We start from the raw sequence: 57,671 nt of genomic DNA on the forward strand, positions 1-57,671 counted from the left end.
GGTATTTGGAAACAAGTTTTGGGTGAAGATACCGTTATTGAATCCGATTCCCACTTTTTTCAATTGGGTGGTAATTCACTGTTAATATTGAAAATTCAACTGTTAATATTTGAACGATTTCACATTGATTTACCGCTTAGCTTGATATTTAAACGACCGTTCCTTAGGGACTTAGCCAAAGCTGTTGAAAATGGTAGTGAAAGTGACAATAGCGTCCCCCTGAGTGTTCCACTTTCAAATAGTACTAGCTTCCCTCTAACTAATGAACAAACTCGAATATACCTGACTCAAATGTTTGAACAATCAAACTGTTACAATGTACCGTTATTCTTTACTTTACCGCCAGACGTATTATTTGAACAACTCACAGAAGCAGTTCGTAACGTTATTCAAGCTCATCCTGCACTAAGAATGAGACTTATCGAAGAGCAAGGTGAGATAAAACAGCAGTTACTTGACTCAGATGAGATTGATATTGGTCAGATTTCAGTTCATCCATTGGAATGGAGCTGTTTGCAGCAGCGATTGAGTATTGAAACCGTTGATCTGGAAAAAGGGGTCTGCAACATATATTTCGTAAAAATTGAAGGCGAAGAATCTGTTTTAGTACTTAATGTCCATCATATTGCTATTGATGGACAATCCATTGATACGCTAACGAAAGCGTTAAATAAAGCTTTAGCAAGTGAACAACTTTCCACAGATGACGGTTTTATTCGCCATGCTTTATGGCAACAAACTCAAGAATATGATTTGGAAATTAGTAAGCAGATTGTATATTGGAAAAATCGATTTAATTTGGTAGATGGTACAACGGTCGTTCCATATCTAACGACCCCCAGTGACTCTAAAGCGAGCGCGTACTCTACTTTTTCTCTTTCTACTGAGTTAGTTCTTCGGTGTCGAGAAATGGCCAGAACACTAGGAGTCAGTGAGTTTACTTATTGGTCGGGTATTGTTTCTCTGGTGATAGGCCGTTTAAGCCAAAGTAATTTTGTGACTCTATTAACACCCGTTGCTAAGAGAGTTAATCACACCGAAATCGACAGTATTGGTTTTTTTGCTAATACGATCCCTTTGTTTTCTCAATGGGTGGAAACTCATAGTTTCGAAGCGTTTATAAAAAAAAGACAGCTGGAATTAACTGAGGACTTTTGTCATCAATTGCTCTCTTACGATAAAATTAAACAGGTATTGAATTGTAAAGAGAGGCTTTCTGAAGTGCTATTTAGTCTTTCTCAAAACGTTCCCTACTCAAATCTAGCCGTAGGCAGAAATGAAGGGGTGAAGTTTGATTTTGCTATAACGATGAATTTGGAAACCCGTTCCCCAATAATAGAGTTTGAATATCGAGCGTGTGCTTACAGTGCAAATGCCGTTGAGAGTTTTTTCGCGACATTGGTTTATGTGGCAGAGCAAGTATCTGAATGTCCGAGACTTCTTTTAAATCAAGTTCAACTGGTTAAAGGTAAGCCTATCATTGAGGCTCAGGTGGCACTGACCTTAGAAGATAAGTGGATTAGCGTGCCTCATCAAATTATTCAAATGGCTGAGCATTACCCCGATATTTTAGCGCTGACGGTAGGAGCTGAAAAATTTAGCTACGAGGAAGTGAAAGTGAAGGCGACTCGAGTTGCTGGGTATATTCAGTCTATTGGTATTGGAAAGGGACATAGGGTTGCAATTATGATGTCGCGTACAGCAGAGTTACCGATATCTCTGCTTGGGATCTTGCTATCTGGTGCTGCATATGTTCCTCTTGACCCTGATTATCCGTTGGAAAGGAATAGGTATATTTTAGAGGATGCAGATGTCCACTTGGGGATTCATAACGGAGAGATAGTATCTGATTTAGAGCAGATTAATTGGCTAAATATAGCTGAAATTGAAACGACAAATAGCGAATTCAGTTTTGAACCCATTGCGATCTTCGGCGATGACACTTCACATATTATTTATACTTCAGGTTCAACAGGTAGGCCAAAAGGTGTTGTAATTTCTCATCAAGGTGTTACCGCATTGCAAAATTGGGCTCGACAAACATACTCAGGTAGTGATTTACAATGTGTATATGCAAGCACTTCAATATGCTTTGATTTATCCATATTTGAAATTTTAGTCACTTGGAGCCTCGGTGGAAGATTCCACTTTGCGTGTAATATATTGCAGTTGATAGATGACGTCGAAACTTTGCCAATTACATTGATTAACACTGTACCTTCTTTGTTGAATGAGGTTCTTAGGTTCATTGACCTTCCGGACAAGCTAAAAGTGGTCAATTTGGCTGGAGAGCCATTATCTAAATCTCTTGCTCAGAATATTATGGAAAATTCAGAAGCAACACGCTTATATAACCTATATGGCCCAAGTGAAGATACCACTTATTCAACGGCTTTTTTGGTTAAAGATTGTATTAATAATAAAATTTTTATCGGTTCTCCTATCAATGGTACTGGAGCGAAAGTATGTGATAGTGATGGTAGAGAAGTCCCCAATTATTTCACTGGTGAATTGTATTTATCTGGGCATGGTTTAGCGAAAGGGTATTGGAATAACCAAAAACTTACCCAAGAAAAGTTTGTACAAGATAGTCGGGGCGTTATTTATTATAAAACAGGTGATTTGGTTCGGTATGAAAATGAGGGGAACTTGTTCTATATAGGCAGAAAAGACGACCAGATTAAACTTAGAGGTTTTCGCATTGAGTTGGGAGAAATAGACAGTGTATTACAAACTTATAGAGGGGTTGTTGAATCCTGCACTATGGAAGTTAATATCGCTGATTCCAAGAAGCTTATCGCATTCATAACCGTTCAAGGTGAGGGGATAAACGGTAATGTGTTATCAAATTATTTAAGAGAAAGGTTACCTAACTTTATGATCCCTGAGCAGTTTAAGATGATACGGCGTTTTCCATTAACGCCTTCAGGGAAAAAAGATAGGCAAGCTTTAAGGAGAGACTATTTAAACTGGTTGAATAATTAATCAAGGTAGTGTTGAGTTAATCACATCTCGATAGGAGGGAGCCTTAGGCTCCCTTTTTTATGTTTATCTTTTAATTTATTGATTTCATTAATGGTAAGAGGCTTTATCTTGCAAGTAACTTTGTGTTACTTTTGTTTTTAATTTGTTATTTGTTGTGTTTTTCTATCCCTCTTGCTCGTCTTTTACCTGAATTTTATGTGTGCATTAACGTGTTCATCATAGGGATATGCGTAATTGGCCAGTTTGATAAATAAGTTTGATAAATAAGGTTGATAACATGGTTTGTAGAACAAAATTGACTATGACGTCGTTGGCGCTTGCCGCGATGCTGCCAAGTATGGCACAAGCAGACATAAGTAAGGCATCCCTTGCCAGCCAAGGGGTGACTAATGCTGTTGCAATCGAAGCAATTGATTGCACTGAGTCTGTTATCACATCCATCGATGATATTCAGGGAACAGAGGCTGTGAGTCCTTTAGCCACTATAGAAGGGGACGAGTCAGGGGTGCTTTATTCAGAGAATGAACTTTATGTAAAAGGGGTGGTAACGGCCCGAGGTGAGGGATTGTTAAAAGGCTTTTACCTACAACAAATAAATGGCGTTAATTCACCATTTAGCTCAAATGGCATTTTTGTGGCCTTAAGTGGTGTCGCACCAGACAGTATTCAACCTGGTATTCAAGTGTGTGTTCAGGGGAAAGTAAAAGAGGATAACGGCTTAACTCAAATTGATTTAACTATTGAGCCTAAAATGCAAATAGGTGAGAGCACTTCCTTGCCTGAACCAAGGCTATTGTCAGTCAGTGATGGAGAGAGTTTGGCAACGGCCCTTGAGCGTGTTGAGGGAATGAAGATTACGCTTGATGAGCAGAGTGATTTACGCGTGTCACGTAACTTTGGTTATGATGGCAGTGTGGGGCGCAATAATTTAATGTTATCCCATAAAGGGACATTAGTGAAAGCGACACAAGTGTACTCTGCGTTATCCAATTCGGCGATAGCCCTTGAAGTTAAGAATAAAGCGAATCGATTAATTGTTGAATCAGACTTGTCAGCCCCAGATGGTATAATTCCTTATTTTACCGATTTTGACCCCGAATTGAGCTATATTCGCACTAACGATCGTATCACTGGCCTTGAAGGCATGGTGACTTTTAGTGACGGCGAATATCGCTTGGTGGTGACCAATTCAATTGCGATGAGTGACTTAACCCACTTGAGTGACAGAGCCGCGGCGCCCGAACTTGCTGAGAATGCCGATATCCGTGTGGCGAGTTTTAATGTGCTGAATTTTTTTAATTCTGCTTTTGGTGGAGATGAAAATGCCACTCAAGGGAGTGACATTCGAGGGGCTAAAACAGAGCATGACTTTAAATTACAGCGCAGTAAAATCGTTAATGCCATAGTGGAGATGAATGCCGATATTATTGGTTTAATGGAAATTGAAAATAATGGATTTGGTGATAAAAGTGCGCTACAAAATTTATTGAATGCCCTTAATAAAGAATTTCCAAAAGAATTAGCCTATCAGTTTATTGAAATCAGTGATAATGATAAATATCAAGGGCGTTATTTAGGTACTGACTCCATCATGGTTGGGCTTTTATATCGACCCGAGAAAATGTCACCCCTTGATGATGCGTTTGTGATTGAAATGCCAGAGCAACATGTGATTGAGGGAATAGCTGATCGCGGCATTCAAGCTGATCCTGAAAATGGGATTGAAGCGGAACCTGATTTAAACCCGGCTTTTGATAAGTCTCAGCGTTATAGCTTAGGGCAATCGTTTAGTATTAATGAAGAGTCATTAACGATTGTGGTGAATCACTTTAAATCAAAAGGATCGGCTTGTTTTGAAGACTGGATTGATAACAGTGAATATACAGAGCCCAGTGATCTACAAGGGCATTGTAATGAATTTAGAGTATCCGCGGCTAAGGTATTAGCTGAGTCAGTACAAAATATTGAGAATGATTTACTGATAATCGGTGATTTTAACAGTTATGGTATGGAAGATCCTCTTAGAGTATTAACTGATTATGATGCATCAGAATTAGATTTTGGTAGTGCTGAAAATGCACAGACTTGCCCTCTCACTTCAACCACTTCTAGTTCTGTGACAGCGCAGCCTATTTGCACGGCATCATGGACAACCTTGGAAGGGAATGTATATGAACAGCATGGTCGTGAAATTGAAAAAGGTTACGGATTGGTTAACCTTAATACGCTGAAAAATGGTTTATCGACTTATTCATATAATTACAATGGTGAAGTGGGGAGTTTAGATCATGCCATAGGTAATGAGAGTCTAACGACACGAGTAGTCAATGTCATTAACTGGCATATTAATGCGCCTGAGTCGAGTTTATTTGAATATTCGAGCCAATATACCGGAGAGCTTGAAAAATCATCGAATGTGTATTCTTCATCAGACCATGATCCTCTTTTGATTGACCTTTATTATCCAGATGTGACCAGTATTGAAATACCAGAAAAAACCCCTGAAGCAGAAGAAGATGATGGCGGTAGTTTACAGTTTATCGGTATTGCTTTTTTAGCGTTATTAGGGGGCGTCAGACGCCGATTGTCAGTGTAATGAGTAATAAAGTTGAGAAGGCTTAATGCCTTCTCTTTTTATTCCGATAAGCACTAGATGCCATAGCGTTTTGAAAATTGAATGAGTCCTTGTGGCGTGAACTCAATGGCTCTTGAGTCTAAGTCTCTGACAGCCCACTTTTTATTGAGTAAATCGGTTAATATCCACTTCCCTAGTTGGCCTGCCATATGGCTTCTTCTTTCGCTCCAATCTAAGCAGGTTTTACATTGAGGTCGCTGATTGGTGTTGGAGGTAAAAATGTCGTTATCCATAGCTTCGAAAAAATGACGCCCACTTTTTGTTAATTGCGTACTGTTATCCTGTTCAATGATATATTGGTTGAGTATTAAGCTGTCGTATAAGGTGACGCCTAATGTCCCCGCCAGATGATCGTAGCACACTCTTGCCTGTTTTAATCGAGGATCCTTGGGACCTGTCGCTACTTTATTGAGTGACAAAGCTGAACTGATATTAAGGAGTTGTTTGAGTAACGCGGCAATATTGTGATCAAACAATTGAAAATATCGATGTCGGCCCTGTTTTCTGACTCGAATCAATTTTCCTTCAATTAGTTGATTTAAATGGTGACTTGCTGTCGAGGTACTGATTTCACCTTCTATAGCTAATTCAGTGGCTGTGAGGGCTTTACCCGATAGTAATGCCGTTAGCATATTAGCGCGTGTTGGATCGCCTATGAGTGCGGCGATATAAGCGATATTAGGCGTCATTCTCCTTTCTTCTCCTTTCTATTATTCGTTTTGACATAAAATCGTGATGCTTCGATGGTTATCGAAGCATCACGATTTTATGAGTTTTATACTTCTTTTCATACAAATAACAAGTCAAAACGCAAATAAGAAGGAAAGGCTGATGATGACCATCACTTGTTTTATTGAGTATAAGATTGATCCTACTAAAATAAAATTATTTCAACAGTATGCAAAAAATTGGGGAAGTATTATTCCAAATTGTGGCGGTGAATTAGTCGGGTATTTTTTACCCCATGAAGGCACAAATAATGTGGCGTTTGGTTTGATTAGTTTTAGTAGTTTGGCTGATTATGAACAATATCGAGAGCGTCTCAAAAAAGATGAATTAGGTGGTAAGAATTTTTTGTTTGTTCAGCAAGAACAATTTATTTTGGAAGAAAAGCGTACATTCCTGATGACTACTCCTGAAACATACTTAAAAAGTGCAGGAGAAAAGAGATGATTGCGGTGATCTTTGAAGTTCAGTCTAATGAGGCAGGTAAAGATGAATATTTTAGTATTGCGGCAGAATTGAAAAGTCATTTACTTAACATACAAGGGTTTATTTCTATAGAGCGCTTTCAAAGCATCAATGATCCAAATAAGTTTTTATCTTTATCATTCTGGGAAAATGAAGCTGCTGTTAAACAATGGCGGAGCCACGTTTTACATCGTAAAGCACAGGATAAAGGTAAAAATGATCTTTTTTTCTCATATCGAATAAGAGTGGCGCAAGTTAGCCGAGATTATGGGGATATGTAATTATTCTAGTAATACTTCAAGATGCCTGTTCTAAAAGGCTTTTTATTCCAGATGAATTCTGTGTCTTGAAGTATTTTAAATGGCATATAAATCAGTTAAACAGATAATGAATTGAAAGGAATTTGTCTATGTCTTATTGTAGGTTTTATGATTCTTAATCGTTTTTTTTATGTGTTAGTCTTGTTTTTTTTAATAGCTTAAGTCGATTAGTTTGATTGTATTTAATCGTTATAAAAATTAATTTAATTCGACTAGTATTAGTTTATCGGTAAATCACGTATACCTAAGCGCTAAATAAAAGTGGATTGTGCTGTAAAAGTGCTTTCATTCACAGCTTTTTCACTATTGTAGTCGATTAATTAATGAGGATTAAGATAATGAAGATCAACGATCAAGAGGGTTATTTAACAGCACAAAATGGTGCACCAATTGCAGATGATCAAAACTCATTATCTGCAGGAGAGCGTGGTCCACTACTACTGCAAGATTGGCACTTAATTGAAAAATTGGCGCACTTTAATCGAGAGCGGATCCCTGAAAGGGTTGTACATGCCAAGGGGACTGGGGTATACGGAGTGTTTACATTAACTAAGGATTTGAGCCAATATACCCTTGCTGAGCATTTTAATGGCATTGGTAAAAAAACCGCTACATTTCTTCGTTTTTCTACTGTCGGTGGAGAGATGGGGTCGGCGGATGCTGAACGTGATCCTCGAGGATTTGCGTTACGTTTTTATACTCAAATGGGAAACCATGATATTGTCGGGAATAATACTCCCACTTTCTTTTTAAGAGATGGGATAAAATTCCCAGACTTTATTCATACGCAAAAACGCAACCCGGAAACTAATTTAAAAGATCCACAAGCCATGTGGGATTTTTGGTCGCTTAACCCTGAAGCGCTACATCAAGTGACTATTTTGATGTCAGATCGGGGGATTCCTGCCAATTACCGACAAATGCATGGTTATGGTTCACATACTTTCTCATTCTGGAATGCATCCGGTGAACGCTTTTGGGTGAAATTTCATTTTAAAAGTTTACAAGGAGTGGTGAATTTAACCGGAGAGCAAGCTGATATTTTAAAGGGGATCGATCCTGATTCTTCTCAGCGAGATATGGTTGCTGCTATTCGTGATGGTAATTTTCCTAAATGGGCTGTTAAAGTACAAATCATGCCTGAAGCCGATGCAAATACCTATCATATTAACCCATTTGATTTAACAAAAATTTGGCCTCATAAAGATTACCCATTGATTGAAATTGGTGAATTAGAGCTGAATAAAATGCCTGAGAATTATTTTGCAGAGGTTGAACAAGCTGCATTTGCTCCGAGTAATTTGGTACCGGGTGTTGGCGCTTCACCTGATAAAATGTTGCAAGCTCGCCTATTTGCATACGCTGATGCGCAGCGCTATCGCATTGGGGCTAACTACAATCAATTGCCCGTTAATTGTCCTCATGCGGCAAAAGCAGATCATCATCAACGTGGCGGCGCGATGGCGGGGACCCAGTGTCCTTATAATGGCAATCAAACAGGTGGTGATAATAGTCCTAATTATGGACCCAATTCATTAGCAGGCTTAAAAGATGCGACACAGTTTGCTGAGCCACCTTTAAGGTTAGCAGGTGAGGCCGATCGTTATAGTCGTTACGATCAAGATGATTTTACACAAGCGGGTAACTTGTATCGTATTTTTTCAGAAGAAGAAAAGTCGCGTTTAGTGGCAACGATTACCGATACGCTGTCACAAGTCACACTTGAAACGCAGCAGAAGATGTTGGCCCATTTTGAAAAAGCAGACAGTGATTATGGCGCTCGTATTAAAAGTGCATTGGGTTTGTAACTGGCAATAATATGTCTCATATAAGGGAAGTGAATACTTCCCTTATATCGTTTAGACGAGCTAAGGCCATAATAGGGTAGCAATACCTTGTAGTACAAATAACATGGCGCACAATCGATGGATCAATAGCATCGGGAGTTTCTCGCTACTGAATCGTGCCAAAAAGACCATAGGAACATTAGCTATCATCATGCCTAATGTGCTCCCTACCACCACTAAGGTTAAATTTTGATATTTAGCGGCGAGTATCATAGTTGCCACTTGTGTTTTATCTCCCATCTCGGCAAGAAAAAATAAGCAAAATGTTGCTAAAAATGGCCCAAATTTATATAAATTACTGTCTTTTGTATCGACTTTATCAGGAATTAATATCCATAAGGCTAATGAGAACAAGGCGCCCGCAACTAAATATTTGACAGTGGTTGGGCTAATATAACTCATTAACCATTCACCTAACCACGCGGCTAAAACGTGATTTAACAGTGTGGCAATTAACATGCCTAAAATAATGGCTGTTTTATTGTGGAATCGAGCGGCAAGTATAAGAGCTAATAATTGGGTTTTATCGCCAATTTCTGCAATGGCAATACTGAAGGTCGATGTGATTAACGCTTCCAAGATAGTGATCCTTTAGGGGCGGCAAAAACGGCTGAATACAATAAACCGCCACCCCGAAGTGTGGTTATTGTACTCAGGTCTTGCTGGAAAGCCTCAAACAGAAATGTCCTGATATAAGACTTGCTGTCAGCACCATGGCATGTGGCCAAGTATGTTGATGCGGACCCAATTTTTATGAAATTAATACATAAAAATTGTTAGCTACTCCCCTGAAGTAGGCTGTGCATTATAAAGTGATATGCGTAAAGTGCAATGAGTATCAATGGATGCAATGGGGGGGCGAAATGATTTAGGTATTTAGGTTACTGCAATGGTACTTTAATGTTTTTTTTTGTTTTTGCTTTGTGTTTTAGTTAAACCTTATTTGTTTTGCGGCTGGGCAAGGTGGTAGTTTATGTTGACGTCAATGACTTGCTGGAGTGGTGAATAGATTTATTTTGCTTTTGCTTTTTTGATTAGGTTATCTTGATGCCATAACGATAAAATATAATAAACAGGATGAACTTGTGAATTTAAAAATATTAGGTTCAATTGCGATAGTGGCAGGTACGGCTATTGGGGCTGGAATGTTAGCCTTGCCATTAGCCACTGCGGCGTTAGGAATGTTTCCCGCAGTAGTATTACTTGTTGCTATTTGGGGAATATCGATTTATACCTCCCTATTAATGTTAGAAGTTAATTTACGCTCAGGTGTGGGGGATAATGTTCATGCAATAACGGGGAAGTTACTTGGAAAAAAAGGGCAATTTATTCAAGGTTTATCTTTTTTAAGTTTACTTTTTGCGTTAACAGCGGCCTATTTAACTGGAGGCTCATCTTTATTGGTGTTAAAAGCGCGTACGATGTTTGATGTCGTGCTTGATAATCAGTTAGCGGTCATTCTTTTTACTGTGTGCCTAGGTTTGTTCGCAGCACTTGGTGTTGCTTGGGTTGATAAAGTCTCTCGATTTTTGTTTTCACTAATGGTGATACTACTGGTTGTAATGGTGGGCGTGTTATTACCTGAGGTGAGTCCATCTAAAATGGCCATGGAAGTGTTGACCGAAGACGCTCATATTTCTATTTGGATGGCCGCAATCCCGGTGGTATTTACTTCTTTTGGTTTCCATGTGTGTATTGCCACTTTGGTGAGGTATCTAGAAGGGGATGCCATTGCGTTACGCAAAGTATTAGTTATTGGTTCCAGTTTGCCTTTAGTGTGTTATATCCTTTGGCTTGCTGTGAGTTTAGGTACGGTTGGTGGCGAGGCAATTTACGGCTTTGCTGGCTCTTTACCTGCTTTGGTGAGCGCGCTTCAAGAAATGGCAAATCAAGAATGGATCAGTAAATTTATCGCTTTATTTGCCGATCTTGCATTAGTCACTTCGTTTTTAGGTGTTACACTCAGTTTATATGATTTTATTGCTGAACTCACTCGAGCAAATGATACATTACTTGATCGCGTTCGAACTTGGCTGATTACTTTTATTCCTCCATTATTGTGTGCTTTATATATTCCTGATGGCTTTGTGGCAGTATTAGGCTTTGCCGCTATTCCACTTGTTTTTATGATTATCTTTTTACCGATATTGATGGCATTGAAGCAGAGAAAGGAGGTTGTTAGTGGTTATCAGGTATCTGGTGGAAATATAGGCTTATTTTTGATTGGTGTTGCGGGGATGATTATTATTGCGGCTCAATTATGGGGGGCGTTGTAATACTGATAAGAAGCGGCTTAATCGTCGCTTCTTATTCTATCTATTTAATAAAGAGAGTTGTTAGCGTATTCCCATTCCGTAGTTAATCAAAGGTTGAGCCCAAATACCAAGCGCAATGACAATGATGGTTGTGAGAATAATGAAAATATGATTACTCCAATACAGCAAGTGATAGTGTTTTAAAATCGGGCGCTCTAGCTTTAATTCAGCGTTGTTTTGAATAGGTTGATAGATAACAAGGATCAATTTTAAATAATAATATAATGCAGCAGCGCTACTAAGAATAATGATAATGGCAACAGCATATTGACCATTATTGAGTGTGGTTTGTAATACTAATAACTTGGCAAAAAAACCACTTAGAGGTGGGATCCCTGCTAAAGATAAAATGATTAGCGTCATACAAAGCCCAACAATAGGTTGGCGTCTCCCGATTCCAGAAAGTCTATCACGTGTGATGACCTTTTGATGGTTTTCTAAACTGTTTAATATACTGATAGCGGCAAATGTCATTAAAGTATAACTCACACTGTAATAGATCACGACGGTGAAGCTGGTGGACTGATAAAAGGCTAATGGGATTAGTATTACTCCTAAATGACTGATTGATGAGTAGGCTAATAGGCGTTTGATATTACTTTGCTTTAATGCTAGTAATGTACCAAAAATCATACTGATAATAGCGATAGCAGTGAGAATTGGCGACAAATATTGCCAAAGTGATTCACCTAACCAATATGGGAGCAGTAAAGCCCATGCCAGAATGGCGAGTTTAGCGATAGTGCCAATAAAACTGACTACGGGCAGCGGGGCACCTTCATAAAAGTCAGCTAGCCAATTATGAAAAGGGGCGATAGCCAGTTCAAAACCTACTCCAATGATAATGAATGCTAACCCTATAAATGTAATGATGTCATTGCCTTTGTCACTATTCATGCCGTTGGCTATTTCTGAAAATAATAAACTTCCCGCACCTAAATAGGTGATGGCAATGCCCATGATTAAAAAGGCCGAGGCAACACCAGCAATGATAGTGAGCTTACTTGCTGCCTCAATAGCGCCATAGCGATTAGGTGACCAAATACAGAGACAAAAACTGGAAATAGTGACTAATTCAATACCCAGTAAAAAAGCGATAAGGTTATTGCTGGGTATAATGCTCATCCCTAATACGCAAAACACCAGTAAACTGTAAAATATTTCATCAAGTTGACGTAAAAGAGAGAGTGAATTTACTGACATCCATAAGGTGATGAGTCCTATTGCACAAAAAAAGATAATGCAAGATTGAGTAAATCGATTGATTAAAACAAAGTTCTCTACAGTGTGTTGTGCGTTGAGTTGTTGGGCAGATAAAAGAATGGTCAATATGAAGGTTAATGCTGTAAAAAACAGTGGTACTTTATGGGTGCCCGGTAATAGCCCTGTGAGTAAAATGACTAACCCGCCTAAACCTAAGGTGATATAGGGTGATAAGTACAGTAAGTCGGATAATGGCATGCCTATTCCTCCTTAGGGGAAATAAGAGGCAAAAAATGGGTAACAAGGCGTTTATTATTAAGTTTAATATTGGCCGTATTAATGTGCGTGAGAAAATACATGTTAGCCTCCCCTTAATGCATGAAAATGGTGATCAATAATATGATTAACAGCGTGATGAAGAGGTTGTAGAAACGTATCTGGAGAAATGCCTAACCATAAAACGGCAACGACAAGCAATGATAAAGGCATCATTTCTCGCCAACTGAGATCACTGAGTTTGGCTTGTTGTTGATTTTCGTTATTGGAGGATGGTGCAGCATAGGGGCCTAACATGGCCCGCTCATAGCAACGTAAAAAGTAAGCAATACTGATAACAATACTTAAAGCGGCTAAACTGGCCCATAAAGGTGAGCTTTGATAGCTTCCAACGAGGATGAGAATTTCACTAGCAAAATTCCCTAACCCGGGTAACCCAGCGCTGGCCACAAAGAAGAATAATAACATTGCACCTAATTTAGGCATGGGTTTAAATAAACCGCCCATTTTATTCAAATCACCGTCAAATCCTCTTACGGATAGCATCGCGACAAGAGCAAAAATACCTGTAATAGAAAGTGCATGAGCGACTAATTGTAAAATAGAGCCATTAATGGCTTGTAGCTGCATAGCAAAAATGGCCATAACCGCTAAATTCATGTGACTAATACTGGAATAGGCAGCAACGGATCTAAGGTTATTTTGTTGATAAGCTATCAGGCCAGTATAAATCGCACCAATCGCGCTCAATCCCATCATTGTGTGAGATAAGGTGGCAAGGCTTAACGGAGAAACATAGGTACAAATACGTAAAATGCCATAAACGCCCGCATTAGCCATTGCTCCTGAGAGTAAAATTGTGACGGCAGGATGGGCGTTTTTATAGGTTTCTGGTGCCCATAAATGCAGAGGAAATAAAGGCACTTTCACTGCAAAGCCAACCAGTAGAGCCAGAAAAATCCATAAACTATTGTTGATAATAGGTGTGATTAATAAATGATTAAACGCAAAACTGTATACGCCGGTTTCTCGTCCAACTTGAATGTATAAACATAGGATACCGATGAGCATGAATAAAGAAGCACTGACGGTATAAATTAAGAATCTTGTTGCGGCATAAGCGCTTTTTTGACTGCCCCATTGAGTGAGCATGAAATAAAGCGGGATCAACATGATTTCCCAAAAGACATAAAATAGGAGTAAATCTCGAGCAAGGAAAACGCCCAATAACCCACTTAAACTCATTAATAATAATGGACCAAAGCTATCCCAACGCTCAATGCTTTTCCAAGCAACCATAACAGACATCATAGCAATGAAGCTTGAAACTAAGATCATAATCAGGCTAAAACCATCTAATGCGAGTTGATAAGTGACCCCAAGGCTTTGGATCCAAGGGCGAGAAATTGAAACGGTTGAAATAATATCTTTGAGGGAAAGCCCAATACTCAAAATAAAACAAAAAGTTAATATACAAATACTAAGACAAGCTATTTTAGCGATGCCATTTTTCTGATGACAAAAGATGGCAATAATAATGGCGGCGATAAAGGGGAGAAATAGAATGATATTTAACATATTAAGTTCTCTACTTTATTCATAAATAGGGTAAAGGGTGATTAGAATGTAAGCCAACAGCCCAATGGCGCCAATGCAAATGAAATATAAATAGCGAGTTATCAGTCCAGCTTGTGCGTGAGTTAACGCGCGATGTCCCTGATTTAATCCGCCTACAATGTTTAATTCTATTGTTTTAAATAATATTATTTTCTCTATGAATACTCGGCACAAATGGCATAAATAATAATACGGGCTAACAATCCATTTCATGGATAATGTATCGATATACCAAGCTTGGTTTAAAAAGGTGACATTGCCGAGGCCTTGTTGATGTTTGAGTTCTTTGGGGGTGAAATAGCAGGCAAGAGCAATGCCGATAAGACTTGCTGCAATCCCTAAGAGATTAATGACTAATTCAGTATTTCCATGGGGAAGCTTAGGGAGACCAAGATCGCTAGCGAGCCAAGGGATCAGTAGCTCAGGTCCCCAATTCCAAGGCGTCTGTATAAAGCCAATGGTAATACTGAGAAAAGCTAAGATAGCTAATGGGGCCTTCATACTAAAAGTGAATGGGGTAACTTGTATCTCACTGCGAGGTTGGCCGGAAAAAACTATTAAGTACATGCGCATTGAGTAAAGGCCTGTCATTAATGCGCCTAAGAGGGCAAGGGTTGTTAAGTAAAAGCCAAAATCTTGAGTATAAGTGGCAGCAATGATGGGGTCTTTGCTGTAATAACTGGCAGTAATAAAAGGTAAAGCTGCTAAGGTTAAAGAGCCAATAAGGTAAATATAACGCATAAATGGCATTGTGTGTCCTAAACCACCCATTTGACGAATATCATGTTGATCATTAAAGGCTTTAATAATGACACCGCTACTCATGAAAAGGAGCGCTTTAAAACAAGCGTGGACGATTAAATGAAACAGGGCAAAACCATATGCACCTACACCAACAGCGGCAAACATGTAACCAATCTGACTGATTGTGGAGTAAGCCAGTATCTTTTTCAGATCGTTTTGGGCGAGTGCTGCTGACGCTGCAAAAAAAGCGGTAATACAACCAATAAAAGCAATTATAATTTGTAAATCAGGTAAGAGTTCAAATAATGGATGGAAGCGTATGAGTAAATAGACGCCTGCTGTCACCATAGTGGCCGCATGAATGAGTGCAGAGACTGTGCTTGGGCCAGTCATGGCATCGGGTAACCATACATGTAAAGGAAATTGCGCTGATTTTGCTATGGCCGCTAAAATAAGCAATGAGCCTATTAAGGTTAAATTGATGGGAGCGATGTATTGCGCGCCAACAAGTGAGCTAATAATGGGCAGTTCGATAGAGTGAAAATGGGCAAAAATGACCATAATGGCAATCGCTAAAGCGGTATCACCTATACGCGTGACAACAAATGCTTTTCGACCACAATAGGCATAATGGGACTTTTGATAATAAAATGAAACCAATGCATATGAGCACAACCCCATTATTTCCCAGCCTAGGTAAAGTAAAATGAGATCATGGGCCATAACAAAACTGAGCATGCCAAAAATAAATAGATTGAGATAAAAGAAGTAGCGTCTTTCGCCTGTTTCACCTTTCATAAATTGAACAGAAAAGAGGTGGATTAAAAACCCCACGCAACTGGCAACTGTCATCATAATTAGGCTGATTTTATCAACGGTTAATACTAAGTTGACTTGCCAGCTACCCAATGACATCCAAGTAAATAATGATTGTTGGAACAACGGGGTTTTTAAGCTGACTTCGTGAGGCTGATTGATTAATGTGCCCCAGAGGCAAATAACCAATATGGCTGAAATGAATACCATGAATGCAGCAATGCGAGCACAAGTTTGGGCAGAAAAACGATGACCTAAGAGTATAATAAAGCCCGCGCCGATAAGGGGCGCCCCTGGTATTAAGGCGATCAGACTATTCATATTTATGCCCTTAATTATGAAATAAGTTAATCATGCAGATGTTTTAAGTCATCAATATTGCTGATTTTTAGTGTTCGATAACAGTGCATCACAATGAGTAGTGATACTGCCAATTCAGCACCTGCGATGATCATGATAAAGAGGGTTAAGACTTGCCCGAAAGGATCTTGCCAGTGTTGGGCACCGATAATGGCGGCTAATGCAGCACCGTTAAACATGATCTCAATTCCCATTAAAATAAAAAGCAGTTCTTTTCTTACCAGCACAATGCTCAAGCCGATAAAAAATAATAAAAGAGATAGGCTGATACAAATGGGAAGATTCATTTATTTTGCCTCATTTCAGTTTAGATTTAGGTGGAATGAAAGGTTTAGCCAGATACATCACTGCAATTAAGGCAACGAGTAATAAACTGGAAACAACTTCTACGGCTATTTTATAATGACCAAATAAGGCTAAACCGAGTACTTTGGGGTCTAAGGCTGTAATGGGAATATTGTGTGTATTGAGTTGGCTTATAAGAATTAAATAGCAGCTTTCTAATATGAGAATAGATAATAGAATTATGGGTAAAGTGAGGTGGGGCCTGTGAATATAAGCTGTATCATCTTGAGGGTTTATCATAATAAAAAACACGTAGAGGATCATGATAGCACCGATGTATAAGATAATTTGTAAAACGGCAAGTAGAGGAGAGCCTAGCAAGTAAAAGTCGATAGCAAGGGCTAATAATGAAATGATGAGATATACAGCGGCATGCATTGCTTGTTTAACAAAAATGATGGCGATGGAGGTCCCAAGAGCAATGCCGCTGCTGAGGTAAAAAATAAAATCCCAGATTGAGCTTTCCATATTCACATCCGTTATGTTGTTTATATTCCCAGAAGTAAAAGTTATCTAAATGGCTCGTTTTTATTTCATTGTCATGGAAACTGACTTTTTATGGTTAGGGTAAATTAGTATAGACATCCACGGGTTTCTGCTCATCAGGGTTATCACCAATGTCTTTGCCTTTAATAGGCACACCTGCGTGATGGTAAAAACTATAATCAGGATGTTTCCCTGTACCATCAATGAGTAAATCTTGTTTGTTATAGATGAGTTTCTCTCGGTTATCACTACAAAACTCATAGTCTTGTGTTAATTGAATAGCTAAGGTTGGGCAAGCCTCTTCACACAGGCCACAAAGAATACAGCGACTAAAATTAATATCGAATTTTGCAGGATATCGGCGTTCATTTTCATCTTCAGTGCCTTGTATATCAATGCAATCGACTGGACAAACCGATGAGCATAAATAGCAAGAAACGCACCTTTCTTGTCCGTCAGGATCTTTGGTAAGCACGATGCGACCTCGAAAGCGTTCACTGCGTGCTTTTCGTTGCTCTGGATATTGAATAGTGTCTCTAGGACGAAATGCGTGTTTTAAGGTCACAATAAACCCATCAAATATTTCATGAATGATTTTGTACATGCTCCCTCCTTTTGCCTATTTCAAGACGTTAGCCAGAAACTGCAGATGAATGCAGTGACAATGACATTGAGTAAGCTTAAAGGTAGTAAGTATTTCCAGCCAAAGTTCATTAATTGATCATAGCGGGTTCGTGGAACACTTGCTCGCATCCAAACAAAAAAGAACAATATACAGGCTACTTTTAATAAAAACCAAACCGCTCCTAGCCAAGGTAATTCATCAACAAAGGGGCCTCTCCAACCCCCAAGAAAAAGTACTGTGGTTAATGCACTGATTAGAATAATGCCCAAGTATTCACCTAAGAAAAACATGGCAAATGCCATACCACCATATTCTGTGTTATAGCCTGCTGCGAGTTCATTTTCAGCTTCAGGCATGTCAAAGGGAAGGCGGTGAGTTTCAGCAATACCCGCTAAAAAAAACACGATAAAACCTAAAGGTTGTAAGACGATATAAGGGATGGTTTGTGCGAGAATGATGTCATCTAAACTAAAGGAACCCGCTAAAATCACGACGCCCAATAAAGACATTCCCATGGCTAGCTCATAACTGATGAGTTGAGCGATAGTGCGTATTGAGCCAAGCTGAGAGTATTGACTGTGTGAAGCCCAGCCACCAAGAAAAACGCCATAAATGTGTAAGGAACTTAAGGCTAATATGAGTAATAAGCCAATATTTAATCCCGATGCCCAAGATATTCCTGGTGCTAATGGGATCACTGTAAAGCTGACTAAAACAGAAAAAACCACTAATCTCGGCGCTAACATATACAGCCATTTGTCGGCGAAATGAGGGGTGAAAAACTCTTTTGTTAGTAATTTTAAGGCATCGGCTATGGGTTGTAATAGCCCAAAAGGTCCGACACGATTAGGTCCATAACGGTCTTGAAATAAGGCTAGGCCTCGACGCTCTAAGAAGACCATGTATCCTGCGGCCAGCACTAAGACAATACAGGTAATGAACATGCCAATGATGGCGATAATCCAGTAAATCAATAGCTCAGTATTCATGAGATTATTGTTCCTCTGCTATGATGCTGAGGTTATCGATTGAAATAATCGCATTCACTAAGTGGCCCACATGATGAAGCGTTGCACGGGTGAGGGCTAGGCAATCGAGTGCAACATCATTATTGAATATGATGGGAAAAGCATGATCCATATTTGAATGGCAAATTGGACTGTCGTGACTATGACTGGGATTTCCGAGCCTTAATTTACTTTTGATATTAAGATTGAGACGTTTGGCAGTATCAGGATGTAAGTAAATAATGTTGTCTTGCCAAGGTTTAATGGAAGCAATTTCAGTGGCGTAACTGGCTTTGTTGCTACCGCCATGCCAAGTGAGACGAACAACTTGAAGGCCATCGATATTAGTATCAATTGAGACTTGATTGGCTTCGGCGCGGCCTTCAAAGAGAGTGTGTAAATTGAGACATTGTTCTCCAGTGTATTTGAGCGACTCACACTCTGTGTTGGTTTCAATACTGTCTGTTTGTTGTTGAAGAAAATCTTGAGGAGAAATCCCAGTTAATGCTGTGGCTAAGTCTATTGCCGTCAGTGTACCTTCCCGTTCATAAGCAGTCTTAAACCCTTGAATTCTGCCTTCATAATTAATACTGACTCCAGAACGTTCTGACCATGTGGCGTGGGGTAGGATGACATCGGCAATTTGTAATGTGGGTGAATTGACATTATCAAATACGATAAGTTGCTTGATGTGCTCTCGAGTGGGCAGCCAATCAGCTGCGCCAAAACCAAAGGGATCGGCGCCGCAGACGAGTAAGGTTTCAATTTTTTCTTGTCTGACAGCATCAAGTAATTTTGCTGAAGGATATTGAGCGCTGAGCATGGCCGAGCCAGTGGCGTTGGCTCCATTAAGGGCAAAGCCAAGCTGTACTGTGAGTTGTTTGTTTTCGAAAGCTTGACATAAATCATGCAGCGCATGCATTGAGGCAATATCCATCTCTACAGCAACGCCTAGGACAATAATACGTTTGCCAGTTCCTAAATTAGCAAATAAATTGGGTCCCATCTCCTCTGCTTCATGAGATGCATCAAAACTGCTGATAATTTCAGCCCAGTTTTTAGGCGCAGCTTGGTGAATTTGATCTGGGTGTTGCTTTTTGACAATTTCAGCTAATAGTGTTGGGGAGGCATGCAACATATGGACTGCTTTTCCAGCTTTAATTAATTGTCTCACGGCCAAGTCCATCATTGGGGCTGTTTCTGTTAATGCGCCGACAATAATGGCACCATCAGCCGTTTCTATATCCGTTAATGACGGACTATTTCGGCTGAGAGCTAATGCTGCTGCGGTGCGATCTTCAGTTTGAGGCATCACAAAAGGGCTAAAGAGACCATTAAAATGTTCTGCAATATTCGCTAAGGCGTAATGGCAACTGAGATCTTCATCTGGGCTGCTTAAAATACCTATTTTACCTGCTGATTTTGTGAGTATTTCACTAATATGTTCTATGGCTTTTTGATGACTGACATTGGCACCGTTTATTTGAGCGTTGAGGGGCCTGTCTTTGGCCTCACTGTAGTGCTCTCCATAACGGCCTCTATCACAGATGAAGTGAGCATTAACTTTTGTATTTGGAAAAGGGTGAACTCTGCGTAAGCTATTGTCTCTTCCGCCAGGCTGGGTATGACAACCTACGGAGCAATGGCTGCAAATAGATTCGGCTTTTTCTAATTGCCATGTTCGGCTAAATTTGCGCCTAAAGACTTTATCTGTAAAGGTACCCGTAGGGCAGACATCCACTAAATTGCCTGAAAATGGACTGTCGAAATGGCCTGCTTCAGAACGTCTAAAAGTTGTTCTGTTTCCTGAAGCGTATACACCGAAATCATCCCCTAAGGCATAATTTTGATAAAATCGACTACAGCGATAGCATGTGATACATCGATTGGCCGTATTATAAATGAGTGGCCCCATGGCTTGATCCATGTAAGTACGCTTTGGGCCTTTAAAGCGTCGATACGTGTGGTGGGACAAAATAGTCATGTCTTGAAGTTGGCAATCACCCGCTTCATCACAAACAGGACAATCATGGGGATGACGGGTCATGTAATATTCTACGACGCCCTGACGGACATGATCCCCAATACCTTTATTTAAACGGTAACGCTGACCATCTTGAGCTGCTTGTAAGCAAGTGACGACTAATCTTGAATTTTCCCCTTCTTTAGTGGGTTCAAGTTCCATCGTACACATTCGACAGGCGCCTGCAGATCCGAGTGCTTCGTGATAGCAAAAGTAGGGGGCATTAATGCCTGCCTTGAGCGCCGCTTGCAACACATTTTGTCCCGGTTCAAAATCGACTTCTTGATCGTCAATAAAAATCTTACCCATTAGCAATCAACCTTATCATCGAGAGCATCCATTGGCGGGATATGTGCAGAGTGAGTACAACCATGATTATCGATATGCTGGTGGAATAAGGCTTCAAATTTATCCAATCCAGATTTAATGGGCATTAGCGCACCGGGGGCAAAAGCGCAGAATGTGTTGGGGTAAATGATGTCACATAACTCTCGTAAGGTATCGATGTCAGTCACGTCAGCTTCACCCTTTTCAAATTTTTCTAATTGATATTTAACAAAAGGTAGACCATCACGGCACGGGGTGCAAAATCCACAGGATTCTCTTGTGAAAAATTGCATGAGGTTTATCATAAAATCGATGGGGCATAAGCTATCATCCATAATGATTATTCCGCCAGTGCCCAGTCTCGCTCCAACGGTAGGAGGCCCATCCCAGTGCATTGGAATATCGAGATCGTCTGGTAACATGAATTGAGTCGACGCGCCGCCAGGCAAAAAACCCACTAGTTTTCTACCGTCTAATAGTCCGCCAGCGTGTTCATATATCAGTTCTCTTGCTGTCGTTCCTAGGGGGAGTTCAAAAAAACCTGGTTTTTTCACTGGCCCTGAGACTTGAAAGATATGGCTGCCATAAGCGCCATTGGTGCCTTGGTTTTGGAACCATTCAACCCCGTTTTTTAAAATAAAGGGAACATGGCAAATGGTTTCCATATTATTAACAATTGTGGGGCTTCCCCATAGACCTTTTGCGATGGGAAAAGGAGGCTTGGCTCTTGGATTTGCTCGATAACCTTCAAGTGCATTGAGTAGGGCGGTTTCTTCGCCGCAGATATACCGTCCTGCACTCAAATGGACATCAATTTCAAGGTTCCAACCCGAATTGAGAATATTGTAGCCCAGTAAGCCTGCCGCTTTTGCTTCATTGACGGCGGTTTCGAGTCCCTGTGCACCTTTGCGATATTCACCACGAATAAACACAAAGGCTTTGTCTGCTTCAAGAATATAGCTTGAGGCAATAACGCCTTCAATAATGGTGTGTGGATCGCGATACAGTACTTGTCTGTCTTTAAAAGAGCCAGGTTCAGCTTCATCAAGGTTGATGACTAAATACACTGGGTGAGGGGCATCGGGGGCTTTAAAGCTCCACTTAAGCCCAGTGGAAAATCCAGCGCCTCCGCAGCCTCTAAGTCCTGACTCTTTTAGTGTGGCTAATAATGTTTTTCGAGGTTGTCCAATAATATGTTCAAGAGATTGGTATCCACCAGCTTGTCGGTATTCATCGATGTTAAGTGGTGTTGGATGATGAAAGTTTCGACTGAGTATTTTATCCATTAGTTATTGTCTCCCAGTCTTGATGTGGTAATGATATTGGAGCCGCTGCCTTTATTGTTGACATCATGTGGTTGTTGGCTGAGTTTTTTTAAATATTCAGTAATGGAGAGGACTGTTAAGTTTTCGACTTCATCTATTTCATTGAGTAGAGCTGCTGGGGCTTTATCACATAATCCAAGGCAAATACTGGGCAATATCGTAACAGAGCCATCTTTACTGACATCCCCCATAGGCACACCAGTTTCTTTGACGGCAGTATTAATGATGGCTTTACTGCCCATAACATGACAAGAAATACTGTCACAAATTCTAAGGACATGTCGGCCCACTGGCCGACGTCTTAATAAAGTATAAAAAGAGATGAGTTCTTCTTGCTGAGTTTTTGACAGGCCGGTTAGCTCTGTCACAATCTCAATACCTTGATCATTGATATACCCCATTTTATCTTGGACGGCATAAAGACAATATATTGCCCCAGCTCGAGGTTCTGGGTAATGATTGACATGTTGTTTTAGGTGGCTCAATTCATCCGCTGTGAACATAGTTGCATCCTTTTTTATTTTTCATTCATCTGTCCAGATCTGATAAAACGTAGTCTATAGAGCTGATGTACGCGACTAAATTTCCCACTTGTTCACCTTCACATACTGCTTTTACTGATTGAAAATGGGGAATTGAAGGGGTTCTGACCCTTAATCGATAAGGGCTAGATTGGCCTTCGCTGAAAAGGTGGTAACCTGTCATTCCTTTTGATGTTTCTGTGGCAAAAAAAGTTTCCCCTTTTGGCATGTTAAATCCGCGCCCAGTATCGATGAAATGATGAATTAAGGTTTCAATATCTTGTAGCGTATTTTGTTTACGAGGAAAGGCGTAATCGTTGCATTCCATGTCTTGGACTGGGCCTGTAGGCATGTGGATTAATTTGTCTATTGCCTGTTTGATAATTTTCAAGGTTTCAGTGATTTCTTGCAGTCGAATATCGATTCGTGAAAAACAATCATTATGTTGGGCAGTCGGAATATTAAAATCATAACTATCATAATTACAATAAGGTCGAGTGCGACGAAGGTCCCACTCTAAACCCGATGCGCGAAGGTTTGGACCGGTAAAGCCCCAATCGATAGCTTGCTCTTGACTGATGATCCCGATATCACGAGTACGATTTTGAAATATACGGTTTTTAATAGTGAGTTTTTCTAATTCTGGAAGACATTGTGCCATGCTGTCACAGGCTTTATATGCTAATGCTTGCCAGCCTTCAGGCATGTCCTGACTCACTCCGCCTACGCGAAAAAAAGCGGGATGCATACGAGCACCAGTCACGAGTTCGATAAAATCAAAAATTTCTTCTCTGACTTTAAAGCAATAAAAAGCAGGGCTTATTGCGCCTAAATCGTGGCCAAAGCTCCCCACCCAAACAAGGTGGCTGGATAGGCGAAAAAACTCAGTCAGTAATACTCTAATGACAGTGGCGCGTTCAGGAACATGACTGTCAATGAGTTGTTCAATGGCGAGTAGGTAGGGAAGCTCACCTGCGACGCCGCCGAGGTAATCAACGCGATCAGTATAGGGAATATAGTTATGATAAGTATGGCGTTCGGCTAACTTTTCGACGCCTCGATGGTGATAGCCTATCTCTGGGGTTATTTCGAGTAAGGTTTCTCCGCGTAGTTTTGTCATGAGCCGAATAATCCCATGAGTACCTGGGTGGTTGGGACCAATATTGAGCAACATGGTGTCTTCTTCATCAGCTTGGCGGTGATCAGGTATTTGATAACTTTCCATTATATTGGCGTAATCTTCACTATCGAGATCAAAGGGTGCAGGCATTTTTGTGGCATGAAATGGATAGTCTTTGCGTAGTGGATGACCTTGCCAGTATTCAGGCATCAATAATCGAGTGAGGTTAGGATGACCCGAAAATGTGAGGCCAAACATGTCCCAAATTTCTCGTTCATACCAATTGGCTGAAGGCCAAATAGCGGTAATGCTGGGTACTTTTTCACTGTCATCATTGAGATATACTCGAATACAGATGTCACGATTAGCGGTGAGGGAAATGAGGTGGTAAAAAACACAGTACCCCTTTTCTGAACGTTTTGATTCATCTATCGCTGAAATATCAAATAACATTTCATATTTAACTGGAGATTGTTTTTTGAGGTAATTGAGTATAGGAATGAGATCGGCAATGTCGACTTTAAAGCTAGGTAAGTTATTGGAAACATTGGAAAGCAGCTCAACATTAAAATCTTCAAGTAGACTCATTTCCAAAGCATGTCGTTGCTTTTTTTGTGTGTTTGTTTTCATCTGTCTTTTTATCTCAATCATTAGGGCAAATGATTTTTAAAGAGACGCTACCGCATACCTATGAAGTTGACTGCACTCATTTGACAATAATGCCTAAGGGTTTTCTGTCTCGAGTAAAAATACTGTTTGGATTATTTTGTACGTGATCTTGAAGGAGATTCAGTCCTTGTAATAAAGCTTCTGGGTGGGGAGGGCAACCTGGTACATAAATGTCGACTGGTAAAAAAGTATCCAGTCCTTGTACAACACTGTAGATGTCATACATGCCACCTGAGTTGGAACACGATCCCATTGAGATCACCCATTTAGGTTCTAGCATTTGTTCATGCAAGCGTTTTACCAAGGGAGCGACTTTGCAGAAAATGGTTCCAGAGGTGATTAATACATCACTTTGTCTAGGGGAGCCTCTTATCACTTCAGCGCCAAAGCGAGACATATCATAACGGGAGGTCATGGCAGACATCATTTCAACAAAACAACAAGAGGTACCAAAGTTATAAGGCCATAAAGAGGACTTTCTGCTCCAGGCGATAATATTATCGAGCTCTGCGAGTACCGTTCCCATCGCGCCTGTTTTAGTTGGTGAAGTTTCAAGATTATTTGAACGTGTTAGATCTTGCTGAATAGGAATATTCTTACTCATATTGTTAATGCTCTTTTGGCTAATAGGTAAAATAAACCGAGTAATAGAATAATCATAAAGCTTACTGCAGAAATCATTCCTGCCATGCCTAACGCCCAAAAATTGACAGCCCAAGGCCAAAGTATGGCCGTTTCTAATTCGAAAATAAGAAAAGCACTGGCAATTAAAAAGTAGTTTATTGACAGTGATTTTTTTGGACTTGTTGTGGGATTAAGTCCACATTCAAATGGCACTTCATTGTGTCTGGATAAGGGTTTACCTGAGATAAGTCGATTGAGGGAAAGTAATAAAATAGCAATCGCCATCGCAACAATTGCGAAAACCAATAAAAAAAGCTCTGGTGTTGAATGAGTCATGGGCACATTAATATTTGGAGCATTCTCATCTTTCAACTGTAGAACATAGAGTGTTAAAGCGCACCTTATAAGTGGTATTTTTATTCTAAAGAGAGCGATTCTACAGGCTTTAATATGTTTCTTTATGTTTTATTGTTGTTATGTGTTTGGGTTAAATATGATAGGGTTTACTTAAAATGGATTGAGTTTAATGATACAGGTCTAAAAGGATATTGATGGATTGTTTAATAAACAAAAGTGTATTTCGTTGTTAAGAATAGCAATAAAACGGATGAGAGAAGATGAGAAAAATACTGGTAACAGCAATACTGGCAAGTTGCTTTTCAGCATACGCCGATGAAGGGATGTGGCAACCTTACCAATTACCTGCAATGGCAGAAGAGCTGCAAGCAAAGGGGTTAGAAATTGATCCGAAGACGATTTCAACATTAACGGATTACCCCATGAATGCGGTGATAAGCCTTGGTGGATGTACTGCTTCTTTTGTGTCACCTAAAGGTTTGGTTGTCACTAATCATCATTGTGCTTATGGTTCAATCCAATATAACTCTACGCCAGAGAAAAACTTGCTGAAAGAGGGTTTTTTGGCAAAAAGTTATCAAGAAGAATTACCTGCGACACCAGGATCACGCGTTTTTGTGACAGAATCAGTTGTTGAAGTCACTGATAAGATTAAACATGACATAATGGAGTTGAAAGGAGAAGCGTTTTATCAGGCGGTTGAACAAAGAGAGAAAAAACTTATTTCTGCTTGTGAAATAGATAAAAGTTATCGTTGTCAGGTGTATAGTTTTCATGGGGGCCTAGAGTATTATCTGATTAAACAGCTGGCAATACGTGATGTGCGACTGGTGTATAACCCCGCTTCCAGTGTTGGGAAATATGGCGGTGATATCGATAATTGGATGTGGCCTCGTCATACTGGGGACTTTTCTTTTTATCGTGCTTATGTCGCTAAAGATGGAAAACCTGCTGATTTTAGCCCCGAGAATGTTCCTTATGAACCTAAGAGCTTTTTAAAAGTTTCGGCAAAAGGTGTGAGTGATGATGACTTTGTGATGGTTGCAGGTTATCCAGGAAGAACAAATCGATACCGAACCGCTAATGAGGTGAAAAATACTTTTGAGTGGTCTTATCCTGAAGCCAAAATATTGAGAGAGCGTTTTATTGAGATCATTAAGCAAACTGCACCTGCAGGAACAGATGAGCGTATTAAGTATGAAAGTTTGATTGCTGGTTTGGCTAATTATGCCAAAAACTATACTTCGATGATTGAGTTTTATGGTAAGTCAAATATGCTGGCTGATAGGGAAAAAGGTGAAAAAGACCTTTCTACTTGGATCCATACTGATGAAAAAAATAATGCTCATTTTTCTGATAGCTTAACAAAATTAGATGCATTAATTGTGGAATCTCAAGAAAACCAAGCGCGCAAGATGTTGGTCAACTATATGGATTACACCACAATGGCGCCCACTGCTCGCCAACTCTACCGCTTAGCGAATGAAAAGCAGTTAAAGGATATTGATAGAGAGCCAGGGTATCAATCCCGTGATATGCCAGAATTTAAATCTCAGCTTGAGCGAATTGATCGTCGTTATGCCGCGAGTGTTGATAAAGCCTTGTTATTTGATTTACTGCAGCGCTATGCGCAATTGCCTAAGAGCGAGCATATACCTGCATTAGATACATTTTTTGGGATCAAGGCTTCATTTGATGCAAAACAAGTCCGTCAAAAGCTTGATGTTATGTATGCCAACACCAAATTGGGTGATGAAGCGACCCGTCTAGCTTGGATGAATAAATCTGTTGATGAGTTCAAAGCGTCCAAGGATCCCTTTATTCAATTTGCGGTGGCTATGTACGAAAGCGACATGGCACAAGAGAATAAAGAAAAACAATTAACGGGTGAGTTGATGAAAGTGCGTCCACAGTATATGGCTGCGGTTATTGCTTATCACCGTGCCCAAGGTAAACCCATTTATGCTGATGCAAATTCGAGTTTACGAGTCAGTGTGGGTCATGTGCAAGGTTATTCTCCTGAAGATGGGTTATACGCAGAACCTTTCACTCGTTTAGAAGGGATTGTGCAAAAAGATACGGGTATTGCCCCTTTTGATGCACCAGCAAAAGAATTGTCTTTAATTAAAGAAAAAAAGTATGGCGATTTTTATGTGGAAGCGGTGAACTCGGTTCCCGTTAATTTCTTGTCAACATTGGATACGACAGGTGGCAATTCTGGTTCTCCGACATTGAATGGTAGGGCTGAACTTGTTGGATTATTATTTGATGGAGTATATGAAAGTATTATTGGCGATTGGAATTATAATCCTAGTAATAATCGCTCTATTCAAGTTGATAGTCGGTATATGTTATGGGTGATGAAGTATCTGGATAATGCCGATAATCTATTAGATGAAATGGAGATTGTGCATTAATCTGTTTTAAAATGATGAGAGGCTAGGGGACGCTTCAATTAGCGGCATCAATGATTTGGTTAACTTAATTGTCAACGCCCCCTAGCCAGCCTCTTATCTCATTGGGACACTAGTGATAGGAGTTTTGTCACTTCTGCTTGGGTTAATTGTCTTTTTTCGCCCTCAAGTAAATGACCTAAGGTCAAACTTTCTATTGATACTCTTTTTAAATCGACGACTCGATAACCTAAGGCTTGAGACATGCGGCGAATTTGTCGATTGAGTCCTTGGGTTAACACAATTTCAAATTGAGTTTCTGTGAGTCTATTGATAATGCAAGGTAGTGTGGTGATGTTTTTATATTGTACGCCCTTAGCCATGGATTCAAGAAAAGTATCATCAAATACTTTATTTAACTGTACTTGATAGGTTTTGCTGTGTGCAAAACTTGGGTGTAATAATTGATGGGTTAATGTGCCATCATTGGTTAATAGTAGTAACCCTCTTGAATCTTTATCGAGTCTTCCTACGGGATAAAGGCGGGGAGATTGAGGGAGAAGGTGTAATAAACTATTAGGATCATGTTTCAATAATCGAGAATCTGTGCCCATAGCTTTATGAAATAGCCAGTAACTTTTTGTTTCAATGTTTGGAATGACTTTATCATCAAACAATATTATCTCGTGAATTGATGGAATGATTTGATTATTAATGTCCTTGTGCAACATGACAGTATCAATATGATTTGCAAGTCTTCCGTTTAATGTAATCCGTCCATCTCGTATATACCGAGTTGCGGCACGTCGTGAGCACAATCCTGTCATTGCAAGGTATTTTGCAAGTCTGATTTTGATTGTTTGATTATTCATGATTGAGAAGAAATATTGGGATTGGTTTGAATGATGTGTTTAACACTTAAGCCTAATGAAAAGCACCATGCGAGCAAGATGGCAGGTCGTAGCCATACCATTAATAAAATCCAGCAGGCTTGGGTATTTTCATGCTTGCATGAAGGGAAGCTCAGTGCTTGCCAATTGAGTTTTAAGAGTAATGTTAAAGCAACAATAAACCCTATTGCACTGAAGAACATAATGGGATAACCGCATAAAGATGGATGACTTGTACGGGCCGCCATCGTAAAAAAATAAAGCATTAACGTACTGAGCAAGTAACTAAATGTGGCCAAGTGGTGTAATTGTAAGTAATTAACAGGAAACATTCCCATGCAGAAGAGTGATATTCCGAGCCAAGCACCGGTTAAGGCGATAAGCAGTGTTTTATGGCTTAGCTTAATACGATAAAGAGTTACCATCGCAATGAAAATGAAAAAGCCTGCGAGCATTAGCGCAATATTATAAATAAATGCATAAGGGGAGTGAGAATAACTGCCTAATAAGTCAGAGCGGTAGAAGAAAACAGATGCGCCATGAGATTGATATTGTGCCCACAATGCGATACTTATTCCACAAAAAATACAGATAGCACCAATGACAATAGTGTACATGAGAAAACGTTGAAGATCATATTCTAATGGTTCAAGTGGGTTGGCATTTTTCATTCGATATTTAAAGTTCCAAACATAACGAAAGGAGTGCGATGAGTGCACTCCTTTTGTTTAATTAATTTGATGGGGAGAAGTCTAGAAAATAACTAGACTCTTTTACGAAAGATAACAATGATCACGGCAACAAGGGCTAAGACCATGCAATACCAAGCGTGTGTGACCACTTCTAAAGGGGATAAAGCAAAAATCGAGGCGGCTAATAATGCTTGTGCACCATAGGGAATAATACCTTGTACGATACAAGAGAAGATATCTAATATACTCGCTGAACGTTTTGGACTGACACCGTGTTTATTGGCTAAATCTTTTGATATGTCACCTGTTACTACAATTGATACGGTATTGTTGGCAACACAAATGTTGGTTGCCGTGACGATACTGGCTATTCCAAGTTCAGATGCGCGACGAGATTGACCATCTTTTGATTTTGAAAAGCGAGCGATAAGCGATTCAATTTTTAAACTAATAAAGGTCAGCCCCCCCTGTTGTTGCATTAATGCGGCGAGTCCCCCTACGAGCATTGATAGAATAAAGATTTCTTGCATATTGCCAAAACCTGTATAAATATCTTGACCAAATTGGATGATGGAGTAATCCATTGTGGCTAATCCAGCGATACCCGCCAATATAATCCCAACGGTTAATACTAAGAATACATTTAAGCCAATAATGGCTAAAAAGAGGATAGTTAGATAGGGAATCACTTTGATAAAATCAATATCTTGAGGTGCGACTTGTGCTTGCCCTTGACCTGCAATGATAAAAAGCGTGAGCGTGATTAATGAGGCTGGAATCGCAAATATAAGATTTTCTTTGAATTTATCTCGCATTTCACAACCTTGAGTGCGAGTGGCTGCAATAGTTGTATCTGAAATGATGGATAAATTATCACCAAATAATGCCCCAGAAATGACGGCTCCTGCCATTAATGGTAAATCAATATGGGCTTCATTTGCGACGCCTAGCGCAATGGGTGCGACGGCGGCAATGGTCCCCATAGACGTTCCCATTGCGGTTGCAATAAATGCAGCAATAACGAAAAAACCGGGTAAAAGCAAGCTAGAAGGAACCAGAGATAGGCCCAGTGCTACAGTTGCATCTACACCACCCGTTGCTTTAGCTACTGCGGCAAATGCTCCAGCTAATAAATAAATGATACACATAGCGATAATATTTGAATGGCCTATTCCCGCCAGAAAAGTATTAATAGCCTGATTCAATTGTTGTTTAGAAATAATGATGGCAAAAATAATGGCGGGTAAAATAGCGACGACGCTAGGTAATTGGTAAAAAGCAAAATCGATACCTTGGCTTTGATAATAAATGCCTGCGCCAATGAATAAGCCTAGAAATAAAAATAATGGCAGTAAAGCGATAAAGGATGGACTCGGTTTAATGCTGGGGGTGGGGGTTGAAGTTGTCAATGGTAAGTACTCTTCTAGGTTGTGCATTTACTACTGGGCAGTGATAGATGAGGATCGCCGCCGCACGCAGACTCATGATGCTAAATGACTGTCTTATTTTGCTCAGGATATTCAATTGTGTTACTTATGTCAATTTAGACGTCTAGATGGTTTTACTGCTAAATTAACCTTAAAAACTCATTTATTTTTAAGTAATTGATAATTAATAAATTAATCGTATTGAAATACGCTTTCCTTTGATGTGTTTTTTAGTCACAAAACAGCTGAAGGTTGAGGTGGACGTTTGATAATGATTAGACATCGCTACTATTGAGAAAAATATTGTTGTAATGAGAGATAAAAATGTATGAGCGGATATTTTGTCTATAGCGCCCTGCTTAATATTTTATGGGTGTTTATTGAATATTAACTTAGAAGATTATTACGGATGATAGAACTGTCACTTATGCAGGGATCATCAATGGCTGTGTTTAAAAGCATTTTAATGTTAGTTGAACCCTGCATCTTCAAGTATTTTAGGTCATTAATTTTATTCGTTGAACATTAATTGAATTTGTCCGGATGCATCGACATTGATAGCACTGCTGCCGCTTTTGACGACGGGAGCAGATGATGCCATTTCTGATTTCATCATAGGACGTGGATAAGCCATGTATTGATTACCCGTGTTAATATTGACCGAGACGATTTGGTAATTACTGGCTCCCATGTTTTTTTGAATGAGTGTGGCTTGTTGTTTAAATTGATTAAGGGCATCAATAGAGAGTTGGTTTTGTGTTTTCTGTCTGCTAGCTTGACTCACCTTAAATACCATTGAGGTGATGTTAAGATCTGCTTGTAATTTTCCCATTACTTTTGTTAATAATGCAAGATCGGTACTTTCTAATTCAAGCTGCTGGGTTGTTTTCCAAGCAACAATCTGTTGATCTTTGTAAATTGGTCGGGTTTGATAATTGGTGGTTTTATACTTTATTTGAGGCGTATTTTTAAGTCGGTTTAGCGCCGTAGCCATTTGTTTGTTGACTTTATTATTTGCTGTCTCTGCTTGCTGAGATTGGTTGGAAGCTTGTAGAGTGACCAGCATAATATCATTATCAATTTCTGCTGTAGCCGTTGTTGAAATATTGTACAGGTTATAATTTAATGGTTCTGCGAATACGCAAGGTATAAACATTATAAAAAATAATATCGATAATCGAATAGAGTGTTTCATGCTAAGTACCTTATTAATATGATTTTGTTGTTTAGACTATTTTTAATATTAGCAGTTCGATATCGAGAAGAATAATCTTAACTAGCCGTTTGGATGTTAAGCGGGGATGTAAGGTGGTATTTGGCTGAATACCACCCTGTTACTACAGATTAGAAGATAAAGCTATCAAATGCTGTTTCAATGATCTCATCAGCAATAATATTGTGCGTTTTCGTTGTTGGATGTGTGACGCCCCAAAAAAGATAACTATCAGAACCATATGTTGAGCAATCACTGCGTAATGCATGTGTTTGTAAATAGTCAATAGATGAGCTTCTATTGATATCTAAACATGAGTCAGAGGTATTACGTAGCCCATAACTTTCAGGTGATTCAATAATGTTATCAAATAACGTGCTGGTATCGTAGAGTACAAAGTTGAGGCCTTGGGCTTGATAAATGGCGACTTCAGTTTCTATGAATGCATTAAATGCTAAGATTTTTTCACGGATCTCTTCTGTTGTTCCATCGGTATTGTATTTAAATTGAGGTGCTAATGTCGCATCAGGTAGGTTGAGTACAACCATGTTCTCAATCCCATTTTCAGCGAGTTTTTTCAAAGCATTAGAGAAATCATCACTGACCTCATCAACGGTGCGATCATCATTAACGAAATCATTTAAACCAAATTCAAAAGTCACTAATGTATCTTTTGGATCATAATGTTTTGATAATTGCATGTATTCCAAATAAGAGTCAATTTGTCCATCAATGCCTGTGAGTACAACATATTTATCTTCTCCTTCCGCCCCTCCTATGGCCCAAGTGTAGACCGGAATATCTTTAAATTCTGCTAGGTATTCGGTCCAAACAAATCCATTAGAAAAATGACCTAAGAACCATGAATTATCATTTGGAAATAACCATTGAGAACCATTATAAATATTGCCAGTATCAGAGATACTGTCACCAAAGCTGACTATTTTATTAATTTTACTTATGTTGTCATTATTTTCGCTTACATCATTGGTCCAAATGGTGTGGTTATATGAAAAGCGAGTATCTGCAGCAAAAAAAGTAATATCGGCGGCTTCAAAGTCTGTATTTAAGGTTTTTTCACATCGTTCTTCAATATCGTTATTGGCTGTTTCTGTGAAGAACATATTTTTCCATGAGGTACTAGAATACCAATAACCTGATAATTTATAATAGCTTCCATTATCATTGAGTGCCCATTCCCAATCTGTTGCAGATTGGTCGTTATTATCATGAGGGCGGTACCAGCACCTTACATAGGTATAGGTTTCATCATTTTGTAATTTTTCTATTTTATTTGTTGATAATTCAGTGAAATCAGCAGAAGCGCAGACAGGAAAAAGGATCGCTGCAATGATAGACAGTTTTTTCATTTTCTCATTCCATTTATTGTTATTCAGAGTGTTATTATTGTTTTGTCAACATTTTTTACGTTGCCATAAGGGCTCTTATTGTTAGAGCCTCTGCTCTATTTGTTGATCATTGCGTGTTAATTAGCAATATCTTAATAACAATATTTACACAGATTTACTTGGTTGTTTTTTTGTTAACTCCAATGATTATTTATACTTAAAAGAGATTTTAATATTAAATCGTTGATTTTAAATGATTAGTCTGATTCGTTATTTTCTTTTGATGATTCGGATATGTAGTTAGTGTTTAATCCAGCCAAATTGAAAATATCATTTAAAGAGGCTTTACCGTCCCTGTATAATTCATCTAATAACTCAGGGAGTGATAATTCTCCCCATCGAATGCTTTTATCGAGTAAAAATGAGACAGGGCTATGGGGCTCATTGACTCTGAAATAATGGGCAATCATGCGAATTTGATTAAATGCTTGCTCACGGTTGTTGATGTCATTTAGATTATTGTTTTTTAATTCAACTATCGTGTCATTTTCATTTTCATTTGAAGGTTCAGATTCTTTGTTATCTTCACCTTGTGGGGAATTATCTATTGCTTGGATATCAGCAAGGAACTCTAAAGCTGTTTTAGCTTCAATAAGTTCTTCAATAACTGATGAGAAAGCGGGAGGAGTAATTGAATTATTAGCTATTTTCTCGGAAATAAAAGTTTTTAGTTCTAAGACTGCTTCAATGCTTAATTTTAAATTATTTATCTTTAACTCTGTTAAGTTGAGTTTGTTTTTATTTTTTATTATCGTCGGTAATATTTTTGACTTCATTGTATCTCTTTGACTTGATGTGTTATTTTTTATGTAATGCGTTAATGTAATATCGTCAAATAAAGGGGTGAGTCTTAAAGGAAGAAAAAGCATCCCGTTACCTTTAGATTCGCCAAAAAGCTGAGATAATGCTTTAATTCTGATGTTTATCGTTTCTAATGTCTCTTCATCTTCTTTCAGGTTCTTATTTGTATTTGAAATAAAAAGAGGGTAAATATCATCCCAATAATTTAATATACTGTCTTTTAAAAATTGAATAGATAGGTTAAAACTGGTGAGAGACTTATCTATTATGAGTTGTGATCCGACTAACCAGCTAATAAGTTCAATATCTTTAGTATGTTGGAGGGCATCAAAACATAATGAGGATAGGTTGGTCCAGTTTACAATATTATCTTCTATTAACTGGCTATTGTTTAATTCTTCTGGAGTATCAATTATTTTTTTCATACTCGTTCTTGCTTGATTGAAGGCATTTCTTAAACTTCTATATTTAGTTCTATCTAGTCTAATAAACTCTCCACAAGGTTTCTGTTCAGATATCGAATTAAACATCTCTTTTATTGTATCTTCAGTCATGTGCATATTTATACTCATTATAAGATTAATAATTGAAAAACATATCAATTGTTTTTTGGATTAATAAATTATAGCTTATGCTCTTTCAGTTATCTTATATACTTCTGGTTTAATAGTTTTTCATTAAAACAGTACTTTTAGGTATAAGATATTGTTTTATTTGTTGTAGTTTTATTTTTACTCGATGAATTCACTATTTTATTTTACTTTTAACGATTTATTATAATAAATGGAGAATAATAAAAAACCTGCTACTTTTATTTATACGTAAATGATTTTTTAATTTTAATAGTTATTCTGAAATTAATGTGTAAAAAATCATCTTATTAGGTTGAAAATCATAATATTTAATGGAGAGTACTTAATGGCACTTTTATGTCAAGTAGTCGGTTGCAAAGACTTACCAGCACCAGCAAATACCTCTGAAGGTTCTGGGGTTGACGGTAAAAATTGGTTTCCTCTTTCTACATTGGGCTTCTCTTTTTCAAGAGATATTAGTATGGAAGTTGGCAAGACGGCTAATACGGATGCTGGAACAACAAATATGAGTGAGGCGTGCTTTACCAAAGCGTCAGATCCCTCGAGTGAAATTATATTATCATTATTATTTTCACCTGGAGATGAAGGTCATAAATTTGAGTTTGTTTCTACAAAAGCGAACCGTATTGGTGAAGGTTTTGATGTCGCACAAAAAATTACTTTAACGAATTGTCGAATAACAAGCGTATCTTATGATTTTAATGATAGTGGTAGTTCTGTGGAGGTTGTAAGCCTAGTTTATACGACTTTTGAAATTAAATATTACCATGAAACTTCAGAAGGGAAAATGGCAGCAGGTGGTACAGTGGGAGTTGATTGTAAAACAGGTAAAGCAACGTCTAAGGCTTGTTGATTTATTTAATTTATATAATTTTTATAGATAGTTAAGGACAAAATATGGCGCTCAATTCTCAGCATAAACGCATAAGTAAAAACAGAGTGAGTATTACTTATGACGTTGAAACTAATGGTTCAATTGTTACTAAGGAACTGCCTTTTGTTGTCGGTATGGTAGGACCTTATTCTGGCCACAGACCTGATGATGAAAAAGACCCGGTTGAAGATAGGGAGTTTACCCAGATAGACAAAGATAATTTTGATAGCGTGATGAAAGACTTTGATCCTCAATTATCTTTTAAAGTGGATAATAAATTGATTGATGATGACAGTCAGTTTGAAGTGAACTTGAAGTTTCAATCAATGAAAGATTTTCTTCCTGAAAATATTGTTAATCAAGTAGAGCCGTTAAAAAAATTGGTTGACACTCGTAATCAATTAAAAGTTCTGCTTTCAAAGGCAGATCGTTCCCGAGACTTTGAAAAATTATTGAAAGACATATTACAGAATAATGAGGCCATTGAATCACTGGCATCAGAGTTAGGCGTGAATAAGGAAGAAGCAGAATGAGTGAAGAGCAAAGTGAAGATCAAAGTTATTTAGAACAAGCTTTGACTATGACGAGTCAAACTCCTGCTGATGACACGAAAGCGTTGTTGGCAACGTTAACAGAAGAGTCATTCAAAGGGACGGTAACTTGGGATAAAAATCTTACAGTAACTGTTGATAATGCCATCAGTGCCATTGATGAGTTAATTTCTAAGCAATTAACAGAAGTGTTACATAATGAAGAATTTCAGCGATTAGAAGGTTCTTGGAATGGCGTACAAAAAGTTGTCAAGGAGTCTGATTTAGGTCCAGATTTAAAAATAAGAATTGTGGATTATAAGAAAGATGAGTTACTTGACCAGTTTGAAGATGCCGTTTCAATAGATAGAAGTCGCTTTTTCAATATGATTTATCAAGAAGAATACGGCACTGCAGGCGGAGAGCCCATTAGCTTGTTATTAGGAGATTATTTTTTCTCCTATAGTGATGAAGATGTCGCTTTACTGAGGTATATTGGTGAGGTTTCAGCGGCTTCTCATTCTCCCTTTATTGCCGCAACCAACCCTGCCATGTTTGATTTTTCAACCTATGAAACATTTTATGAGGGTAAACCTGTTGCTGCTGGTTTTGATTCACCTGCTTATGCGAGTTGGAATGCATTTAGGGAAAGTGAAGACTCTCGTTATGTGACATTGACTATGCCGCAGAGCATGACAAGGCTGCCTTATGGTGAAAGAGGGACTAAAGTTAAAGATTTTAATTATCAAGAGTTTGAACTTGATGATAAAGGTGAGCCTCGGCCATCAGGCTTAAAAGACTTTACTTGGACTAACGCTTGTTATGAGATGGGATTACTCATGACAACCGCATTTAGGCAATCGGGTTGGTGTACGGCAATAAGAGGGGTTGAAAATGGTGGTAAAGTAGAAAACTTACCCAATTATACCTATTTATCTCTATCTGGTGATACCCTTCAGCAATGTCCAACACAAATAACCATTACCGATGAGAGAGAGAAAGAACTTAGCGATTTAGGTTTTTTACCGGTTGTGCATTATAAAGGCAGTAATTATGGTGTCTTTATGGGGGCACAGACTACCCAAAAACCGAATACTTATATCGATCCAGATGCGACTGCAAATGCGGCCATTTCAGCTAGATTGCCATATATTATGGCCAGTTCTCGTATTGCACATTACCTCAAAGTCATGGGTAGGGATAGGATCGGTTCGGCGTTAGATCCTATTGATGTAGAAAAAGAGCTGTCGTTATGGATTGGTCAATATGTCAATCCTAATGCAATTGGTAATGAATCTAAAGCAAAGACACCGTTGAAGGAAGCTAAGGTTACTGTGGTTGAACAAGTGGGTCGTCCTGGTTGTTATTCTGCGGTGGCGTATCTTTGTCCTTGGTTACAAATGGAAGAGTTAACGACATCGTTAAGGATGGTAGCAAAGATTCCTGAGTAAAAAGTATGTATGGTTAATTGATAAATTAAGGCGATTTTATGGAAGAAATTTTGGTTGATTCTGATGAAGAAAAATCAGAATACGAAGCTTTAGTTGCATTAAAGTTAACAACCAATAAAATTATTTCGACGATAGATCGCCTTTGCTCTGAGCAATTATCATTAATTTTACAGCATAAAGATTTTAAGGGGTTAGAATCATCTTGGCGCGCTTTACAACTTGTGATTGACACTCGATCTTATTCTAATAATGTGCTTATCAAAGTACTTTCTCTGAATTGGATTGAATTGAGTAAAGATGTTAATTTAGCGTCAGAAGTAAAAAGAACATTACTATATAGGTTGGTTGTTAATAATGAGCTGAATACATTAGGTGGCCATCCATTTGGTGTTTTAAATATTGATTATGATGTTTCAGATCAAGAATACATTGAATCTGATTTTGATGACTTATATACATTACAGTTATTGTCAGAACTAGGACAAATAGGTTTATGTCCTGTTGTTTTAGATATTAACCCTTTATTTTGGGGGGTGACACCAGAAAGGCTTCTATATGATCATGATAGGTTAGTTAGGATAAGTGAGAGTGATGATTTAAGCTCATGGAGGCTCTTGAGGAATCAAAAATCAGCTAATTTTTTAGGTTTGGTGATGAATCCTTTTCGTCTTAGAGATCCCTATATGGATCATTATTCGGGATTTGTTTTTAATCAAGGGGATCATGAGCAGTCTATACTATGGGGAGGAGGAAGTTATGCTTTTATTGCAAGTATAATAAATGAGTTTGAAAGAACTTCTTGGTTTGGATTTTTGAGAGGTGGGACGAATAGGGATGACGATTCATTAGTATTAATTGGTTCAAAAAAAGAGTGGATCCAACCAAAGTTTCGTTTGTTATCTTGTCATGACAGCTTTTGGTCAAATTTAGGAATTATTCCAATTTTAAGTTGTTTTCTCACCGGGCAGGGAATGATCACTAGTAATAAATCTGTATATAATGGTTTCTCAACGATAGAAAATAATCAAGTTAATTTAATGCTTCAGACTAACCTGATGGGATGTCGATTTTGTCATTATATTAAGTTATTGGCTAGAGAGTATGTGGGGAGTCATTACACTATTGAAGAAATAGAGTCTAAGTTAAATATCTGGATAGATAAGTATGTTAGTGCGATAGACTATGGTGATGACAATATCATGGCGACTTATCCACTTTATTCTGCTGAAATTAAGCTAAATAAAGTCGATAATGAGATGGCATATAAGTGTAATATTAGTTTGTCACCTCAATATCAATCAGAATCAATAAAAGGCTTTTGGAAAATACAAACAGGTGTCGGAATAGAGGATGAGTAATGTTATTACATCGATTTCTATTGAGCCATGAAACGCTAAAAGAACAGATAAAAAAATCGATATTAAATAATTTGGCTTCGCTATTATCTTCTAGGCCTCCAGTATGGATGCCTAAAATTCAATCAGATATGGTTTTGAATTCAATTGGAACCTTGGGTTTTGTGCATTTATCTAAAAATATTAGTGCTCTTGAATCTACAAAGGTAAGGGCTGAATTAATAAAAAGAATCAACTTTTTTGAACCAAGGATTAAGTCTCTTTCAATTTTAGTGGAAAGTAATGTCAATAATAATGATTTGGTTTTTAGTATTTCAGGTTATTACTTATATTTGGGGGATGAGGTGGATTTCATCACCAAAGCAAATATTGATGTTGTCAGTACAAATGTCAGGATACAGGAGAGTTATTTTGCATCATAGATTTCTCTATTTTTTTGAACAAGAACTTATGTACTTGAAAAATGATGTGTCTAAGTTTGCTTCTAGCTATCCTGAGTTAGCTAGAAATTTAAATATTCATGGTTCGGATATTGAAGATCCAGATATATCAAGGTTAATCGAAAGTATTGCTCTTTTAAATGCGAGAGTAAATAATAAAATAGATGATGACTATCCTAAACTGGTTCGTCAACTTCTTAGAATGCTTTTTCCACAGTCAGTTTGTCCTATTCCTTCATATAGCATTGTCGAGTTCTCTATTGGTGACACTTCAAATTCGATAGAGTTTATTCCTCAAGGAAGTTTATTTAGAATTAATGATGATAAAATGGTAACGGTTTTCAGTACCTGTTATGATCTTGAATTGTATCCGATAAAGTTAATATCTGTAGATGTTTTTGATGCACCTTTTAATGAATATAAACCCGATAAAGCCTATCTTTCTCAGTCTTTAATGAGATTGACACTGAGAAGTTTTGAAAATGAAGCTCCTATTGTAAGTTTGTTGGGGGATTCATTGATTTTTTATTTAGATGGTGAAATTCAAGATGCATATCGGTTGTATGATATTTTATTTAGTTCAGTTGATTGTATTGTATTGTCAGCGGGGACTTTAGAGGAAGGGGTTGAAATAAGTTGTGATAGCATTAAACCTTATAGTATAGAAAATGAATTGGACATATTACCTTACCCTGTAAGAGGTTATGGTGGATTAAGTGCAATCAATGAATTTTTTAATTATACAGATAAACATCGATTTATTAGTATTGATATTTCTTCATTAAAACATAAATTGCGTCATGAGAGTGAGTTTTCACTTTATATATATTGTAAAAATATACCGTTGAGTGTGTCTAGGTTTTTGAATCAGTCAAGCTTTAAGTTAAATTGTGTTCCTTTTGTCAATCTCTACCCATTAGAAGCTGAGCCACTCAGAATATCAGGAAGAAATTTGAGAAATAAAATATCAACTGATGTATTGGATAATAATATTCATACTTTTTGCGTTGATGAAATAATGGATATATCGACAGGTAAAGGGGAGTTAGTTACAGCACTTTATGAAGATAAGTATTATGACAATAAAAGTGAACTTCATTATATATTGGAACAAGATGTTGATATTTCAGCTGAGTTTTATAATTTTGTCACTTTGGTTGGTAATGAAAATAAGAATATTAATGATAGAGAAAGGGTTTTATCTGTTAAAGTAAAAGCGATGATGGATGAGGGGGTGTCTTTAATATCAACAATGTCAAGAGTGACTTCATTAAATGCATTAACGCTTAGCTTTAGTCCTACCCTTTTGACTAAACCATCAGCTTCTATTATGAATGTATTAAATGATAATGTGTCTTGGGATCTGTTGCAGCATCTTAATTTAAATCTTTCTGTGATATTTGGAAGTGAATCTCCTTTGATAGAGCTTAAGAGAATGTTGTCCATTTATAATAGAAAAGATAAAGCAAGAAATGAAACTTGGATTAACTCTATTGTTAGTTTGAAAATGGAAAGGGTTGTTTCGCCAGCTAGAATAAATAATAAAAGCTGTTATGTTCAAGGCAGTCGTATTGACATAGAAATCAACTCTGATGAGCTAACGAGTGGTGGAATTTTTATATTAATTCATTTATTAGACTATTTCTTTTCTTGGTTTTGCAGTTTTAATAGTTTTACTCAGCTAGATGTATGTTTAGTTGGTATTAGTGGTACATATCACTCCTGTCCAAGAAGAATGGGGTGGAGGGCTGGATGTTAGTGAGCCCTTTAAATGGAAAATTACAAGAATATGAATATATTCAAGTTAAAAGATTTTTAGAGAATATAGAATGTTCAGATTATTCAAATAGGAAAATATTAACTTATTCTGGACAGTTTTGTGACTTTTCTTATGGAGAGGTAAAAATAGTCTTTCAGAAAGATAATAATTGGATTATAAAAGTTAACCTTCCTAGTTTACTAGGGTATTATTTTACTTTACCTGAGACATTTTATTCTCTTACGTTAAGAACATATTTTGATGATGATGATTCAATGATTGACTTTTTTAATATATTTGAAAATAGGCATTTTGAATTATTGTTTAAATCTTCTTGTAAAAATAACTTAGCATTAAACTATGAAGAAGAAATCAGAGGAGTAAAAAAAGGCAAGAGGTATCTTTCTGAATTATTGAGTTTAATCGGTGGCAGCTTACCTCAATACGGTGGTTTGATGTCATTAAAAAGTAGCAACGCCAAAGTAATTAAAAATATTTTAGAGGATTATTTTAATATTAAATTTAAAATATATTCAGATACACCTGACTATATTCCACTAGTATCAGGAACTTGTTCAAAGGTTGGAATGGAAAATTCAACTTTAGGCGTTAGTTTACTGTTGGGTAAATCTTGTATTATTTTTGGAAATAAAATGATAGTAGAAATAGAAGCCGAAAATGAAGATAACTTTCAACAGTTAAGATCTGATATTAAACTAAAAGAAAAAATTGAAAGGGTAATCAGTGAATATATGGCGACACCGATAGTCATTAATATTGTTATAAAAACGAAGTCTGCATTTATGCCAAGAGCAATGCTTGGAAAAAATGATACGAGTGAGCTCGGGTCTTCTTGTTTTATAGCGAGTGAACAAGATTTTATCTATTATAAAGTGAAATAAAACAATGATTAAATTAGAGCTTTCAGAGCTTATTTCCAAGTTGACTCCAGAGTTAAAGCAGGATTTAGAGTCTGCTGCTGGAGATTGCCTTTCTAGGCAACATTTTACTGTGACTGTTGAGCATTGGCTATTTCAACAACTAAAAAGAGGCTCTTCTATATGGATTGAGGTATTAGAATCTGTTTCTATTGAACCATTTCTTTTGATCAATGAACTTGAAATGGCATTATCGACAATGGCCAAAGGTAATGACAGTCCCCCTAGTATTTCATCTGAGTTAGTGGAGTTGATAAAAGATGCATGGTTGATTGCGTCTATTAATCAAATGTCATCAAAAATCACACCTTATCATATTATTATGGTTGGTATTAATCGATTATCAATGGGGAGTATTTTTTGTTATGGTTGCCAATCAGTTGAAGATTTAATGAAGAAAGTTTCTTTAAGTTGGATTCAATCTAAGGCTGAGTTTACGAATGAAACCATTAAAGGTGGGCAAAGAGAAGACAGCCATACCTCTTTTGATGCTCATACTGCTCTTGATAAATATTGTAAAAATATTACTCAACAGGCTAATGAAGGAGAGCTTGATTCCGTTATAGGTCGACATGATGAAATAAGAAAGGCCATTGATATACTATGTCGAAGGAAACAGAATAATCCTATATTAGTTGGAGAGCCTGGTGTCGGAAAAACAGCGATTGTTGAGGGGTTAGCATGTCGTATTGTTGAGAAAACGGTACCTTCGGTACTCCTTAATACTGTCATTTATTCTCTAGATCTAGCTTTATTGCAGGCTGGGGCGAGTATAAAAGGTGAATTTGAAAACAGGTTGAAGGATATATTAAATGAAGTAAAGGCATCCACTGAGAAAATTATTATTTTTATTGATGAGGCTCACTCTCTTATTGGAGCAGGTGGTAAAGAGGGGCAGGGAGATGCTGCAAATATATTAAAACCCGCTTTAGCCAGAGGTGATTTTAAAACACTTGCTGCAACAACTTGGGCTGAATATAAAAAATATTTTGAGAAAGATGCAGCTTTAACGCGACGTTTTCAACTCATTTCTGTTAATGAGCCTACAGAAGAAGTGAGTATTCAAATTTTAAGGGGGACATCAGTTTCTCTTTCTGAGCATCATCAAGTCAGAATATCAGATAAAGCATTGGAAGCTGCAGTTTCTCTATCAGTTAGATATTTACCCGATAGGCAGTTACCCGATAAGGCTATTTCGTTGCTTGATACGGCTTGTGCGCGTATAGCTTTAAGTCAAGTTGCTGAACCTCATCAAATAGAGTCTGAGAAAGTTCATTTATCACAGCTGCAAACAGAGTTAATTGCTTTAGAAGGAGAAGTGGCATTAGGTAATGATCATCAAAATCGTATTCAACAGATTGAAAAAGAAATAAAATATTCTAACAATGAGTTAACTACATTGAATACTCGATGGCAGGAAGAAAAGAAATTAACTGATGAATTATTGGCCTTAGAGCTAAAGGTATTAAATGGAGATAAAGGGGGGCAATTTGTTGACGAATTAAGTAAGCAACGACAAACTTTGTCTCAGATACAAGGAGATCATCCTTTAGTACATAGTATTGTTGATGATATTGCCATTGCGACAGTTATTGCTTTGTGGACAGGTATTCCTGTGGGAAATATGTTAGAGGATGAAGTTGACCGTTTAGTCAATTTAGAAAAAAATATAGCAAAAAGGGTTGTTGGTCAATCAGGGCCTATCAAATCCATTGCTGATTCAATACGAATTTCGAGGACAGGTTTGGGTGATATTCGTAAACCTATGGGAGTTTTTTTAATGTGTGGTCCAAGCGGTGTTGGAAAAACGGAAACAGCCTTGGCATTATCTGAGCAATTATTTGGTGGTGAACAATATTTGACAACACTCAATATGACTGAATTTAAAGAAGAACATAAAGTTTCAATGTTGTTAGGAGCACCAGCAGGTTATGTGGGTTATGGGCAGGGTGGAGTGTTAACTGAAGCTGTTAGAAAAAAGCCTTATGGTGTTTTGCTGCTCGATGAAATGGAAAAGGCACATTCTGGCGTGCATGATATCTTTTACCAGATTTTTGATAAAGGTTGTATTAATGATAGTGAAGGACGAAATATTAGTTTTAAAAATATATTGATTATTATGACATCAAATGCCGCTGATAAATTAATTAGTGAGTTGTGTAGTACGCATTCTATTAGTATTGATAAGTTAGCTGTAGAAATTAACGATGAAATGCAACGATATTTTAAACCTGCTTTTCTAGGCCGATGTACTTTAGTTCCTTACTATCCATTAACAGAGTCGGAGCTAAGCCAAATTGCAAAATTAGTTATTGCGCGTATTGCTGAACGTATTAAGGCTCACTATAGCGCAAAGTTAGAGTGTACACAGCAAGCTTATGACTATCTCCTTGGATTGAATCAGTCACCTGAAACAGGAGCAAGAGCAATTGAGCAAATTGTACAAATGAAAATTTTACCTAAATTATCGACAGCATGTATTGAGAAATTAGTTGGCGGGGAAAAGTTTAAATTGGTTAAAATTGACTATAATGAAGTTTTAAATATTTCACTTCATTAGCACATCAATCAATGAAGGGATTCTTATGGTGCTTTCGTTACATGTTATTTTTTCTCCTGAGGGAGAAATATTAAGTCGAATGAATTTTACTTTTCCAGAGGAAGGGGGGAGTATAGGAAGTGATCCAAATAGTACAATAGTGTTATCAGGTAATACTTATAAAGTATTACCTGTGCATGTGATAATCTTAAAAGAAAAGAATAATTATTATATTAAAAATATGAGTCAGTCAGGGGTTTCGGTCAATTGCTCTACTGTTTTAATCAATAATAATAAATTATTAAAAGATGGAGATATGATTGATATTGGGGGTTATCGTTTACTTGTATCTTGTTTTTTATCACGAAATAATAAACCATTTTTAGATGAGTCAGATAAAGGTGTATTTAATATTAATGATGGGAGGGATTTAAAAAAATCAGGGCTTCATAATAATAGGACTGATTTGGATTTATTTGATGATCCTTTTACGGATTTTGATGAACCAGAATTAAACCGAGTGAAAACACCTCACCCCCCAAATAATACTAGTATAAAAGACTCTCGTTATTCACATTCTCATGAAACTGAATATATCAGCCGAGATTTTAAATCAAATAATGTTTTATCATCGTCCATTGCTATTGATGATGCATTAGAGCCAGACCCTTTTATTAGTTCAAGCCAACAAGGAAAGTTAGAGGCAATACATTGTGTCGATTCTGAAGTGGGATCGGCTTATATATCTCAACATTTTCCTGTAGAGCAAAATGATATTTGTCATGAACCGAGAGCTGTTATGTCTATGGAACATTATAATCAAGTCAATCATAGCTCTCATAATACAGTAGTGGCGCTAACTGAAATGGAACTAATGAGAGTGAAGATAGAGGGGGCTATGCAGCGTTTTTTAGAGGAGTTATCACCTGAGTATTTAGAGTCTATGTTTAAGGATTGTCATATAGGTTGGCGAAAACTTAAGAAAAAAGATCTATGGGAGCTATATAGCTCTCACTTTTTTAGAATGATGAATTCAAATGAGTTTCAGCGGAAATTTTGGGCTTATTTTTGTGATGAGTGAGGATGTATGCTATTACGTAAAATAATGTTGACTGTGTTTATTGGACTATTATCGGGATGCAGTTTGATTGGATTAGGGGGAGACGATCCTTCTGAATTACGCTTAACAATAAAGCCTTCACCTGAAATTAACCCGAATTTTTTAGGAGAAGCTTCTCCTGTTGTCATTAGATTATATGAATTGAGCAGTAATACAGAGTTTAATTCTGCCAGTTTTATGTCATTACTTTCAAATGATAAGTCTGCTTTGGGAAATTCTATGTTGACCAAAAAAACATTACCCAGTTTGATCCCAAATGAAACTGTTAAATATGATATAATATTGAATGATAAGACGTTATATTTAGGTGTTTTTATTGAATTTGCTGATTTTAATAATTCGATACCTAAAGGTATTGTATCCATAAAGCCTTTTGAGAAAAATGATATTATTCTTAATGTTAATCGAATGAGTATGACTTTAGATAGGGAAGACGATTAAATGAATGGAAATGTAAAAAAGATCGTTTGGTCTGAAGGTATGTTTATTAGCCCACAGCATTTTCAGCAACAAGAACGGTATATAGAGTCTTATATTAAAAATTATCATCATTATTATCATAACAGTGATGCTGGTATATTTGATATTGATTTTGATAGTGATTTACTTAAAATTGGTAAATTTGGGTTAAGAAGCTCATCGGGTGTTTTTCCTGATGGGACTCCATTTCATACGGATTATGAGATGGTTATCGATATTCCTGATGATGCCATGGGTAAATTAATTTATTTAGCTCTTCCGATCTATAGATTAGGAGTCCAAGACGTTACATTTGAAGCTAATTCAGGGACCCGCCATCGTTCAATGATGCAACCTATTTTTGATTCTAGTCGGCAAGATAGTGAAGCTGAAGAAGTTGAACTTTCCATTCTTAATATTTGCTTGAAAATGGAAGGGGAAGATCTTGAAGATTATTCAGTGATTGAAATTGCAAAAATTAAAGAAGTTAAAATTGATGGGGGAGTTATTTTAGATCAGACCTATATACCTCCTTGTTTACGTATAAAAATATCAGATTATATTTTAACATCATTGAAAGAAATACATGCTGACTTAGTCAGTCATGGTCAAAACTTATCGAATAAATTATCTGTTGATAACAGTATAAAGGCAGATCAAATCGTGGCTTCAGATTATATCATGTTGCAAACGATTGCGAGATGGACACCTCAAGTTTATTTTTGGATGAACACTGATAAACTTGCTCCTCAAAATTTATACTATGACCTTTGTATTATGGCAGGAGAATTTTCTGCTTTAAATTCAAAGTTATTAAGTGATTTTCATCATTTTAATTGCCGAGATTTGTTCCCTTTATTTAGCCAACTTTTTGGTGATATTAAAATATTGCTACGACAAGGAAGAGAAAGTAGTGTAACGATTTTGAATTGGGATGAGACTTTATTTGATAAAAGAAGGCTACTACGAATTAAAGTCATGGATTCAGTATTATACAGTTCAAGCCGAATTTTATTAGCAGTCAGTTGCTCTTTAGGGATGGTAGAGACCAGTAAGCAATTTATTGCATCTACTAAGTTGGGGGGGAATAGTCGAATAGCTGAACTTGTAAGAAATTCAGTGTCAGGTATTGCAATGACGGCCTTACCTTTCGCACCTAATGAGTTAAAAGCAAGAGCAAATAAAGCTTACTTTGAACTTGATACAGATTCTCCTTATTGGCATGAGATAGTGCGTAAAGATGAACCTATAGCATTACATTTGAATGAAAAAATTAAAGACTTTGAGATTGAGATGATATTTATACGCTAGGGAAATAAATCATGGGGTTAGATAATAATGAAGCATTAGATTCGGGTAATGATGACTTAATGCAAGAGAAGGTGAAGGAATTACAATTACCTTATACTGATAATGCATTATTAGATTTGTATGTTGAATATATTGCCATACTCTTGGCCATCCCTAGGCAGATAAGACCTGCTGATCTTGCATTTTATCGGCAAGAACTTATTAATAAAATTATGTTGATAAGGCGTAAAGGAGTGTTATTAGATTATCATCCTAGTGTTTTAGATAAAGCCTGTTTTATTGTGTGTGCAGCAACGGACGAAGCGATTATATATAGCAATTGGGGAAAGAGTGCTGGATGGGAAAATGCAACATTATTAAATCACTTCTTTAATCAAAATAATGGTGGAGAAGTTTTTTTTGATTTACTCGAGAAAGCTAAGTATCAACCTAAAAAATTACTTGATTTTATTGAGTTGCAATTTGTATTACTGAAAATTGGATTTATGGGAAAATATCGGTTTGAATCTCAATATTTACTTAATGAATATGCTTCAGAACTATATGAATGTATTTTTAATTATAAAAATTATCATTCTTTAAAACTCAGTGATCATACTAAAAAGCTTAAACCTAAGAGTCAGATAAAGTTTATTGCTTATAGTTTATGGATCTCATTAACTTTACTGGTTGTACTGGCTGTTGGTGCGACATCTTATATTTTTTATGAAAAATGGGTTGAGAGTGTTTCACAGCAATTTGTTCATTTGCAGAGCGTTGAAAATTCAGAAGATTTGTATTTACACTTTTCAGATGATGAATTTATTGATGAAAATATTACCTATAAGCCTCCTAAAACTGGATGGTATGTTCAGTTACCAGAACCTATGGAAAGGGGAAAGGCTAAAAATTTAATGAAGCACTTGATACTTGCTGGCTTTGATGTGCAATTACAAGTTAAGGGAAACGAGGCCTTAGTTAATTTATTTGCGGGAAAAATTTATCAACAAGGTGAGCATTTAAATGATCTTCTTCATTTAAGGTACTCTCAGTCCGGAAGAGTCAGATATTATAAAAAGGAGAGCTTTATTCATGCCAAGTAAATGGAGGTGGGCCTTCGCTGCCTGGTTGCTGATTGTTATTATCATCGCGATTATTGCTTATATTTATCGAGTGGAAATTGGTGATGAAATGTTAATGGTCTTGGGAGGAGGGCTTATTGTCGTCTCAGCTTTTATTATTGGCTATTATCTTAATTCAACAAAAGAAAAAGTGGAACTCACTCCTTTAGAGGTTGAAATAAAAAGGGGAAAAATGCTCATTGAAAGGCAATTTGTTGGAGCATTGAAAACGATTTATGGACGAAAATATAAAAATGGAAAATGCCTGCATTCTTTACCCTGGTATATTTTGTTGGCAGGAAAGCGAGTGGATGCTAAACGGTTTTTATACCTTAATAATCTGAATAATGTCAATTCAGATGATGTGGAGGCAGACAGGCTATTTAGAGTATGGGGTAGTGATGAGTTACTTATCTTTCAATTGACTGAAGATATATTTAATACAGAAAAAGAAAAAGAAGAGCTATTGATTTTTTTAGCGAAATTATTATATAAATATCGTCCTCGTCAAGCTGTAAATGGCATTATTACTATTGCACGCTGTAAAACAATTTTAGATGATAAAGAGGTGGATAGTGATGGAGATGTATTGGCTCGTGGATTACAGCGCTCGATTAATCACTTCAATGTTGAGTCCGGTTTAATCTTACCTGTTTATACTTTATTCGATGCATTAGATGAGGTTAGTGATATTAGTGAATATTTTTCAAATTTCTCTGGTATTGAGGCTGAACAACCTTTTGGATCTTGTGTTCCTTTAGAAAAGAATGGTAAAAGCCAATTTAATGCGCAATGGTTTGAAGAAGAATATAGCCGTACCGTTCATGAAATTAGCCTTTTACAATCCAAAGAATTGAATGATAGTAAAAAAACGGAAAATTGGTCATCTATTGTCGCTGTCACTTTTCAACTTAAATTGCTAAAACTGTCGATTCAACGCTTTTACTCAGTGTTATTTGCTGAGAGTCGTTTGCGTGATATTTTTTTCTACCGTGGGTATTACATGTTTTCTGCGGGTGATGCTAAACGTAAGATGGATATCTTATTAAAAGATGTGGGTGAGTCATTAGGGTTTAAATCTAATGATCATCAACTGTCTCAAACTCAAGGCCGTAGTTTGTTTTCTATGCATCTTGTAGGAAAGATTATTTTACCTGAATCACAACTTGTCGGTGTTAATAAGAAAAGAGAAAGAAGGTACCAGTATTTCCGTATTTTTTTATTTATTATTTTAGCTGTTATTGCTTTTGGAAGTATTTATATTCAATATAAAAATATGAAATTACAAGATGATTTTACTGGTAATATGTCAATGAAAGTTGATAAGTATACTGCGCAAATGTCTGAGGTTAAGCCGACAATTCAAAATTTTCATATTATTTTGTCCCAACTTGATAACTTAAGAGTTCTCTATGAAAGTTCGAATAAAGAAAGTTTTTCAAAGGGGTTACTATATTTATTTGGTAATAATAATATTGAGGAGGAATTAAAGCATGCCTATAATATTCAGTTAGAATTAATGTTATTACCTTTGTTTATTGAATTTGTTGCCAATGATTTACGTATTGAAATAGCATTAAATAACTCAGGAGAAGTTTTTGAGCTATTGCATTATTATATGATGTTTTTTGACTATTCCGAATTAGATAAAGATAAACTTATTGTGTATTTAATGTCTGCTTCTCATAATTATGTCGATCTTACTCCTCATCAAAGTCGAATGCTTCGCTATCAAATGGAGGAGCTGTTTAGTTTTGACTACACAGAGCTTGCAGCAGATCCTGAATTGATTGAATCAGCGGATAATCACTTACGTGGTGTGCCTTATTATAGGTTGATTTATAATAGTATTAAAAGTGAAGTACAAAATAAGAAGTTAATTGATATTGCTGATGCTATTGGCCAAGGATTCTATACAATATTTACGCTTCCAAGTGAATCTAAAGTGACCCATATTCCTTTTTTCTACACAAAAAGAGGCTTTGAAGCATCGAGAGAAAGCTTGTCAGAAGAGTCTGAGTTGATAAAGAAAAGGTTATATGAAATTAAAAAAATCAATGGGGATAAATCGGAGACTACGATAGCAGAACTTGTGAGTTTGAGTAATAAAATACAGGAATTATATTTTAGTGAATATATTTATTATTGGAATGACTTACTTGTAAATGTATCGATTAACCGATTTTCTAATAGCAATGCTTTTAGAAATGCGCTGACTTTGTTGAAAGATCCTGTACAAAGTCCTTTGATTCTTTTTCTCGAGCAGGTGAGAGAAAATACTAAGTTAGCCAGAGATGCAACCCAAGATGATGAATTCGATGACACTAACCAGCCAGAGCGTGTTGTGAATAATGCATTTTCAGATATTATTCATACATTTAATGAAAAGTCTGTTGTTGCAGGTTCCCTTGCAGAGTTTCAATCATTACTGGTTGGGTTGAATGACTTTATTGTTAAAAATGAACAAGCTCCTGTGCCGGGCGCTGCATGGCTTGAATCAGCTAAAGCTCATATTGACAATGAGCCAGATCCCATGTCATTAATTAGGTTACAAGCCGCATCTTTACCTGTATCAGTTGCCCATTGGGGAGAGTCGATTTCTACACAGTCAGTTTCTTTATTGTTTAATCAAGCTAACCGCTATATTCAACGTCAGTGGGAGGTAGAAATTGGAAAGAACTTTAAGCGTGACTTAGGTCAGTATTATCCATTTAATGTAAATAGTACTGAAGATGTTACTTTGGTTCGTTTTGCTGATTTTTTTAAATATGACGGAGTACTGGACACATTTTATCAATTTTATTTGGCGCCATTTGTGATGGGGCAAGGTGATAAAATGACAGCTATTGTGTCAGATGGAATTAAATTCCCATTGAATACTACTGTCCTGAAAGAGATTAATAGAGGCCTACAAATTACAAATGAACTATTTGATAATCCCGATAATCAATTAGAACTCATACTGAGTATTAAACCAAGAAATTTATCATCTTCAGCGACACGTTTTGACTTGTTGACAGAGAGTGTATTATTAAATTATCAACAAGGTCCACGTTTGTGGAGTAAATTGACTTGGCCTATGGACATGAATAACTTTCCACTATCGGCTAATTTCTTTTTTAATGGAATGAAGTTAGCAGAACGTAATTACTCTGGAGATTGGGCATTATTTAGGTTCTTTAATGATTCGACAATTAGCTATAATCCATTTACAAAAAATTATTTACTTAACTATCAGTTAGATAGGTATAGGATTGATATTGAAGTCAAAGGGAAAGAACGTCTTCACTTGATATTTAATCTTATTGATGGATTTAATTTACCGAGTAAATTGAATGTTATTAAAGAAGAAAGGACTATGCATAAATTAGATTGATATTGTAAATATGTTTTATTTGAAATTGTATACTAAAAAGGAAAGTGAATGTCTAATGAATTAGAAATAGCCAGTAGACGTTTAATATTAACAGTAGATAAAAGTGAAGAATATTCATTGGAAAGTGTTACTGTTTGCCAAATGGTTGGAGATGGGAATCAGTGCCGAGGTGTATTATTGTCGAGTGAGCCTATGACAGCAGATAAAATCGGTACAGATATAAAGATTTCATATACTCAAACTACTGGTGATATAATTGTCTATCTAAGCTGCTTATATTCTTATAATTTACTTGACTATGATATTGTGACAGGGGTATATCGTTTTGAATGGGTAGCGAATCCTTGGTTTGAATTATTGAGAGATTCTTCTAATTGCCGTATATTTCAGAGTGTTACAACACAAAGTATTATTTCAACTATTTTTAGTGAATTGAATTATTCTGGCTGCTTTGAATTTAAATTAATTGGTGATGATGAAGTTCGAGAGTACTGTGTTCAATTTAATGAATCAAATTATGATTTTATTTGTCGAATAATGTCAGAAGTTGGTTGGCATTATCATTTTTCTGATGAATCAGATGTTAGTAAATTGATTATTAGTGATAACAATGAAGGGTTTTCTTCATGTGATCCCGCAATAGCAGAATACTTAATAGGTTCAAGTAATAAATTTGATTGTATTAAGACATGGTCTCCTCATTATCAAGCCTCAATAGGTACAGCTAGAAGCAGTGATTATTCAATGGCTTTGGTATCTTTACTTGATAGTGGAGAGCAATATTCTGCTAGCGATTGTGCTCAAGTACCCCAGAGTTATTATATTTACCCGAGTCGCTCTACAACAACAGCGCAAAGCTCGAAAAAAGCTAAATTAGCCATTCAATCATTTGATAGTCAGTCGATTAAGTACATAGGGACATCTAATCTAGTTTCATTGATGGGGGGGAAGCAGTTTACACTTTCTGGCCATGAAGACAGTGCTTTGAACCAAACTTATATTATACTTGAATGTTATCATAACATTAGTGCTGAAGGAGTAGGGGAAGTTCATTATAACAATAGAATAAGTGCATTACCTATCGATATAGAGTATAAGAACTTTCCTTTTCCAGCGAGTCAAATACATAGCCTTCAAAGTGCTGTAGTGGTAGGACCGAGTGGAAATGAAATTTACCGTGATACACAAAATCGTATCAAAGTGCAATTTCATTGGGATCTAGAAGGGAAATTAGATGAAAACTCCAGTGCATGGATTCGAGTCTCTCAAGCAATGATTGGCCAAGGATTTGGTATGATGTTTACGCCAAGAATAGGCGATGAGGTTTTAGTTGGTTTTATTGATGGCAATCCAGATAACCCAATTGTGCTTGGTGCGTTATACGATGATAAAAGTGCTCCACCTTTTGAGTCCAGTACACAATTTGGCTTGATGACACGATCTACACCGAGTGGCAGTGCGAGTAACGCACATGTATTTCGTTTTGATGATAAGAAAGATAATGAAGAGATTTATTTACAAAGTGAGAAAGATTTTAATGTATTAGTGAAAAATAATCGCGCTGCTCAAATTCAGGGGGATGAAACCCATCAAGTTGATAAGTCTTATACCCAAACGGTTACCGGAGCTGCAATTATTTCAACTGAAGATGCGTATTCAATAAAGGCAACTAAAACGATGAAGCTAGATGCTACTGAAGATTTATCGTTTATATCGGCAGCTTCAATCAGTGGAAGTGCATCAGAGAATGTCAGCTTTACTGCTTCAAGTGATATGGACCATAGTGGAACGAATATTACCCTTGATGGTTCCAGTTCTATTAAGTTGACTTGTGGCAGTAGCGAAATCAGTATGTCGAGTTCAAGTATCAGTATTAGCTCTCCTTCTATTTCAATTGAGGCTACAGGAACGGCTGAATTAAAAGGAGCAAGTGTGACTGTTGAAGGACAAGCAACGGCGACAGTAAAGGGGGTGACAGCAGAGCTTAATGGTTCAGCTACATCTAAGGTGACTTCAAGTGGAATTGCACAAATTAGTGGGTCTTTGACTACAATTAATTAGTCAAAAACGGAAGTAAAAAAGGGGGAATGATGACGTTAGCCGCTAGAGCGACAGATCTTCATGTTTGTCCTATGGTTACGGGGGTTGTACCTCATGTGGGTGGGCCGGTTTTACCTGGAAATGCCTCTACGGTATTAATCGGTAAACTACCTGCAGCAGTCGTCGGTCAATCTTGTACTTGTGTTGGTCCGCCTGATACCATAGTGGCAGGCAGCATGACAGTGCTTATTTGTAATATGCCAGCGGCAAGAATGGGAGATTCAACATCCCATGGTGGAAGTATTGTTTTAGGATGTGCGACCGTTATGATTGGTGGATAAGTTGAATACAAAATAAATATCATTATATTAACTAGTTGTGTCGATTGTTATGGTGTTCAGATAATGATATAGCGAATAACATTTATTTTTTATTCAATAACTTAATAATGATATCTTTCAGATATTGATTTTTTATAACGTTATTTGTTTATTTTTTTGTGAAAGCTCAATAGCTGGGGCTGATATTGCTCTATTTTCATTATTGAAACCATCACTAATGGCTCTATCAATTAACTCCTGAACTTTTTTCTGCTGTTTTATAGTTAAATCTTTTGGCTGATTGAAATGAAATTCTATTATATTCCCTATACTTATAGTGTAACCATTAAACTTAACTCCTTTTATATAATCATTGTAGCGACATAATATATGATTTAACTGATGCATTTTTAGATCGGCTAATTTTTTTTCTTTAATTGTGTCGAGTTGTTTAAAGTTAGGCATTTTAGGTTCCTTTAAGGTGTGATCCTTTTTATTAACTGTTGATTGATATATTTGTTTTAGATAATTAATGTAAAGGATTACTTCTCATAATTGTTAGTTTAGGTCATAATTTTAGCTTACACTTTAATATTTTAATTGCAATGGCATAAATATTATCCTCTTCTATAATTAATATTCTTATTCAATACATTAATAACGTTTGGAGTAGAGTATGAATAAAAATGAATTTAAGAGGCATTTAAATGAAAATAAAATGGAAGGCTTGGCTATAACCTGTTCTGTTATTGATGAGATTTGTGGTTTTAACTGGGCAGGGATCGCAAACGATGGTATCTCATCGATCATGGATGTTCATGAAGGCAGAGTTAAGCCAGAAAGAGTGCCCAATCCTCTTTTTATTAGTCATGGTCATGAAGCAGTCGGCAATCATTCTCCAAAAGTTAAGAAATATTTGCGAAACCGTAGGTGGAAAAAAATCGGTGGGGGGTTAGTATCACTCGGGGGGAATTTTGGATCTGTTGTGACGCAAGTTAATACGACAGGGATAGCAAGGCACACTCGTGCATCGGCAAAAACGCTAGCGCATATTGCGCGTATCAATCAAATTTCAAAGCGTTTCAAGCAAAGTGAGTATTTAACAGAGCTTTGTGCTGTGGTTATGTTAATGAAGAAAATTAAGGCGACGACTCGAGGGGGGCAACTTGTGTCAGATTGTATTCCAATGGCACTAGCCAGTGGGCTTATCGGCTGTGGTGCTTCGGTATTTGGTGGTGTGATGGCCGCTAAACATAAAGCCATTGTGGCGCAAACTTCTGTTTTATTGCATTGGAGAGCGTTTCAAGAGTTGCAGCTGTGTAAAGTGTTTGGCGGCTCAGGGCCTGCTATGGACATTGTACGGGAGTTGTTTGCCCAAGCTATACGTTCAGGAGAACCTGATTATGGTAAGGCTGATGCACTGATTAAAGAGCCTGCTGGTTGGGTAGCGATTCAAGATAAAATTAATCTGATCTAGGTGTCGGAATTTGACTCATTAGGAGTGTTAATTTTTTAACGATTATTTACTATGAATATGATTAAAAAGGTTTTTTTGGATGATGTGCTCATTGGTTTCTTGATGCCATAAGGTTAAATAATTACCCCAGCAACAACCTGTGTCCAGAGCTTTATAATGCGTATTGTTTACGTCTCCCATGAGTGAGGCCCAATGACCAAAGATAAGTGTATAGTCTTGCGCTAAAGCTGGTTGATGAGTGAACCATGGGGTTAACTTTATATCGCTATTGTCGTGTGGTGAGGATTTTTCATGAAAATCGAGACTGAGATCAGCATGTAAGTATCGCATACGGGTAAGAGCATTAATGGTGTAAATGGCTTGTTCGCTTTGTGTCAAATTATCATGCCATTGATTAATATCATTACGGTACATGCTTTTTATCAGTTTAAGGTAATCTGATGAGGTTAATTGTTGACTCACTGCTTGAGTTTGCGTGATTAATGTGTCAAGTGACCACATTGGGGGGATACCGGCATGGGTCATGATAATATGTTGTTTGGTATTAATATGACAAAGTGGTTGTTCACGAAGCCAGTCGACTAATTGATTAATGTGTTTGTTAGTGAGTAATGTGCCTAGATTATCTTTGGGATTAACTTGATGAAAACCTGCGTGCACAGCCAGAAAATGTAATTCATGATTACCTAATACGCAATGGGCAGCGTTATCTAATGATTTTACAAAGTTAAGTGTTTCTAATGATTTTGGCCCTCTAGCAATTAAATCACCGACTAACCATAATGTATCTTTTGAAGGATTGAAATTGACTTTGTCTAATAACAGGGTTAACTCATCAAAACATCCTTGGATATCGCCAATATAATAGTTTGCCATATTCAGTGAATGATCCCAGGAATGGCTAAACGGAACACTGGAATTGGGGCATTAAATTCCACATTGTTGTTAGTTTGCATTGTATAGTGACCCGTCATTAGTCCCATTGGCGTTGTGAGCATGGTACCACTGGTGTATTGGTAAGATTTTTGCGGTTTAATTAAAGGTGTTTTACCCACTACACCTTCACCATTAACTTCATGTACTTGTCCATTTCCATCTGTGATATGCCAATATCGACTTTTTAATGTCACATTTTTTTGAGATAAATTCGTTATTCTAATGGTGTAGCTAAATAAAAACTTATTTTCTTGAGGCGATGATTGCTCTTCAATATATTCTGTTGTGACATCTATTTTAATGGAGGAGCCTTGTTTGTTCATAAATACCCCCAAATGAACATGTTATAAAATGAGGCGAATTATCGCCTCGAAAAGTTTACTTTTTATCGCAAAGCAAATTGGCGAGTGCGACGTATTCTTGAACACTGATCTGTTCAGGTCGACGCGTTGAATCAATCCCTAACTGTTCAAAATCAGCATCAGAAATG

Annotated in this window: 48 protein-coding genes (1 of these 48 running past the window's edge); 23 read left to right on the plus strand and 25 right to left on the minus strand. The window is 37.2% G+C overall.

Features of this window, described 5'->3' with window-relative positions:
* On the plus strand, positions 1-2,985 hold a 2,985-nt coding region (locus Q0976_RS02635), incomplete at its 5' end, for an amino acid adenylation domain-containing protein (protein WP_299490672.1).
* A 277-nt stretch (positions 2,986-3,262) separates the two neighbouring features.
* Complete coding sequence (locus tag Q0976_RS02640; protein ID WP_299490674.1) at positions 3,263-5,581, plus strand: ExeM/NucH family extracellular endonuclease; 2,319 nt, start codon at positions 3,263-3,265, stop codon at positions 5,579-5,581.
* Positions 5,582-5,634: 53 nt separating this feature from the next.
* Here Q0976_RS02640 and Q0976_RS02645 read toward each other — a convergent pair whose 3' ends face one another.
* Entirely contained in the window at positions 5,635-6,309 is a 675-nt protein-coding gene (locus tag Q0976_RS02645) for a helix-turn-helix transcriptional regulator (RefSeq protein ID WP_299490675.1), read from the minus strand.
* Between the two features lie 142 nt (positions 6,310-6,451).
* Between Q0976_RS02645 and Q0976_RS02650 the strand changes: the two genes are divergently transcribed.
* From Q0976_RS02650 to katB, 3 genes are all read left to right on the plus strand, one after another.
* Positions 6,452-6,793 (plus strand): NIPSNAP family protein, encoded by a 342-nt coding sequence (locus Q0976_RS02650; protein ID WP_299490677.1) that lies wholly within the window; start codon positions 6,452-6,454, stop codon positions 6,791-6,793.
* A complete protein-coding gene (locus tag Q0976_RS02655; RefSeq protein ID WP_299490679.1) occupies positions 6,790-7,092 on the plus strand; it encodes an antibiotic biosynthesis monooxygenase in 303 nt (100 codons plus the stop codon). The genes Q0976_RS02650 and Q0976_RS02655 overlap by 4 nt, the downstream gene beginning before the upstream one ends.
* 377 nt (positions 7,093-7,469) lie before the next feature.
* Positions 7,470-8,939, plus strand: a complete 1,470-nt coding sequence (gene katB / locus Q0976_RS02660; protein WP_299490681.1) for a catalase KatB — start codon at positions 7,470-7,472, stop codon at positions 8,937-8,939.
* 60 nt (positions 8,940-8,999) lie between these two features.
* Here the strand turns inward: katB and Q0976_RS02665 are convergent, their stop codons facing one another.
* Complete coding sequence (locus Q0976_RS02665; RefSeq protein ID WP_299490683.1) at positions 9,000-9,557, minus strand: TMEM165/GDT1 family protein; 558 nt, start codon at positions 9,555-9,557, stop codon at positions 9,000-9,002.
* A gap of 506 nt (positions 9,558-10,063) precedes the next feature.
* Here Q0976_RS02665 and Q0976_RS02670 point away from each other — a divergent pair.
* Positions 10,064-11,254: an aromatic amino acid transport family protein gene (locus Q0976_RS02670; protein ID WP_299490685.1), complete on the plus strand. Its 1,191-nt coding sequence runs from the start codon at positions 10,064-10,066 to the stop codon at positions 11,252-11,254.
* A gap of 60 nt (positions 11,255-11,314) precedes the next feature.
* Here Q0976_RS02670 and Q0976_RS02675 read toward each other — a convergent pair whose 3' ends face one another.
* The 13 genes from Q0976_RS02675 to ndhC form a co-directional block, all read right to left on the minus strand.
* Positions 11,315-12,754, minus strand: coding sequence for an NADH-quinone oxidoreductase subunit N (locus Q0976_RS02675; protein ID WP_299490686.1), 1,440 nt, complete (start codon positions 12,752-12,754; stop codon positions 11,315-11,317).
* Positions 12,755-12,856: 102 nt separating this feature from the next.
* Positions 12,857-14,350 carry an NADH-quinone oxidoreductase subunit M gene (locus tag Q0976_RS02680; RefSeq protein WP_299490688.1) on the minus strand — a complete coding sequence of 498 codons (1,494 nt, stop codon included), beginning with the start codon at positions 14,348-14,350 and terminating at the stop codon, positions 12,857-12,859.
* Between the two features lie 15 nt (positions 14,351-14,365).
* Positions 14,366-16,270 (minus strand): NADH-quinone oxidoreductase subunit L, encoded by a 1,905-nt coding sequence (nuoL, locus tag Q0976_RS02685; protein ID WP_299490690.1) that lies wholly within the window; start codon positions 16,268-16,270, stop codon positions 14,366-14,368.
* 26 nt (positions 16,271-16,296) lie between these two features.
* Positions 16,297-16,596 carry an NADH-quinone oxidoreductase subunit NuoK gene (gene nuoK, locus Q0976_RS02690; protein ID WP_299490692.1) on the minus strand — a complete coding sequence of 100 codons (300 nt, stop codon included), beginning with the start codon at positions 16,594-16,596 and terminating at the stop codon, positions 16,297-16,299.
* A gap of 10 nt (positions 16,597-16,606) precedes the next feature.
* Positions 16,607-17,122: an NADH-quinone oxidoreductase subunit J gene (locus Q0976_RS02695; RefSeq protein WP_299490695.1), complete on the minus strand. Its 516-nt coding sequence runs from the start codon at positions 17,120-17,122 to the stop codon at positions 16,607-16,609.
* Positions 17,123-17,216: 94 nt separating this feature from the next.
* Positions 17,217-17,744 (minus strand): NADH-quinone oxidoreductase subunit NuoI, encoded by a 528-nt coding sequence (gene nuoI / locus Q0976_RS02700; RefSeq protein ID WP_299490699.1) that lies wholly within the window; start codon positions 17,742-17,744, stop codon positions 17,217-17,219.
* Positions 17,745-17,764: 20 nt separating this feature from the next.
* Positions 17,765-18,754, minus strand: coding sequence for an NADH-quinone oxidoreductase subunit NuoH (nuoH, locus tag Q0976_RS02705; protein WP_299490702.1), 990 nt, complete (start codon positions 18,752-18,754; stop codon positions 17,765-17,767).
* Between the two features lie 4 nt (positions 18,755-18,758).
* Positions 18,759-21,104, minus strand: a complete 2,346-nt coding sequence (locus tag Q0976_RS02710) for a molybdopterin-dependent oxidoreductase (RefSeq protein WP_299490704.1) — start codon at positions 21,102-21,104, stop codon at positions 18,759-18,761.
* Positions 21,104-22,408, minus strand: a complete 1,305-nt coding sequence (gene nuoF, locus Q0976_RS02715; RefSeq protein WP_299490706.1) for an NADH-quinone oxidoreductase subunit NuoF — start codon at positions 22,406-22,408, stop codon at positions 21,104-21,106. Before nuoF ends, Q0976_RS02710 begins: the two co-directional genes overlap by 1 nt.
* Positions 22,408-22,950 carry an NAD(P)H-dependent oxidoreductase subunit E gene (locus Q0976_RS02720; protein WP_299490708.1) on the minus strand — a complete coding sequence of 181 codons (543 nt, stop codon included), beginning with the start codon at positions 22,948-22,950 and terminating at the stop codon, positions 22,408-22,410. Before Q0976_RS02720 ends, nuoF begins: the two co-directional genes overlap by 1 nt.
* 25 nt (positions 22,951-22,975) lie before the next feature.
* Complete coding sequence (gene nuoD, locus Q0976_RS02725) at positions 22,976-24,718, minus strand: NADH dehydrogenase (quinone) subunit D (RefSeq protein ID WP_299490710.1); 1,743 nt, start codon at positions 24,716-24,718, stop codon at positions 22,976-22,978.
* A 76-nt stretch (positions 24,719-24,794) separates the two neighbouring features.
* Positions 24,795-25,361 carry an NADH-quinone oxidoreductase subunit B gene (locus tag Q0976_RS02730; RefSeq protein ID WP_299490713.1) on the minus strand — a complete coding sequence of 189 codons (567 nt, stop codon included), beginning with the start codon at positions 25,359-25,361 and terminating at the stop codon, positions 24,795-24,797.
* A complete protein-coding gene (ndhC, locus tag Q0976_RS02735) occupies positions 25,358-25,753 on the minus strand; it encodes an NADH-quinone oxidoreductase subunit A (protein WP_299490717.1) in 396 nt (131 codons plus the stop codon). The genes Q0976_RS02730 and ndhC overlap by 4 nt, the downstream gene beginning before the upstream one ends.
* 245 nt (positions 25,754-25,998) lie before the next feature.
* Here ndhC and Q0976_RS02740 point away from each other — a divergent pair, with 245 nt between their 5' ends.
* On the plus strand, positions 25,999-28,155 hold the full coding sequence (locus Q0976_RS02740; protein WP_299490719.1) for a S46 family peptidase: 2,157 nt from the start codon (positions 25,999-26,001) through the stop codon (positions 28,153-28,155).
* 98 nt (positions 28,156-28,253) lie between these two features.
* Here Q0976_RS02740 and Q0976_RS02745 read toward each other — a convergent pair whose 3' ends face one another.
* The 6 genes from Q0976_RS02745 to Q0976_RS02770 all read right to left on the minus strand — a co-directional run bounded on the left by Q0976_RS02745 (position 28,254) and on the right by Q0976_RS02770 (position 35,117).
* Complete coding sequence (locus tag Q0976_RS02745) at positions 28,254-29,003, minus strand: pseudouridine synthase (protein ID WP_299490722.1); 750 nt, start codon at positions 29,001-29,003, stop codon at positions 28,254-28,256.
* Positions 29,000-29,692 carry a hypothetical protein gene (locus Q0976_RS02750; protein ID WP_299490723.1) on the minus strand — a complete coding sequence of 231 codons (693 nt, stop codon included), beginning with the start codon at positions 29,690-29,692 and terminating at the stop codon, positions 29,000-29,002. The genes Q0976_RS02745 and Q0976_RS02750 overlap by 4 nt, the downstream gene beginning before the upstream one ends.
* 92 nt (positions 29,693-29,784) lie before the next feature.
* Entirely contained in the window at positions 29,785-31,122 is a 1,338-nt protein-coding gene (locus Q0976_RS02755; protein ID WP_299490724.1) for a Na+/H+ antiporter NhaC family protein, read from the minus strand.
* Positions 31,123-31,651: 529 nt separating this feature from the next.
* A complete protein-coding gene (locus Q0976_RS02760; protein WP_299490725.1) occupies positions 31,652-32,335 on the minus strand; it encodes an SIMPL domain-containing protein in 684 nt (227 codons plus the stop codon).
* 149 nt (positions 32,336-32,484) lie between these two features.
* Positions 32,485-33,723: an SGNH/GDSL hydrolase family protein gene (locus tag Q0976_RS02765; RefSeq protein WP_299490727.1), complete on the minus strand. Its 1,239-nt coding sequence runs from the start codon at positions 33,721-33,723 to the stop codon at positions 32,485-32,487.
* A 236-nt stretch (positions 33,724-33,959) separates the two neighbouring features.
* The gene (locus Q0976_RS02770; RefSeq protein WP_299490729.1) at positions 33,960-35,117 is read right to left on the minus strand and encodes a type VI secretion system ImpA family N-terminal domain-containing protein; all 1,158 of its coding nucleotides are present in this window, start codon (positions 35,115-35,117) and stop codon (positions 33,960-33,962) included.
* Between the two features lie 364 nt (positions 35,118-35,481).
* Here Q0976_RS02770 and Q0976_RS02775 point away from each other — a divergent pair, with 364 nt between their 5' ends.
* The 15 genes from Q0976_RS02775 to Q0976_RS02845 are packed head-to-tail and all read left to right on the plus strand — an operon-like array spanning position 35,482 to position 54,789.
* Positions 35,482-36,009, plus strand: a complete 528-nt coding sequence (locus Q0976_RS02775; protein WP_299490731.1) for a type VI secretion system tube protein Hcp — start codon at positions 35,482-35,484, stop codon at positions 36,007-36,009.
* 44 nt (positions 36,010-36,053) lie between these two features.
* The gene (tssB, locus tag Q0976_RS02780) at positions 36,054-36,563 is read left to right on the plus strand and encodes a type VI secretion system contractile sheath small subunit (RefSeq protein ID WP_299490734.1); all 510 of its coding nucleotides are present in this window, start codon (positions 36,054-36,056) and stop codon (positions 36,561-36,563) included.
* A complete protein-coding gene (gene tssC / locus Q0976_RS02785) occupies positions 36,560-38,011 on the plus strand; it encodes a type VI secretion system contractile sheath large subunit (RefSeq protein WP_299490736.1) in 1,452 nt (483 codons plus the stop codon). The genes tssB and tssC overlap by 4 nt, the downstream gene beginning before the upstream one ends.
* Positions 38,012-38,049: 38 nt before the next feature.
* Positions 38,050-39,369: a type VI secretion system contractile sheath large subunit gene (locus Q0976_RS02790; RefSeq protein WP_299490740.1), complete on the plus strand. Its 1,320-nt coding sequence runs from the start codon at positions 38,050-38,052 to the stop codon at positions 39,367-39,369.
* On the plus strand, positions 39,369-39,788 hold the full coding sequence (locus Q0976_RS02795) for a hypothetical protein (protein ID WP_299490742.1): 420 nt from the start codon (positions 39,369-39,371) through the stop codon (positions 39,786-39,788). Before Q0976_RS02790 ends, Q0976_RS02795 begins: the two co-directional genes overlap by 1 nt.
* Positions 39,739-41,565, plus strand: a complete 1,827-nt coding sequence (gene tssF / locus Q0976_RS02800) for a type VI secretion system baseplate subunit TssF (RefSeq protein WP_299490744.1) — start codon at positions 39,739-39,741, stop codon at positions 41,563-41,565. Before Q0976_RS02795 ends, tssF begins: the two co-directional genes overlap by 50 nt.
* Positions 41,559-42,467, plus strand: a complete 909-nt coding sequence (locus Q0976_RS02805; RefSeq protein WP_299490746.1) for a type VI secretion system baseplate subunit TssG — start codon at positions 41,559-41,561, stop codon at positions 42,465-42,467. Before tssF ends, Q0976_RS02805 begins: the two co-directional genes overlap by 7 nt.
* Before the next feature lie 4 nt (positions 42,468-42,471).
* Entirely contained in the window at positions 42,472-45,063 is a 2,592-nt protein-coding gene (gene tssH, locus Q0976_RS02810) for a type VI secretion system ATPase TssH (protein ID WP_299490748.1), read from the plus strand.
* A 25-nt stretch (positions 45,064-45,088) separates the two neighbouring features.
* Entirely contained in the window at positions 45,089-46,123 is a 1,035-nt protein-coding gene (locus Q0976_RS02815) for an FHA domain-containing protein (protein WP_299490752.1), read from the plus strand.
* A gap of 6 nt (positions 46,124-46,129) precedes the next feature.
* Positions 46,130-46,603 (plus strand): type VI secretion system lipoprotein TssJ, encoded by a 474-nt coding sequence (tssJ, locus tag Q0976_RS02820; RefSeq protein ID WP_299490754.1) that lies wholly within the window; start codon positions 46,130-46,132, stop codon positions 46,601-46,603.
* Positions 46,604-47,932 carry a type VI secretion system baseplate subunit TssK gene (gene tssK / locus Q0976_RS02825; RefSeq protein WP_299490756.1) on the plus strand — a complete coding sequence of 443 codons (1,329 nt, stop codon included), beginning with the start codon at positions 46,604-46,606 and terminating at the stop codon, positions 47,930-47,932.
* Between the two features lie 11 nt (positions 47,933-47,943).
* Complete coding sequence (gene icmH / locus Q0976_RS02830; RefSeq protein ID WP_299490759.1) at positions 47,944-49,014, plus strand: type IVB secretion system protein IcmH/DotU; 1,071 nt, start codon at positions 47,944-47,946, stop codon at positions 49,012-49,014.
* The gene (tssM, locus tag Q0976_RS02835) at positions 49,004-52,408 is read left to right on the plus strand and encodes a type VI secretion system membrane subunit TssM (RefSeq protein WP_299490761.1); all 3,405 of its coding nucleotides are present in this window, start codon (positions 49,004-49,006) and stop codon (positions 52,406-52,408) included. The genes icmH and tssM overlap by 11 nt, the downstream gene beginning before the upstream one ends.
* Positions 52,409-52,456: 48 nt before the next feature.
* Positions 52,457-54,469 (plus strand): type VI secretion system tip protein TssI/VgrG, encoded by a 2,013-nt coding sequence (gene tssI, locus Q0976_RS02840; RefSeq protein WP_299490764.1) that lies wholly within the window; start codon positions 52,457-52,459, stop codon positions 54,467-54,469.
* A 29-nt stretch (positions 54,470-54,498) separates the two neighbouring features.
* The gene (locus Q0976_RS02845) at positions 54,499-54,789 is read left to right on the plus strand and encodes a PAAR domain-containing protein (RefSeq protein ID WP_299491072.1); all 291 of its coding nucleotides are present in this window, start codon (positions 54,499-54,501) and stop codon (positions 54,787-54,789) included.
* Between the two features lie 132 nt (positions 54,790-54,921).
* Here Q0976_RS02845 and Q0976_RS02850 read toward each other — a convergent pair whose 3' ends face one another.
* The gene (locus Q0976_RS02850) at positions 54,922-55,233 is read right to left on the minus strand and encodes a hypothetical protein (RefSeq protein WP_299490766.1); all 312 of its coding nucleotides are present in this window, start codon (positions 55,231-55,233) and stop codon (positions 54,922-54,924) included.
* A 211-nt stretch (positions 55,234-55,444) separates the two neighbouring features.
* Between Q0976_RS02850 and Q0976_RS02855 the strand changes: the two genes are divergently transcribed.
* Positions 55,445-56,245: a hypothetical protein gene (locus Q0976_RS02855; protein WP_299490769.1), complete on the plus strand. Its 801-nt coding sequence runs from the start codon at positions 55,445-55,447 to the stop codon at positions 56,243-56,245.
* Positions 56,246-56,287: 42 nt separating this feature from the next.
* On the opposite strand, the gene Q0976_RS02860 is transcribed toward Q0976_RS02855, so the two are convergent.
* The 3 genes in view from Q0976_RS02860 to rsmA are tightly spaced (at most 55 nt apart) and all read right to left on the minus strand, a layout consistent with a single transcriptional unit that may run on beyond the window.
* Positions 56,288-57,121: a symmetrical bis(5'-nucleosyl)-tetraphosphatase gene (locus tag Q0976_RS02860; protein WP_299490772.1), complete on the minus strand. Its 834-nt coding sequence runs from the start codon at positions 57,119-57,121 to the stop codon at positions 56,288-56,290.
* 2 nt (positions 57,122-57,123) lie between these two features.
* Positions 57,124-57,504 carry a Co2+/Mg2+ efflux protein ApaG gene (apaG, locus tag Q0976_RS02865; RefSeq protein ID WP_299490774.1) on the minus strand — a complete coding sequence of 127 codons (381 nt, stop codon included), beginning with the start codon at positions 57,502-57,504 and terminating at the stop codon, positions 57,124-57,126.
* A gap of 55 nt (positions 57,505-57,559) precedes the next feature.
* On the minus strand, positions 57,560-57,671 hold the 3' end of the coding sequence (rsmA, locus tag Q0976_RS02870; RefSeq protein WP_299490776.1) for a 16S rRNA (adenine(1518)-N(6)/adenine(1519)-N(6))-dimethyltransferase RsmA. It continues 692 nt past the right edge of the window; 112 of the gene's 804 nt are visible here — the last part of the coding sequence; the start codon falls outside the window, past its right edge; the stop codon is at positions 57,560-57,562.

Source organism: uncultured Shewanella sp. (assembly GCF_947501665.1).
Classification (GTDB): Bacteria; Pseudomonadota; Gammaproteobacteria; order Enterobacterales; family Shewanellaceae; genus Shewanella.

Bases quoted from the DNA above. Each gene is read 5' to 3' on its own strand.
- Q0976_RS02770 (WP_299490729.1), bottom strand. From the start codon at position 35,117: ATGACTGAAGATACAATAAAAGAGATGTTTAATTCGATATCTGAACAG.
- Q0976_RS02765 (WP_299490727.1), bottom strand. From the start codon at position 33,723: ATGAAAAAACTGTCTATCATTGCAGCGATCCTTTTTCCTGTCTGCGCT.
- tssM (WP_299490761.1), top strand. From the start codon at position 49,004: ATGCCAAGTAAATGGAGGTGGGCCTTCGCTGCCTGGTTGCTGATTGTT.
- Q0976_RS02815 (WP_299490752.1), top strand. From the start codon at position 45,089: ATGGTGCTTTCGTTACATGTTATTTTTTCTCCTGAGGGAGAAATATTA.
- Q0976_RS02760 (WP_299490725.1), bottom strand. From the start codon at position 32,335: ATGAAACACTCTATTCGATTATCGATATTATTTTTTATAATGTTTATA.
- Q0976_RS02730 (WP_299490713.1), bottom strand. From the start codon at position 25,361: ATGAGTAAGAATATTCCTATTCAGCAAGATCTAACACGTTCAAATAAT.
- Q0976_RS02860 (WP_299490772.1), bottom strand. From the start codon at position 57,121: ATGGCAAACTATTATATTGGCGATATCCAAGGATGTTTTGATGAGTTA.
- nuoF (WP_299490706.1), bottom strand. From the start codon at position 22,408: ATGGATAAAATACTCAGTCGAAACTTTCATCATCCAACACCACTTAAC.
- Q0976_RS02855 (WP_299490769.1), top strand. From the start codon at position 55,445: ATGAATAAAAATGAATTTAAGAGGCATTTAAATGAAAATAAAATGGAA.
- Q0976_RS02655 (WP_299490679.1), top strand. From the start codon at position 6,790: ATGATTGCGGTGATCTTTGAAGTTCAGTCTAATGAGGCAGGTAAAGAT.
- tssC (WP_299490736.1), top strand. From the start codon at position 36,560: ATGAGTGAAGAGCAAAGTGAAGATCAAAGTTATTTAGAACAAGCTTTG.
- tssH (WP_299490748.1), top strand. From the start codon at position 42,472: ATGATTAAATTAGAGCTTTCAGAGCTTATTTCCAAGTTGACTCCAGAG.
- tssF (WP_299490744.1), top strand. From the start codon at position 39,739: ATGTTGTCAGTACAAATGTCAGGATACAGGAGAGTTATTTTGCATCAT.
- nuoH (WP_299490702.1), bottom strand. From the start codon at position 18,754: ATGAATACTGAGCTATTGATTTACTGGATTATCGCCATCATTGGCATG.
- tssB (WP_299490734.1), top strand. From the start codon at position 36,054: ATGGCGCTCAATTCTCAGCATAAACGCATAAGTAAAAACAGAGTGAGT.
- apaG (WP_299490774.1), bottom strand. From the start codon at position 57,504: ATGAACAAACAAGGCTCCTCCATTAAAATAGATGTCACAACAGAATAT.
- tssJ (WP_299490754.1), top strand. From the start codon at position 46,130: ATGCTATTACGTAAAATAATGTTGACTGTGTTTATTGGACTATTATCG.
- Q0976_RS02650 (WP_299490677.1), top strand. From the start codon at position 6,452: ATGATGACCATCACTTGTTTTATTGAGTATAAGATTGATCCTACTAAA.
- tssI (WP_299490764.1), top strand. From the start codon at position 52,457: ATGTCTAATGAATTAGAAATAGCCAGTAGACGTTTAATATTAACAGTA.
- Q0976_RS02850 (WP_299490766.1), bottom strand. From the start codon at position 55,233: ATGCCTAACTTTAAACAACTCGACACAATTAAAGAAAAAAAATTAGCC.
- Q0976_RS02740 (WP_299490719.1), top strand. From the start codon at position 25,999: ATGAGAAAAATACTGGTAACAGCAATACTGGCAAGTTGCTTTTCAGCA.
- Q0976_RS02720 (WP_299490708.1), bottom strand. From the start codon at position 22,950: ATGTTCACAGCGGATGAATTGAGCCACCTAAAACAACATGTCAATCAT.
- Q0976_RS02845 (WP_299491072.1), top strand. From the start codon at position 54,499: ATGACGTTAGCCGCTAGAGCGACAGATCTTCATGTTTGTCCTATGGTT.
- Q0976_RS02790 (WP_299490740.1), top strand. From the start codon at position 38,050: ATGGAAGAAATTTTGGTTGATTCTGATGAAGAAAAATCAGAATACGAA.
- Q0976_RS02805 (WP_299490746.1), top strand. From the start codon at position 41,559: ATGTTAGTGAGCCCTTTAAATGGAAAATTACAAGAATATGAATATATT.
- katB (WP_299490681.1), top strand. From the start codon at position 7,470: ATGAAGATCAACGATCAAGAGGGTTATTTAACAGCACAAAATGGTGCA.
- nuoD (WP_299490710.1), bottom strand. From the start codon at position 24,718: ATGAAAACAAACACACAAAAAAAGCAACGACATGCTTTGGAAATGAGT.
- Q0976_RS02640 (WP_299490674.1), top strand. From the start codon at position 3,263: ATGGTTTGTAGAACAAAATTGACTATGACGTCGTTGGCGCTTGCCGCG.
- nuoK (WP_299490692.1), bottom strand. From the start codon at position 16,596: ATGAATCTTCCCATTTGTATCAGCCTATCTCTTTTATTATTTTTTATC.
- nuoL (WP_299490690.1), bottom strand. From the start codon at position 16,270: ATGAATAGTCTGATCGCCTTAATACCAGGGGCGCCCCTTATCGGCGCG.
- Q0976_RS02795 (WP_299490742.1), top strand. From the start codon at position 39,369: ATGTTATTACATCGATTTCTATTGAGCCATGAAACGCTAAAAGAACAG.
- tssK (WP_299490756.1), top strand. From the start codon at position 46,604: ATGAATGGAAATGTAAAAAAGATCGTTTGGTCTGAAGGTATGTTTATT.
- Q0976_RS02710 (WP_299490704.1), bottom strand. From the start codon at position 21,104: ATGGGTAAGATTTTTATTGACGATCAAGAAGTCGATTTTGAACCGGGA.
- Q0976_RS02645 (WP_299490675.1), bottom strand. From the start codon at position 6,309: ATGACGCCTAATATCGCTTATATCGCCGCACTCATAGGCGATCCAACA.
- Q0976_RS02680 (WP_299490688.1), bottom strand. From the start codon at position 14,350: ATGTTAAATATCATTCTATTTCTCCCCTTTATCGCCGCCATTATTATT.
- nuoI (WP_299490699.1), bottom strand. From the start codon at position 17,744: ATGTACAAAATCATTCATGAAATATTTGATGGGTTTATTGTGACCTTA.
- Q0976_RS02675 (WP_299490686.1), bottom strand. From the start codon at position 12,754: ATGCCATTATCCGACTTACTGTACTTATCACCCTATATCACCTTAGGT.
- Q0976_RS02775 (WP_299490731.1), top strand. From the start codon at position 35,482: ATGGCACTTTTATGTCAAGTAGTCGGTTGCAAAGACTTACCAGCACCA.
- Q0976_RS02750 (WP_299490723.1), bottom strand. From the start codon at position 29,692: ATGAAAAATGCCAACCCACTTGAACCATTAGAATATGATCTTCAACGT.
- icmH (WP_299490759.1), top strand. From the start codon at position 47,944: ATGGGGTTAGATAATAATGAAGCATTAGATTCGGGTAATGATGACTTA.
- Q0976_RS02745 (WP_299490722.1), bottom strand. From the start codon at position 29,003: ATGAATAATCAAACAATCAAAATCAGACTTGCAAAATACCTTGCAATG.
- Q0976_RS02695 (WP_299490695.1), bottom strand. From the start codon at position 17,122: ATGGAAAGCTCAATCTGGGATTTTATTTTTTACCTCAGCAGCGGCATT.